Origin of the sequence: Corynebacterium sp. Marseille-P3884 (genome assembly GCF_017942225.1) — a bacterium.
GTDB lineage: Bacteria > Actinomycetota > Actinomycetes > Mycobacteriales > Mycobacteriaceae > Corynebacterium.
In genome coordinates, this window is the sequence record NZ_JAGKSD010000018.1 from 1 (window position 1) to 46,307 (window position 46,307).

Annotated in this window: 48 protein-coding genes, 6 tRNA genes and 1 other RNA gene; 32 read left to right on the forward strand and 23 right to left on the reverse strand. The window is 63.9% G+C overall.

All coding sequences use genetic code 11. The features are described 5' to 3' along the window. Window positions 1-687, reverse strand: a 687-nt coding sequence (locus J5Y21_RS09995) for a DEAD/DEAH box helicase (RefSeq protein WP_210575192.1), incomplete at its 3' end; no start/stop codon positions are given. A 105-nt stretch (window positions 688-792) separates the two neighbouring features. Between J5Y21_RS09995 and J5Y21_RS10000 the strand changes: the two genes are divergently transcribed. After that, on the forward strand, window positions 793-1,536 hold the full coding sequence (locus J5Y21_RS10000; RefSeq protein WP_210575194.1) for a hypothetical protein: 744 nt from the start codon (window positions 793-795) through the stop codon (window positions 1,534-1,536). On the opposite strand, the gene J5Y21_RS10005 is transcribed toward J5Y21_RS10000, so the two are convergent. Beyond that, window positions 1,533-2,135 (reverse strand): sugar O-acetyltransferase, encoded by a 603-nt coding sequence (locus J5Y21_RS10005; RefSeq protein WP_210575195.1) that lies wholly within the window; start codon window positions 2,133-2,135, stop codon window positions 1,533-1,535. The genes J5Y21_RS10000 and J5Y21_RS10005 overlap by 4 nt on opposite strands. Before the next feature lie 62 nt (window positions 2,136-2,197). Here J5Y21_RS10005 and J5Y21_RS10010 point away from each other — a divergent pair, with 62 nt between their 5' ends. The 6 genes from J5Y21_RS10010 to J5Y21_RS10035 are packed head-to-tail and all read left to right on the forward strand — an operon-like array spanning window position 2,198 to window position 5,903. After that, complete coding sequence (locus J5Y21_RS10010) at window positions 2,198-2,908, forward strand: SDR family NAD(P)-dependent oxidoreductase (RefSeq protein WP_210575197.1); 711 nt, start codon at window positions 2,198-2,200, stop codon at window positions 2,906-2,908. Continuing rightward, on the forward strand, window positions 2,908-3,579 hold the full coding sequence (locus tag J5Y21_RS10015) for a LysE family translocator (protein WP_210575200.1): 672 nt from the start codon (window positions 2,908-2,910) through the stop codon (window positions 3,577-3,579). Before J5Y21_RS10010 ends, J5Y21_RS10015 begins: the two co-directional genes overlap by 1 nt. A 40-nt stretch (window positions 3,580-3,619) precedes the next feature. Then, complete coding sequence (locus J5Y21_RS10020; protein ID WP_210575202.1) at window positions 3,620-3,940, forward strand: heavy metal-binding domain-containing protein; 321 nt, start codon at window positions 3,620-3,622, stop codon at window positions 3,938-3,940. 23 nt (window positions 3,941-3,963) lie between these two features. Beyond that, on the forward strand, window positions 3,964-4,251 hold the full coding sequence (locus J5Y21_RS10025) for an RNA-binding S4 domain-containing protein (protein ID WP_210575204.1): 288 nt from the start codon (window positions 3,964-3,966) through the stop codon (window positions 4,249-4,251). A 3-nt stretch (window positions 4,252-4,254) separates the two neighbouring features. Further along, window positions 4,255-5,034, forward strand: coding sequence for a VOC family protein (locus J5Y21_RS10030; RefSeq protein ID WP_210575206.1), 780 nt, complete (start codon window positions 4,255-4,257; stop codon window positions 5,032-5,034). 44 nt (window positions 5,035-5,078) lie between these two features. Beyond that, window positions 5,079-5,903: a hypothetical protein gene (locus tag J5Y21_RS10035; RefSeq protein WP_210575208.1), complete on the forward strand. Its 825-nt coding sequence runs from the start codon at window positions 5,079-5,081 to the stop codon at window positions 5,901-5,903. Window positions 5,904-5,925: 22 nt separating this feature from the next. On the opposite strand, the gene J5Y21_RS10040 is transcribed toward J5Y21_RS10035, so the two are convergent. The 7 genes from J5Y21_RS10040 to J5Y21_RS10070 form a co-directional block, all read right to left on the reverse strand. Next, complete coding sequence (locus J5Y21_RS10040; protein ID WP_349236989.1) at window positions 5,926-6,729, reverse strand: alpha/beta hydrolase; 804 nt, start codon at window positions 6,727-6,729, stop codon at window positions 5,926-5,928. Beyond that, complete coding sequence (locus J5Y21_RS10045; RefSeq protein WP_210575210.1) at window positions 6,726-8,654, reverse strand: M13-type metalloendopeptidase; 1,929 nt, start codon at window positions 8,652-8,654, stop codon at window positions 6,726-6,728. The genes J5Y21_RS10040 and J5Y21_RS10045 overlap by 4 nt, the downstream gene beginning before the upstream one ends. A gap of 68 nt (window positions 8,655-8,722) precedes the next feature. Beyond that, window positions 8,723-12,247, reverse strand: a complete 3,525-nt coding sequence (locus J5Y21_RS10050; protein ID WP_349236990.1) for an arabinosyltransferase domain-containing protein — start codon at window positions 12,245-12,247, stop codon at window positions 8,723-8,725. Between the two features lie 29 nt (window positions 12,248-12,276). Next, complete coding sequence (locus tag J5Y21_RS10055) at window positions 12,277-14,280, reverse strand: galactan 5-O-arabinofuranosyltransferase (RefSeq protein WP_210575212.1); 2,004 nt, start codon at window positions 14,278-14,280, stop codon at window positions 12,277-12,279. A gap of 38 nt (window positions 14,281-14,318) precedes the next feature. Further along, the gene (locus J5Y21_RS10060) at window positions 14,319-15,083 is read right to left on the reverse strand and encodes a decaprenylphospho-beta-D-erythro-pentofuranosid-2-ulose 2-reductase (protein WP_210575214.1); all 765 of its coding nucleotides are present in this window, start codon (window positions 15,081-15,083) and stop codon (window positions 14,319-14,321) included. 33 nt (window positions 15,084-15,116) lie between these two features. Then, window positions 15,117-16,532, reverse strand: a complete 1,416-nt coding sequence (locus J5Y21_RS10065) for an FAD-binding oxidoreductase (RefSeq protein ID WP_210575216.1) — start codon at window positions 16,530-16,532, stop codon at window positions 15,117-15,119. 115 nt (window positions 16,533-16,647) lie between these two features. After that, the gene (locus J5Y21_RS10070; protein WP_246875156.1) at window positions 16,648-16,869 is read right to left on the reverse strand and encodes a hypothetical protein; all 222 of its coding nucleotides are present in this window, start codon (window positions 16,867-16,869) and stop codon (window positions 16,648-16,650) included. A gap of 44 nt (window positions 16,870-16,913) precedes the next feature. Between J5Y21_RS10070 and J5Y21_RS10075 the strand changes: the two genes are divergently transcribed. Genes J5Y21_RS10075 through J5Y21_RS10085 form a run of 3 tightly spaced genes read left to right on the forward strand, consistent with a single transcriptional unit; the run spans window position 16,914 to window position 18,808 of the window. Next, window positions 16,914-17,399 (forward strand): hypothetical protein, encoded by a 486-nt coding sequence (locus tag J5Y21_RS10075; protein WP_210575218.1) that lies wholly within the window; start codon window positions 16,914-16,916, stop codon window positions 17,397-17,399. A 20-nt stretch (window positions 17,400-17,419) separates the two neighbouring features. After that, a complete protein-coding gene (locus tag J5Y21_RS10080) occupies window positions 17,420-18,343 on the forward strand; it encodes a hypothetical protein (RefSeq protein WP_210575220.1) in 924 nt (307 codons plus the stop codon). A 6-nt stretch (window positions 18,344-18,349) separates the two neighbouring features. Beyond that, window positions 18,350-18,808 carry a GtrA family protein gene (locus tag J5Y21_RS10085; RefSeq protein ID WP_210575222.1) on the forward strand — a complete coding sequence of 153 codons (459 nt, stop codon included), beginning with the start codon at window positions 18,350-18,352 and terminating at the stop codon, window positions 18,806-18,808. Window positions 18,809-18,816: 8 nt separating this feature from the next. On the opposite strand, the gene J5Y21_RS10090 is transcribed toward J5Y21_RS10085, so the two are convergent. After that, a complete protein-coding gene (locus tag J5Y21_RS10090) occupies window positions 18,817-19,767 on the reverse strand; it encodes a glycosyltransferase family 2 protein (RefSeq protein ID WP_210575224.1) in 951 nt (316 codons plus the stop codon). A gap of 76 nt (window positions 19,768-19,843) precedes the next feature. Here J5Y21_RS10090 and J5Y21_RS10095 point away from each other — a divergent pair, with 76 nt between their 5' ends. After that, window positions 19,844-20,830 (forward strand): hypothetical protein, encoded by a 987-nt coding sequence (locus tag J5Y21_RS10095; RefSeq protein WP_210575226.1) that lies wholly within the window; start codon window positions 19,844-19,846, stop codon window positions 20,828-20,830. A gap of 146 nt (window positions 20,831-20,976) precedes the next feature. Here the strand turns inward: J5Y21_RS10095 and J5Y21_RS10100 are convergent, their stop codons facing one another. Both J5Y21_RS10100 and J5Y21_RS10105 read right to left on the reverse strand, forming a co-directional pair. Further along, window positions 20,977-21,780, reverse strand: a complete 804-nt coding sequence (locus tag J5Y21_RS10100; protein WP_210575228.1) for an ABC transporter ATP-binding protein — start codon at window positions 21,778-21,780, stop codon at window positions 20,977-20,979. 15 nt (window positions 21,781-21,795) lie between these two features. Then, the gene (locus tag J5Y21_RS10105; protein ID WP_210575324.1) at window positions 21,796-22,644 is read right to left on the reverse strand and encodes an ABC transporter permease; all 849 of its coding nucleotides are present in this window, start codon (window positions 22,642-22,644) and stop codon (window positions 21,796-21,798) included. A gap of 155 nt (window positions 22,645-22,799) precedes the next feature. On the opposite strand from J5Y21_RS10105, the gene J5Y21_RS10110 reads away from it, so the two are divergent. Together J5Y21_RS10110 and J5Y21_RS10115 are read left to right on the forward strand one after the other, a co-directional pair. Further along, on the forward strand, window positions 22,800-24,050 hold the full coding sequence (locus J5Y21_RS10110; RefSeq protein WP_210575229.1) for an aminotransferase class V-fold PLP-dependent enzyme: 1,251 nt from the start codon (window positions 22,800-22,802) through the stop codon (window positions 24,048-24,050). A gap of 78 nt (window positions 24,051-24,128) precedes the next feature. Beyond that, a tRNA-Ser gene (locus J5Y21_RS10115) sits at window positions 24,129-24,213 on the forward strand. A gap of 9 nt (window positions 24,214-24,222) precedes the next feature. Here J5Y21_RS10115 and J5Y21_RS10120 read toward each other — a convergent pair. The 4 genes from J5Y21_RS10120 to hisC form a co-directional block, all read right to left on the reverse strand. Further along, window positions 24,223-25,122: a GDSL-type esterase/lipase family protein gene (locus tag J5Y21_RS10120; RefSeq protein WP_210575231.1), complete on the reverse strand. Its 900-nt coding sequence runs from the start codon at window positions 25,120-25,122 to the stop codon at window positions 24,223-24,225. Window positions 25,123-25,346: 224 nt separating this feature from the next. Next, a complete protein-coding gene (locus tag J5Y21_RS10125; RefSeq protein WP_210575233.1) occupies window positions 25,347-25,730 on the reverse strand; it encodes a phage holin family protein in 384 nt (127 codons plus the stop codon). A gap of 27 nt (window positions 25,731-25,757) precedes the next feature. After that, window positions 25,758-26,186 carry a hypothetical protein gene (locus J5Y21_RS10130; protein ID WP_210575235.1) on the reverse strand — a complete coding sequence of 143 codons (429 nt, stop codon included), beginning with the start codon at window positions 26,184-26,186 and terminating at the stop codon, window positions 25,758-25,760. A 33-nt stretch (window positions 26,187-26,219) separates the two neighbouring features. After that, entirely contained in the window at window positions 26,220-27,251 is a 1,032-nt protein-coding gene (gene hisC, locus J5Y21_RS10135; RefSeq protein ID WP_210575237.1) for a histidinol-phosphate transaminase, read from the reverse strand. 79 nt (window positions 27,252-27,330) lie between these two features. Between hisC and J5Y21_RS10140 the strand changes: the two genes are divergently transcribed. From J5Y21_RS10140 to J5Y21_RS10155, 4 genes are all read left to right on the forward strand, one after another. Continuing rightward, window positions 27,331-27,420 (forward strand) — tRNA-Ser (locus J5Y21_RS10140). 1 nt (window position 27,421) lies between these two features. Further along, a tRNA-Arg gene (locus J5Y21_RS10145) sits at window positions 27,422-27,497 on the forward strand. A gap of 119 nt (window positions 27,498-27,616) precedes the next feature. Next, complete coding sequence (gene mgtE / locus J5Y21_RS10150) at window positions 27,617-28,978, forward strand: magnesium transporter (protein WP_210575246.1); 1,362 nt, start codon at window positions 27,617-27,619, stop codon at window positions 28,976-28,978. Window positions 28,979-29,047: 69 nt separating this feature from the next. After that, window positions 29,048-29,120 (forward strand) — tRNA-Arg (locus J5Y21_RS10155). Between the two features lie 72 nt (window positions 29,121-29,192). Here J5Y21_RS10155 and J5Y21_RS10160 read toward each other — a convergent pair. After that, window positions 29,193-30,251: a prephenate dehydrogenase gene (locus J5Y21_RS10160; protein ID WP_210575326.1), complete on the reverse strand. Its 1,059-nt coding sequence runs from the start codon at window positions 30,249-30,251 to the stop codon at window positions 29,193-29,195. A 57-nt stretch (window positions 30,252-30,308) separates the two neighbouring features. Between J5Y21_RS10160 and J5Y21_RS10165 the strand changes: the two genes are divergently transcribed. The 8 genes from J5Y21_RS10165 (at window position 30,309) to J5Y21_RS10200 (ending at window position 36,259) form a co-directional block, all read left to right on the forward strand. Continuing rightward, window positions 30,309-30,833 carry a tRNA adenosine deaminase-associated protein gene (locus J5Y21_RS10165; RefSeq protein ID WP_210575248.1) on the forward strand — a complete coding sequence of 175 codons (525 nt, stop codon included), beginning with the start codon at window positions 30,309-30,311 and terminating at the stop codon, window positions 30,831-30,833. Window positions 30,834-30,840: 7 nt separating this feature from the next. After that, on the forward strand, window positions 30,841-31,302 hold the full coding sequence (locus tag J5Y21_RS10170) for a nucleoside deaminase (protein ID WP_246875158.1): 462 nt from the start codon (window positions 30,841-30,843) through the stop codon (window positions 31,300-31,302). A 105-nt stretch (window positions 31,303-31,407) separates the two neighbouring features. Then, complete coding sequence (locus tag J5Y21_RS10175; protein WP_210575257.1) at window positions 31,408-31,620, forward strand: CsbD family protein; 213 nt, start codon at window positions 31,408-31,410, stop codon at window positions 31,618-31,620. A 66-nt stretch (window positions 31,621-31,686) separates the two neighbouring features. Next, window positions 31,687-31,774: transfer RNA gene (locus J5Y21_RS10180), tRNA-Ser, on the forward strand. 96 nt (window positions 31,775-31,870) lie between these two features. After that, complete coding sequence (locus J5Y21_RS10185; protein ID WP_210575259.1) at window positions 31,871-34,300, forward strand: MMPL family transporter; 2,430 nt, start codon at window positions 31,871-31,873, stop codon at window positions 34,298-34,300. Beyond that, entirely contained in the window at window positions 34,297-35,562 is a 1,266-nt protein-coding gene (tgt, locus tag J5Y21_RS10190; RefSeq protein WP_210575261.1) for a tRNA guanosine(34) transglycosylase Tgt, read from the forward strand. Before J5Y21_RS10185 ends, tgt begins: the two co-directional genes overlap by 4 nt. A 41-nt stretch (window positions 35,563-35,603) precedes the next feature. Continuing rightward, the gene (locus J5Y21_RS10195; RefSeq protein ID WP_210575263.1) at window positions 35,604-35,843 is read left to right on the forward strand and encodes a type II toxin-antitoxin system Phd/YefM family antitoxin; all 240 of its coding nucleotides are present in this window, start codon (window positions 35,604-35,606) and stop codon (window positions 35,841-35,843) included. Continuing rightward, complete coding sequence (locus tag J5Y21_RS10200) at window positions 35,840-36,259, forward strand: type II toxin-antitoxin system VapC family toxin (protein ID WP_210575265.1); 420 nt, start codon at window positions 35,840-35,842, stop codon at window positions 36,257-36,259. The genes J5Y21_RS10195 and J5Y21_RS10200 overlap by 4 nt, the downstream gene beginning before the upstream one ends. Here the strand turns inward: J5Y21_RS10200 and J5Y21_RS10205 are convergent. After that, window positions 36,256-36,942: a queuosine precursor transporter gene (locus J5Y21_RS10205; protein ID WP_210575275.1), complete on the reverse strand. Its 687-nt coding sequence runs from the start codon at window positions 36,940-36,942 to the stop codon at window positions 36,256-36,258. The genes J5Y21_RS10200 and J5Y21_RS10205 overlap by 4 nt on opposite strands. Before the next feature lie 7 nt (window positions 36,943-36,949). Here J5Y21_RS10205 and gluQRS point away from each other — a divergent pair, with 7 nt between their 5' ends. After that, complete coding sequence (gluQRS, locus tag J5Y21_RS10210) at window positions 36,950-37,867, forward strand: tRNA glutamyl-Q(34) synthetase GluQRS (RefSeq protein ID WP_210575278.1); 918 nt, start codon at window positions 36,950-36,952, stop codon at window positions 37,865-37,867. 290 nt (window positions 37,868-38,157) lie between these two features. On the opposite strand, the gene J5Y21_RS10215 is transcribed toward gluQRS, so the two are convergent. Next, window positions 38,158-38,243: transfer RNA gene (locus J5Y21_RS10215), tRNA-Ser, on the reverse strand. A gap of 157 nt (window positions 38,244-38,400) precedes the next feature. On the opposite strand from J5Y21_RS10215, the gene ffs reads away from it, so the two are divergent. The 3 genes from ffs (at window position 38,401) to J5Y21_RS10230 (ending at window position 40,420) form a co-directional block, all read left to right on the forward strand. Beyond that, window positions 38,401-38,497: signal recognition particle sRNA small type (gene ffs / locus J5Y21_RS10220), an RNA gene on the forward strand. 91 nt (window positions 38,498-38,588) lie between these two features. Then, entirely contained in the window at window positions 38,589-39,860 is a 1,272-nt protein-coding gene (locus J5Y21_RS10225) for a PLP-dependent aminotransferase family protein (protein ID WP_210575280.1), read from the forward strand. Next, window positions 39,860-40,420, forward strand: a complete 561-nt coding sequence (locus J5Y21_RS10230) for a hypothetical protein (RefSeq protein WP_210575282.1) — start codon at window positions 39,860-39,862, stop codon at window positions 40,418-40,420. The genes J5Y21_RS10225 and J5Y21_RS10230 overlap by 1 nt, the downstream gene beginning before the upstream one ends. A 22-nt stretch (window positions 40,421-40,442) precedes the next feature. Here J5Y21_RS10230 and J5Y21_RS10235 read toward each other — a convergent pair whose 3' ends face one another. After that, window positions 40,443-41,087 carry a response regulator transcription factor gene (locus tag J5Y21_RS10235; protein WP_210575292.1) on the reverse strand — a complete coding sequence of 215 codons (645 nt, stop codon included), beginning with the start codon at window positions 41,085-41,087 and terminating at the stop codon, window positions 40,443-40,445. After that, window positions 41,084-41,761, reverse strand: coding sequence for a histidine kinase (locus tag J5Y21_RS10240; RefSeq protein WP_210575294.1), 678 nt, complete (start codon window positions 41,759-41,761; stop codon window positions 41,084-41,086). The genes J5Y21_RS10235 and J5Y21_RS10240 overlap by 4 nt, the downstream gene beginning before the upstream one ends. 92 nt (window positions 41,762-41,853) lie before the next feature. Here J5Y21_RS10240 and J5Y21_RS10245 point away from each other — a divergent pair, with 92 nt between their 5' ends. Next, a complete protein-coding gene (locus tag J5Y21_RS10245; protein WP_210575296.1) occupies window positions 41,854-42,534 on the forward strand; it encodes an ABC transporter ATP-binding protein in 681 nt (226 codons plus the stop codon). Next, window positions 42,531-43,925: an FtsX-like permease family protein gene (locus tag J5Y21_RS10250; protein WP_210575298.1), complete on the forward strand. Its 1,395-nt coding sequence runs from the start codon at window positions 42,531-42,533 to the stop codon at window positions 43,923-43,925. The genes J5Y21_RS10245 and J5Y21_RS10250 overlap by 4 nt, the downstream gene beginning before the upstream one ends. 38 nt (window positions 43,926-43,963) lie before the next feature. Here the strand turns inward: J5Y21_RS10250 and J5Y21_RS10255 are convergent, their stop codons facing one another. Together J5Y21_RS10255 and J5Y21_RS10260 are read right to left on the reverse strand one after the other, a co-directional pair. Next, window positions 43,964-44,341 carry a hypothetical protein gene (locus J5Y21_RS10255; RefSeq protein ID WP_246875159.1) on the reverse strand — a complete coding sequence of 126 codons (378 nt, stop codon included), beginning with the start codon at window positions 44,339-44,341 and terminating at the stop codon, window positions 43,964-43,966. A gap of 438 nt (window positions 44,342-44,779) precedes the next feature. Next, window positions 44,780-45,025 (reverse strand): CopG family transcriptional regulator, encoded by a 246-nt coding sequence (locus J5Y21_RS10260; protein ID WP_210575301.1) that lies wholly within the window; start codon window positions 45,023-45,025, stop codon window positions 44,780-44,782. A gap of 93 nt (window positions 45,026-45,118) precedes the next feature. On the opposite strand from J5Y21_RS10260, the gene J5Y21_RS10265 reads away from it, so the two are divergent. After that, the coding region (locus tag J5Y21_RS10265) for a DNA polymerase III subunit gamma and tau (protein WP_210575304.1) at window positions 45,119-46,307 on the forward strand (1,189 nt) is incomplete at its 3' end.

The following is a 46,307-nucleotide window of genomic DNA, read 5'->3' on the forward strand; positions in this document are numbered from 1 at the left end:
GCACACGGCGTCCACCTCGCGCGCGCCGGGGACGAACACGAGGGTGCGGCCGTCGTGCGGGGTGCCCGCGAGCTGGGCGACGTGGCGGTAGAACTCCCGTGAGACCTCCGCGCGGCCCGGATGCGGGTGGTAGCTGACATCCAGCGGGTGGGTGACGGCCTCGGTGGCCAGGATCTGCGCGTCCATGTGCGCGGCGAGCGCCTTCGCGTCGAGGGTCGCGGACATGGCGGCTAGATAAAGGTCGTCGCGCAGAAACGCCACTTCCATCGCCATGGCCAGCACCAGGTCGGTGTCGAGCTGGCGTTCGTGGACCTCGTCGATCACTACCGCGCCGACACCGGACAGTTCCGGGTCTTTGAGCAGGCGGTTGAGCAGCACGCCCGGCGTGACGAACTGCACCAGCGACCCGTCCTTGTGTTCGCCGCGGATGGAGTAGCCGACGCGGTCGCCTAGGGGGGTGCCGTCGAGAAGCGCTAAGCGTCTCGCTGCGGCACGCACCGCAACGCGCCTGGGTGCGGTGACGAGTGTGATGCCGCCGTCGGTGGTGAGGTTGCTGATCGCGGGCGGCAGCAATGTCGTCTTGCCTGTGCCCGGTGGTGCCTCCACCACGAGCGGGCCGCGCGCCGGGAGGTCCCCGATGACATTCGCGACGGGGAGGCCTGCGCCGATGGTGGATAGGTCGAACATCGCCCTTAAATCTACCCGCGGTGTCGGATTGCGCACTGAAGTGTACATCCGTCCCTTAATTTCGCGGCCCGAAACGATTAATGTCCGGGGCAAGGGGGGAAAGAAATGAAAATCTACAGTTTCACAATCACGTACCGACCAGACCAAGACGAATTCAACGACGCATACCCGGCGGGCATTATGGCCGTCGATTCCATCACGGGGGAGATGCTCTTCACGGCGCTGCCCGCGGACCACCCGGCGGCACCGTTCGATCACGATGATGTGGTCGTCGATGAGCTCATGGAGTTCTTCGAGGACATGAAGCAATGGTTAATCGAGATGGACCGCAAGCAAGGAGCAGCGCTTCTCGACGGCCCGTTGAACTTCACCGACCGCATCGACATGGAGCAGAACCCTGATATTGAGGCTGACGACCTCGATACCGGGGTGCTACAGCTACTGCGCGACCACGTGCTTGCCGGACTCGGTCATAGCGAGGTTGTCTACCACGCTTTTTCCATCGTCCGCCGCATGGGTCCCGAGGAGAACTACCCATTGGCCGTGTTTGTCCTCGACCCGGTCAACTGGCACTTCGCCGGCCGCGTGTTCGGTAACCACAACCCGTACTTGCCGCGTCTGCCACGGCAGCAGCGCCGCGCGATCGACCGCGAGATGGCGAAATTCATCCGCAAGCTCGAACGCGGCAGCATTCAAGCGGCCTTCGAGGGGCTGGATCGCCCGCGCTTCGGGATCTTCTCGATCGACGATTACCAGGCCGTCACATCGCAGCACGCCATCGACCAGGCTTTAGCAGACCTGGATGAGATCTATCTCGACACCGATGGCGATGTGGATTTGGCGGGTTAGCTCGGCCTGCCTGGTGCGTCGAGTTGGCGGATCAGCTTCGCTGGGACTCCGCCGACCAACGAGTTATCGGGCACGTCTTTGGTCACCACAGCGCCGGCGGCGATGACGCAGCGGTCACCGATGGTCACACCAGGTAGGACGATCGCGCCGGCACCGAACCAGCAGTCGTCGCCGATGTTGATGGGGCGGCCGCGCTCCCAGCCGTCGGCACGCTCTTTCGCATCATTAACCGGGTGCTCGACGGTGATGAGCTGGCAACCTGGACCAAACAGGGTGCGCTTGCCCACGTTCACCTCAGCTACGTCCAAGATCACGCAGTTGTAATTGAGGAAGCAGCCTTCGCCAAAGGTGGTGTGCGCACCGAATTCGACCTGTAGCGGTGCGAAAACTTCAGGGATGGCGGAACCAGGGGCGAGGATGCCTTTCAAGAGCTCTTCCGCACGCTCAGAATTCAAATTGCCTAAAGAATTCAGTTCGCGGATGCGCTCCCACGCGGCGTGGCGGACAGTTTCCAGCTCGTCGGAATCCGGCTTGTACCAGCGGGAGGCGCGGAGGTCGGCGAGGTTGGGGTGTTCTGTCGCATCATCAAGCGTGGTCATATGCGCAAGGGTACGCGTTAAAAAACCAGTGCCCGCCGAGGGGCACGCCTACACTGCACCCCATGAGCGAGAAGAAGATTGCAGTAGTCACCGGCGGTTCCGCAGGCATCGGGGCGGCAGCGGCACGGGCATTGGCTGACGACGGCTACACCGTCTACGTCTGCGCCCGCCGCAAAGAGCTGTGCGAGAAGATCGCCGGCGAGATCGGCGGTGTGGGGGTGGAGCTGGATGTGACGGAGCAGGGGAGCGTCGATAAGCTTGCCGCGCAGCTTGAGCGCGTCGACGTGCTGGTCAACAACGCGGGAGGCGCGAAAGGGCTCGACCCGCTGCGCGAGGCCAAGCCCGAGGATTGGGACTGGATGTACCAGACGAATGTGCTGGGCACCGTGCGCGTGACCAAGGCGCTCTACCCGGCGCTCGTCGCGGCGGAAGGCCTGGTCATCAACGTCGGCTCCGTCGCCGGGTGGGACGCCTACGTCGGCGGGTCTGGCTACAACGCGGCCAAATTCGGCCTGCGCGCGCTCACCCGCGCTTTCCGGCGCGAGGAGGTCGACGCCCCCATCCGCATCACCGAGATCGACCCCGGCCGCGTGAAGACCGACTTCGCCTTCAACCGCTTCGGCGATGAGGCGCGCGCGGCGGAAGTCTACGACGGCAAGCTCAACCTGACCGCCGAGGACATCGCGGAGGCGATCCGGTGGGTGGCATCCCTGCCGCCGCACGTGAATATCGACACGATGAATATCATGCCGCGCGACCAGGCGGAACGTTAGTGGCGACCGGTCAGCTACTGGCGCTTGTCGGCGTCTGGGTCGCCGCGATTGCCAGCCCCGGCCCCGACATCGTCCAGATCGCGCGCCTCGGGGTGAAGTCGCGGGCGGCCGGAGTGGCGTGCGCCGTCGGAATCATGGTGGGCAACACCTTCTGGATTGCCGCCTCGCTGCTCGGCTTAAGCGCACTCATCCAGGCCGTGCCCCAGATCCTCGCTGTACTCCAACTCGTCGGCGGGGCGTACCTGCTGTGGATGGGCATCGGTGCTGTTCGTGCCGGGTTCGCCGTGAGGAAGGAAGCAGCGAACGATGGCACAGCCGGCGACACGGACGCGGTCGCAGCTGCCGACGTTCCGTCCTCCGCAGCCCTGCCGACCAGCACGGCTTTCCGCATCGGCGTGGCCACGAACCTGGCCAACCCGAAGGCGGTGCTGTTCTTCGGGGCGGTGTTCGCTCAGTTCGTCACACCCGGCATGGGGTGGGAGTGGATGCTGGTCATCCTGCTCACGCTGGTGGTGATCGGGGTGGCGTGGTTCGTGGGGTTCGCGGTGCTCGTCGATAAGTTCGCGGGCTTTCTGGACCGCCACGGGCATGTGGTCGACGTGGTCACGGGCGTGATCTTTGTGGCGTTGGCGGTGTGGATGCTCGTAGAGGGCGCTACGAGTCTGCTTTGAGTCGGAGACACCGTCGGTGTGCCGCGCTAGCATTGCGTTCATGATCCTCACTACCACGCAGACAGTTGAAGGCCGGACAATCACGGAATACATGCGCATCATCGGTGGCGAAACGATCACCGGCATGAACATGTTCAAGGACATCGGCGCGGGTTTCCGCAATATGGTGGGCGGTCGCGCGAGCTCCTGGGAGCAGGAGTTGATCCAGGCGCGCGACAGTGCGCTCAACGAGCTGTGGGAGCGCGCACGCCAGATCGGGGCGGACGCGGTCATTGGCGTTGAGCTGGACTATTCGCCGATGGGTGCGGATGGTTCGATGATGCTCGTCGCAGCGACGGGCACCGCGGTTCGGCTCGACTAGCGGCGAGCTGCTTACATAGAGGCATGGATGTAAGCATCAGCGGTGGCAGCATCAAGCTGGGCCAGTTCCTCAAGCTCGCGAATCTCGCGGAAACAGGTGGCCACGCGAAAGAGCTCGTTTCTTCGGGGGAGGTCGCGGTCAATGGCGAGGTCGTCACCTCGCGGGGGCATGAGCTTATCGACGGCGACGTGGTCTCCATTCCCTCCGCCTCCCTCAATGCCACTGTGGTGGCGGACGGCGGCGGGGATGATTATTTCGACGAGCGCACCGCCAACGACGATTTCGACCCGGAGAAGTGGAGGAATCTCTAACCCATGCCCGCTTTCGAAGCCCGCGAGGGCATGCCGTACTGGATTGACCTACTCACCTCGGAGACGAGGAAGTCGGCGTATTTCTACTCCCGGATTCTCGGCTGGGATGTCGCAGAGGGCGATTACCGCATCGCACGGCTGCAGAATATGCCGGTGGCAGGCATGGTGCCGCAAGAGGACATGCCGGACGCGTGGGTGACGTATTTCCTGTCCACCGATATCGAGCGCGACGCCCAGCGCGTGGGCGAGCTCGGTGGCTGGGTGCTGGCGCAGCCGCAGCAAGTGTCCTTGGGCACGATGGCGCTGTGCGCGGATGATCAAGGGGGCTGGTTCGGCCTGTACCAGCCGGAAGGGGAAGATTCCTTCGTCGCGGCCGGTGAGCCGGGGACGCCGGTGTGGCATGAATATACGTGTACGGGGGACGTCGATAAGCTTGCGCGTTTTTATGGCGAGCTGTTCGACTGGAACATCGTCGAAAACGACGGCTACCTGCTGGCCATGCAGGACGGCGCGGCATTCGCCGGGATCTGGGACGCGCGCGAGCAGATTCCCGCGGATGTGCCGAGCTTTTGGCGCTCATATCTGGGCGTGGCCAACATCGCGGAGACGCGCAGCCGCATCGAAGAATTCGGTGGCGAGGTGCTGCGCGGCCCGGAGAATTCGCCGTTCGGGCTGCTGCTGACCGCCGCGGATTCGACCGGCGCGGTGGTGACGTTGTGCGAGGTCGACGAACCCGTCGACGAAGAGACCCTCGACGAAGGCGATTCGATCCTGCACCTGTAGCTTGGATTCCGCAGTGTGTGAGTTGCGGTGCATAATGAGCCATTGTGAAACGATTCCTCGCCGCCGCGACAACGACCGCGTGCCTGCTCACCGCGCTTGCCGCGCCGCAGGCTGACGCCGTCGATGTCATTCCCGGCGACCCCGGGGAACGAACTGATCTGGCGGTCTACCACGCCGACGGCCACTGGACGGGGTCGCCGAATGCGCGCGAGTCCCGCCCGGCGCTGTCGTTGGCGAAGCTGTACCTCGGCTACTACGTCCTGGCGAACGGCACCCCTGAGGAGCGGGGCAAAGTTCTGCGGATGATCCGCGTGTCCGATGACTTGCTCGCCGTCGAGCTCGATGAGAAGTACCCCGATGCGATCAACGACGTCGCCGAAGACTTTGAGCTTTCGGGAACCTACAGCGCCGGCTACTGGGGAAAATCGGAGACCACGCCGTACGACCTGGCGAAATTCGTCATGGCGATCATGGACGATCCCGTCGCTGAGCCCCTGATTCGCGGCATGGCGAATCACGCCCCGTATGCCCAAGACGGGTTGAAACAGGACTTCGGCACGGACCAGATAGATGGGGCAATCGGATCGAAATTCGGGTGGGCCGACGACCGGGAGTCCGCGTTCGGGTCGGTCTCTTTCGGCCCGGACTGGGTCGTTGCCGCGATGAGCTACGGCGATATCGACGAGCACACCGACGACGTGCACGCCTGGATCGACCAGTCCGAGAAGAATCGTCTGTCCTTCGGCGTCGACCGCGACACGATCGATGCGCTCGATATCGCGAATGGCGCTGAATCGCTGACCGTGTGGTCATCGGAACGGGTGCGTTGGGGCCTCCACACCGTCGGACAACCGTTCGTGGAGCGGTGACCGTAAGGCGCGGAGGCGTGGATTATGCCCGGAGGCGGTCCGCGATATCGCGGACGATTCGCCGGTACTCCTCCGGCGTGGCGATGATCCCGCAGGTTCCCGGGTGCCCGATGGCGGCCGCGGAATAATCGGGGGAGGGCTCGACGAGCGCAGCCGCGCTGACCAGCGCAATCCCGTCCGGCGCCTCGTGCTGTTTTGCGATGATCGCGGTGGTTGCCGGCTGCTGCTTTGCGACGACATCCAGTACCGCAGCGACATCGCCGTCCCGCTGCGGGTCGGGAAGGTCGATGATGGTGGTGCCCGACAGTTGGGCGATCGCCGCGATCAGCGGGCGCCAGTGGTGCTCGACAGCGCGGGGCCCGAAGCCGGGGTTGAGCGAGACAGCCCAGCGGCCGACGCTGGTGTCCGTGGGCACGAACACGCGGGCACCCAGCTCGGGCAATTCGGGTAGCTCGCGTGCGTCGACATCCATGCCGTAGGCGACACCGGGCATCGTGTGGTCCAAGCCTGAACCGAGCATGAGCATCGCTGCGTGCGTGAGGCGGTCCGGCAGCGCGGCGAGGTAGCGGTCGAGAGCGTCGTCGTCCGCCGGCACCGGGTAGCTGTTCTCCATGTAGGAGACGAGCTGCGCCAATTGCTCCGCCGGCGGGAGCGAGCGTTCCACACCGCCGACCTGGAAGTCCTCGAGGTGCTGTTCGTTGACTGGGTAGGCGGCGTCGGTTTCGCCGGCAGGCAGGGGCGCGTCAGGTTCGACGGGCTCCGGGACGTGGCGCATGCGCGCCTGCGCGGCGGCGAAATCGGGGGAGTGGTCGGGGGAAACTGTCACCAGATCACCACGCGGTCATCCGGGGCGACCCACATCTGGGAGTCTTCGTCCACATCGGGGAATGCCTCGTAGAACTCGGCGATATTGCCGGCGATGACATTGCAGCGGAACTCGGCGGGCGAGTGCGGGTCGATGGCCAGGTACTGTTCCGCCATCTCAGGGCGGATCGCGGTGCGCCAGATGCGGGACCAGGACAAAAATAGGCGCTGCAGGCCGGTGAATTCTTTCCCGTCCAGTTCCTTCGAGGAGCCGTCGGTGTCGAAGGGGAGGGCGGGGCCGTCGTCAAGCTGCTTGTCTTTGAGGTAGTTCTTGTACGCGACGACGGCGATGCCGAGTCCGCCCAGGTCGCCGATGTTCTCGCCCAGGGTGAATTCGCCGTTGACGCCGGCGGTCTCGCGGCCTTCGAGGACGTGCGGGACGAGGCCGTTGTACTGGTCGACCAGCTTGCTCGTCAGCTCTTCGAAGCGGGCGCGGTCGTCGTCGGTCCACCAGGAGTTGAGGTTGCCGGCGCCGTCGTAACGCGAGCCCTGGTCGTCGAAGCCGTGGCCGATCTCGTGGCCGATGACGGCGCCGATCGCCCCGAAATTCTCCGCGGGGTCAGCGTCGATGTCGAAGAACGGCGGGCGCAGGATCGCGGCGGGGAACGTGATGTCGTTGACCACCGGGTTGTAGAACGCGTTGACGGTCTGCGGGGTGGTCACCCACTCGTCGCGGTCGGCGGGCTTGCCGATCTTGGCCACCTGGTAGTCGTGCTCGAATTCGGCGCCCGCGCGCACGTTGGCGACGAGATCGGCGCCGCTGCGGGAGAAGTCGAGGCCGTCGTAGGAGCGCCATGTGTCGGGATAACCGATTTTCGCGCGGAATTGCGAGAGCTTCTCCAGCGCGCGCTCGCGGGTGGCGGGCGACATCCACGCGAGCTCGCTGATGCGCTCGCGGTAGGCGGCGACAAGGTAGTCGACGAGCTTCAGCATTTCGTCCTTGGCTTCCGGGGAGAAGTGCTTATCGACGAACACCTTGCCCATATCTTCCCCCACCAGCGATTCTGCGAGGGCGATGCCGCGCTTCCACCTGTCGCGCTGCTGCGTCGCGCCGGACAGCGCGGTGCCGTAGAACTCAAAATTGGCGGCGCCGACCTCCTCCGGCAGCACGCCGGCGCGGGAGATGAGAATGTGCCATGTCGCCCACAGCTGCCAGTCCGGCAGGGTCTCGGGGCGGAGCATCGCCGCCAGCTCCACGGTGTAGGAGGGCATCATGTCGATGACGCGGCCGTCGGAAAGCCCGGAGCCGCGCAGCAGCGTCTGGATGATGGCGGGCAGGTCGCTCAGCTGCTTCGGGTTGTATGTCTTCACTGCGTCGCGGCTGGCCACGACATCCCAGTGGCTGTGCGCGATCTGCTTCTCTGTCTCCACGATGCGCTGTGCGGCGGTGGCCGCGCTGAGTCCGAACAGGCGCGACGGGTCGAGGAAGCCGAGCATGCGCTCGACGTGGGCGCGGTACTTCTTCAGTGTCTCGGCGTGCGCCGGGTCGCGGTAGTACGCCTCGTCCGGCAGGCCCAGGCCCGACTGGACCAGGTACGGGACTGCTTCGTCTCCCTCGGAATCCTTTTCCACCCAGTAGGCCAACGGGCCGGAGATGCCGCGGCGGTCGAGTGCGCCCAGGTTACGGGCGAGTTCTTCGATGTCGGCGACGCTGAGGAGGGCGAAATCGTCATCAAGCGGGCTCATTCCTGCTGCGTTGATCGCGTCAATGTCCATGAACGCCGCGTACAGGTCACTCGCGCGGCCTGTACCTTCCTTGACGAGTTCGTGCACATCCTCCTCGGCCCTGTCGCGCAGGCCGTGGAAGGTGCCGTCCACACCGCGGTCATCGGGGATGACGTGGCTTTCCAGCCAGGGTCCGTTCACAAGTCGGTAAAGGTCCTTCATAGGACCCCACTGTAGTGAAAGGCCGGGAACCGAATACGCGGTTCCCGGCCTTTGTATGTGTTAGCGCCCTAGTCCTTCTTCTCGTACGGGTCGCGAATCTTCATGTCGGACTGCTTCCACAAGCCGGAGCGGGTGATCTCCTCGTGGTTGATCTCAGCCTCAGCGGGTGCCTCGCCCTTCGAGTTGGTGCGCAGCACGTAGCGGTAGGCCGAACCCCAGTCGCGGTGCCAGTCCTGGTCGAGGTAGCCCGGCATCTCGTAGGCAGAGTTCACGGCCTCGGCGGTAGACATCGCGCCGCCGCCCATGAAGTCCTGGAAACCGCTGAGCTGCTCCTTGCCAGGGGCGTCCGGAGCCACGCGGAACTGCGGGATCTCCGTAACACCGGCGTAGTGGTTGAACGTGCGGTGGCACGGGAACTGCAGCGCGACCGGCCAGTCGAGCAGACCCGGGGTCTCCGAATCGAAGACGTCGGTGATGTGCTCGAGCTTCGGGTTGCGCAGCGGGGTCAGCGCCATCCACTCGTATGGGTCGAGGTTCAAGTCCTCGCCCACCAAGCGCACGACGTTCGCGCCCTCCGGCAAGTCCGAGATGGGGTAGCGGAGGTTGCGCCACTTAACGCGCGGGCCCGGATCCATCATCTCCACCTCGCCGATGTCGGTGACGGAGCCGCCCTCATTGCGGGTGCCGTACTCGAGCTTGATGGTCTGGCCTTCCTTCTCCTCGCCGTTGATGTCGTGGTGCGCCAGGCGGCCGGCAACGGAGGTGACCAGCAGCGGCGCTTCCTCGGTGGCTTCCGGCAGCTCGAACCAGGACGTGGTGATCTCGGAGGAGGACTGGGCCTCTTCATCAAAGGTGCCCAGCACCGGGATGCGGTTGTAGTCCAGGTTGAACGGAAGGCGCACCGTAGAGCCGTTGATGCCGATCTGGTCCTCGGAACGGTTGCCCTGGGTGCCGGCGCGGCTGGTGGACTGGACGGTGTCGGAGGTGACGTCGTCGCCCTTGGTGTTCGAGCCGGTGGCGGTGTCGGTGCCCGTGCTGGTTCCGGTGCTGGCGTTCGAGTCTGAACTGTCGGCATTCGCCGCATTCGCCGAGCCCGTAGCAGTGCCTGCACCCGTGTCGGCGTTTGCGGCCGGGTCGTTGCCGATGGCGCCGACGCTCGCCGAGCCTTCGTTGTCCGAGTCGATGTAGGCGGGCACACCTTCGGGGTGGAAGCCGCGGACAGTGCCGGATTCGAGCGAGGATCCGAGTGGGACGCCGTCGACGGGAGTGAGGAAGGAGTCGTTGGTGTTGGTCTCCAGCAGAACATCACTGCTGAGCTGGCAGGTATTGCCCTTCAAGGAGCGGACGTTGCCCATGCCGACGGAGTAGGCGGGTGCCTGGTCAATAAAGGACTTGGTGAAGGTCAGGCATGAAAACGCCACGATCAAGATGGAGGCAACGGCAATGGGTGCGGTCATGGCGGTGCGGAAGCGGGAGCCTTCTGCGGCCTCCGCAGCCTCGAATTCCTCGACTCGGCCGGCTTCTTCGGCTTCGGCACGGCGCTGGTTGTAGCGCAGGGACTGGACAACACCGACGATCACGGTGATCAAGCACAGCGCCAGCATGACCGAGCTGGCTTCGACGCCCTTGAGCTGGACGGTCTTGTCCCACCATGGGACGGCGAACGAGGAGACGTACCACCATGCGTTCCAACCGGCCAGCGAGAGCGCCATGAGGAACATGACGGCTGCGAGCGCGAAAGTGCGCGCGCGGGCGGACTGCGCGGCGATCTGGGCCAGCACGACAGCGCCGAGAGCAGCTGCGGCGCCGGCGAGGCCCGCGTAAATGCCGAAGTGGTGGGTCCACTTCGTCGGGGTGAACATGAGGAAGAACATGGACAGCGCGAAGATCGCGAGCATGCGCTTCGTCGGGGCCTTTTCCGCGCCCTGCACGCTGCCGAAGCGGGACATGCTCCACAGCACCAAGCCCAGGCAGAACAGCAACGTGAACATTGCGTATCGACGAGTCAGCGACCCGTCCACCGCCGCCTCAAAGAGCGTGGAGTAGCGGACGTACTCGTTGAACCACTCCAGTGCAGGGCCGACCTCCGAACGGACAGATGTGGCCTCCAGCACCGCCGCGAGTGTCTGGTCGTGGAAGACCGGGATCATCACTGCGAAGCCCAAGCCGAGGAACGGCAGGACGAATGCTCCCTGAGGAGCGATCGAGGTGCGCTCGCGCACGATGCGCAGCAGATGCGGCAGGCACACCAGGAAGACGCCGACGGCGGTCAAGCCAGTCGGTCCGCACGCCAGAGTGAAGGCCGCGAAGACAGTGCCGAACGCGGCGGGCAAAAGGCGTCGCGAAGCGATGGCGCTTTCAAAGGATGCCCAGGTGACAATCGTGCCGAGAGCGATGACCGGCTCTGGGCGCAGACCGTTGTCGTACGGCATCCAAAACGCCAGGAACATGAACGCGGCGGTCCAGTACGCCACGCGCCGGGTGGCAATGGACGCGCCTAGCCGCGGCAGGATCTCGCGGGAGAGCACCCACCAGATGGCGATGCCGGACAGCAGCGTCGGAATGCGCATCCACGCCGAGGCGGTGCTGACCTTCGCCAGAAGCGACAGCAGGTTGTAGAACGGAGCGCCGAACGGCGATTCAGGAACGCCGTACCAGCGGTAGTAATTGGCCATGTAGTCCGAGTCGTTGGCCACGCGCGCCATGGTGAGCAAGAAGCCGTCGTCGGAGGTGTTCGCACCGAAGAAGTGCCAGAACAGCAGCAGACCGACGACCACGGCGTCGAGAGGCTTGAAGGAACGCCATTCCGGGCGCAGCGGACGCAGACGCTTGCCGTCCAGCAGGTCGAGGCGCGCCAAGGACCACAGAGCCACGATCGCGGACAAGGTGCCGCCGATCATGGCCAGCCACTTCACTGCGGTGGGCTCAGAGGTGAAGCGGGAATTGATGTCGACGTGGGCGGAAAGGCCGGCGTCGATAAGCTCTTGCGCCTGCTCTTCCGAAAGCTCGCTGTAGATGCCTGTGAGCTGGGGACGCATGTCTTCGTCGGTCTCTTCCGCGAAGTCCGTGCCCGGCACCTCGACCGTGATGCCGTCGCCTGTGGCAGAAAGGTGCAGCGCCGCGTCCTCGGCCTTGCGTGCTTTGTCCAGCTCATCGGGTGTGAGCTCGAAGATGACCTCGTTGAGCGAGGAGACCGTCAGCCCGCCGTCCTCCGGGACCGTGATGAACAGGCCGCGGTCCAATGCCTCCGTCGAATCCTGCGGCAAGGTGGACAAGATATTGGTCTGATTCGGGTTCAGCGCATCCGTCACGCTCAGCGGAATGGTCAGGTCCATCGACTCTGGCGCCAGCGAAATCAGCGGCGCGTTCACCGAATTGAGCGACCCGTTCTGCGGCCAATCGAAAGACGACTGAACCTGCTTCACCGGCAGAAGCGGCGTGAGAACGAAGAACAGGAACGCCAAGATGCCCGACAGCATCGCCGTCCGGCTCAACCAGCGGGGACTCCTTTTTGACGTGGACGCGACGCGGGTGCTGCCCGCGGTGCGCGCGTCTGCCTGGTTTGTTTCTTCCACCTTGCTCACCTTGTTCACGGCGGCTGATTCTACTTTCTGCTTCTTGCTCACTTGTTGCGGACCACCACCACGAACGGGCCGAATTGCTCGACCGTCCAGTCGTCGGAATCGAATGCCTTCGGGTTGAAGAACAACGCCTCGTAGTGGACATTCGGCTGACTGGGGAAGATGTCGTGGGCGATGTGGGTCTTCCACGGTTCGTCCGGGTCGTCCTCGCTGCCGCGCAGCAGGAAGACGTCGGGTGCGCGCCAGCGGTTGTTCGTCTCATCGACAGCGGCGGTGAAGGCAGCGGGATCCGACAGCTCGCCAAACGAGCCGCGGGCCCACGACGCGATGTGTTCGTTGCGGGCGTCGAATTCGCCGAGCGGATTCGCATAGTGGCTGGTGAAGGCGTTGAACCCGTGGTACGGGTGGTAGGCCATGAAGTTGATCTCGTCGGTGAACATCACGGTGTCGGCGGGGGTGTAACCCTGCTGCTGGATGAAGTCGTGGATCTGGATGTAGTAGCGCCCCACATCGGATTCGCGCAGGTCGGCGCGCTCACCATTGCCGTCGGTGCCGGTGTAGGCCTCGTCGATGAAGCTCTCGTTCTCGTCCGGAATCTGTTGGACATAGGCCAGCGTTCCGGCGCCGAGCAGAACGACGAAGACAGCCGTGACAATGCGGTTGCCACGCTCGCCGAGCCTATCCGGGTAGAGCAAGTCCACGCCGACGAGTCGCAGGTCCGCGATCGCGAAAATGCCGGCCGTGGACAACAGCAGCGCGATGAGCACCTCCACGCGGAAGCCGAGCAGGGTCGTGCCGGTCAACGCGACGACCATGGAACCGAAGACCCAGGCGTAGCAGACGCTCACCGCCGTGGCGAGGTAGGTGATCTCCGGTTCACGGAAGCGCACGATGATGTAGATGAGACCGATCAGGCTCAATGCGCCGATAGCGGTCAACGAGAAGAACGGCAGCGGGATCGTGGTGCCCTCAGACGGCAGGAAGTGCTGCGCGGTCGACTTCACAGCCTCCGGGCTGCGGATCAGCCCCAGCAGATACGGAGCCCACGCCACCAGGGCGATCGCGATGGAACCGAAGCCGATCACGGCCAGCTGCCGCACCGGCACCCACCAGCGCTGCCAGCTGGGGCCGGAGGCGATGGCGGTGGCGGTGAAGGTGGTCATCATCAGCGCCAGGATGCCGGTGAAAAGGGTGTAGAAGCAGGCGGAAATGCCCAGATACACCATCAGCCCGATCGTGGAGGCCCACGAGCCGCGCATTGCGCGGAAGCCCATCACGGCGGCGGCGGGAACGCCCATGGCCACGACGGCGGCGTACGGCTCGTCCGGCACCATCGTCAGGCAGATTGCCGTGGTGGTGATAGCGATGCACGTGGCGATCGGCAAAGACCCGAGCAGTTTGCGCCACACCGGCACCAGGGCGGAACCGGCAGCGGCGATGGAGACCAGAGCCCACGGCTGGTACACCTCCCAGCCAGGCATGCCGAGCAGGTTCGATAGGCGCCCGCCGAGCCAGAACCACCCGAGCGGGTAGAACGACGGCAGGTCCACGTAGTTCATGTCCTGGTTCGTGGCGGTCTCCGCCATGCGCGTCAAAAACTGGGTGCGGAAGCCCTGGTCGACCTGGATGCCGTCGAGGTACAGCTTTGTCGCGGAAAGCGGAATGCCGAGCGCGGATACGACGAGGCCGGAGGGGGCGAGGGTGCACACGATCTCCGTCAGCACCGTGCGCCAGCGGGGTCGCGGGTCCTCGCCGTCACGCAACCACAGCCAGATCAGCACACCGACGGCGACGACGACCAAAAGGGAGCACGCCGTCGCAAGCGCGCGGGTGACCATGGAGACGTTGAACGCCGCGAGCGACACCGAGTGCAGCACGTACCAGCAGGCCAGCGTGAAAACGGCGCCGCCGAGCAGGGCGCAGACAAAACGCACCAGGGCGGCTGGCGTCGATAAGCCGTCTGGTGCGTACGCGGAAACGCGCCTGCGCTCCGCAATTGTCGATCCTGACTGCCGTTCGCGCTGCTCGGTGAGGTGCTCTGTCATACCTGACAGTCTCCCACAGCGCGGGGCAGTTCCCGGTATTAGAAGCTCAAGCGGCGCATGATCGGCGCCGGGATGTGCTGCAGCACGAGCGAGATCGGCCCGAAGAGCTTGTGCACGAACACGTTCGGCTTGCCAGCAAGCGCGGCGTTCACAGCAGCTTTCGCCACATCTTGCTTATCGACGGTCAACGGCGCCTCATCCAGCCCCTGCGTCATCTTCGTGCGGACCTGACCCGGACGGACGACGGTGACCGTCACACCTGAATCGCGCAGCGCTTCGCCGAGCTGGGTGTAAAAGCCGTCCATGCCCGCTTTGGTCGCGCCGTAGACGAAATTCGAGCGGCGCACCTTCATGCCCGCCACCGAGCTCATCGCGATGATGCGGCCGTGGCCCTGCTCCTTGAGCTTCTGGCCCAGCAGCACGCCCACCGAGACCGGAGCGGTGAAGTTCGTCTGCGCGGAGGCGACCGCCGCCTCCTGGTTCTGCCAGAGTTCTTCCTGGTCGCCCAGGGTGCCGAATGCCACGATGGCCACGTCCACGTCGCCGTGCGCGAAGGCCTCCTCGATGACGGCCGGGTGGGACGCGGTGTCGAAAGCGTCGAAGTCGATCACGCGCACCTCGCCGGCGCCGTGGCTGGTGACCTCTTCCACGGCGGCGTCGATACGCGGGCTGTTCTTGCGTGCCGCGAGCGTGACTGTCGGGGAGCCGCCGCGCGATGCGATCTCGTCGACAATCGCGAGACCGATCTCGCTCGTGCCGCCGAGAAGAAGAATGTTCTGTGCCTGTCCAACTGCGTTGAGCATTGTGTTTCCTCTTTTTCTTCAGGTAGGGCGGGGCTAGGAGAGTTCCAAGCGGCGGGACATATCGGAGGCGAAGACCCCGGTCGGGTCGATGGCGCGGCGGGTGTGAAGCCAACTGTCCATCTCCGGGTACATCTTGTGGAAATTCTCGGCGGAGGTGCGGGACTCCTTAGCCAGGTAGAGGCGTCCGCCGAATTCCATGACCTGCTCATCGAGGCGGTCGAGGAAGGCATGCAGGCCGTCGCGGATCGGGAAGTCCACGCACACATTCCAGCCGCGCATCGGGTAGGACAGCGGCGCACGGTTGCCCTCGCCGAACAGCTTGAACACGTTCAGCGCGGTGTAGTGGCCCGACGACTGGATGTCGTAGATGATCTGCTTGAACGGCTCGACCGCGTCCGTGGGCACCACGAACTGGTACTGCAGGAAGCCTGCCTTGCCGTAGCCGCGGTTCCACTCCGCGATCATGTCGAGCGGCTGGTAGAACTGCGTCAGGTTCAAAATATCGTTCTGGCTGGGCGAACCCATCATGTAGTACGCCTCGCCGATCGCCGACAGCGTCAGCTTGTTCATGGTCCAGGACGGGAAGATGTCAGGTACCGTCATCAGCTGCGGGGCGGAGAATTTCAGCGGGTTCTTCGCCAGCTTCGGTGCGTACTCTTCCAGCTGCGCGAGCGTTGCCAGCGAGCCGCGGGAGATCGTGGAGCGGCCGGTCTTCGGCGGCGCCGAGATCGCGTCGAACCATGCCGAAGAGTAGGTGTAGCCCTCCTCCTGGCCGTGGGAGTGCTCCTCGATCGTCTCGTCGAGAGTCGTGGTGCGCACCGTGTCGGAGATGAAGTAGGCGGTCTCCGTGAAGGTCATTTGGATGCGTGCGCGCAAGATGATGCCGGTCAGGCCCATGCCGCCGACCGTCGCCCAGAACAGGGAGCCGTCCGGGTCGTCCGTGGAGCCCTCCGGCTCCAGGTGCAGCACGCGGCCGTCGGCGACGAGCAGCTCCATGGACAGGACATGGTTGCCGAAGGAGCCGGCGGAGTGGTGGTTCTTGCCGTGAATATCCGGGCCGATCGCACCGCCGATGGTGACCTGGCGGGTGCCCGGCAGAACCGGAACCCACAGGCCGTACGGCAGTGCCGCCTTCATCAGCTGGTCGAGGGTCACGCCCGAGTCGACGTCGACAATGCCCGTGGACGGGTCAATGTCGTGGATCTTGTTCAGCGCCTGGATGTCGACGACCAAGCCGCCGCCGTTTTGCGCCGGGTCACCGTAGGAGCGGCCCATGCCGCGCGCGATGACGCCGCGGCGACGGTTCACCGGCAGCGTCGCGTTGTCCTCGGCGACCTGGCGGACTGCTTCCTTGATCACATCCACATCCGGCGTGGACAGGACGTGAGCGGTGGACGGGGCGGTGCGGCCCCAGCCGTAGAGCGATTTCGTGGTGGTGTGAAGTTCCATCTCTTCCATCCCCATAGGTTGTGGTTGCCCATTTGGGCACTGGGGGCCAGCCTACTCCCGGAACTTCGGGTGCCCGGGGGTCAAAATGCCTCGAGGAGGGGGACAGCGAGAAGAATCACAGCTCCATGATCTCGCGGATCCGCTCCGGCAGATCCTCCTGGCTCGTGATCGTCGGCTTGCCCGATTGCTGGTATTCGCGCAGTTCTTCGTAGACGATGCCGCGGCTCGTGCTATCTAAAAGCGGCAGTTCCTGCGCCACCAAACGGGTCATGAAATCATCCAGCGGCAGGTCGGTGAGCTGGGCGGCGATGTGCGGGGAATCATCATGATTGACCATGTGAGCCATCTTACGGCGGGCTTTCACCCCGGTAGGATGGCGGCATGACGGAGCAGACAAAGCAGCAGACAGTCCAGGAGCAGACAGGCGAGGAGCGCATCGACTACAACGCCCTGGACAACACCACCGGCGGCCGGTTGATCCAGGCCGCGTTCGCGGTCGCGTTCACGGCGGTGCCGGACTACGTGCGTTCGACTCCGGGACGCGTGGCGGCCTGGGTGGGCATCGCTGCGGCGTTCGGCGGCACGGTCGCCGCGTTCAACGCCTTCGACGAGGACCCGCGCAATGACCTCACCGCGCGCGTGGAGAACACGCCCGAGACGGGCAGCCCGGCCAAGACATGGGGCCTTCTCCTCGGCGGTCTCGCACTGCTCGTCGGCAGTACGCGCCTGAGCATCGCGGTACAGAGCAAGCTTGCCGACGCCCTGCGCCGCCGCGGCGCAAAGCGCCCGAACACGGTGCTCGGCCTCATCGGCGGCGCCCTAATTTTCGCTGGCTCGGAGGCCGAGGCTCGCGCCACTGCACGTTAATCGGCACTAGGGTGGGGCTTATGCCGAGTACGTTGTATCGACCGCGACGCCGCCAGCAGGTGGCGTCTGTCGTCGACCTCGACGCAGCTCGCGCCCGCCTCCGCGGCGTCCGTCGCAGCCGCACGTTGCTCGTGCGTTGTGGCACATCGCTTGCCGACGAAGAGATCATCCGCCACATCGGCCTTTGCTCCGACAGTTCTCTCGAGGATGTCCAGCGCGCCCTCCACATCGCTTTCGCGGTGCCGGGGGACACGCCCACCCCGAGCCGCTTCACCCTCGCCCCTGCTGATTCCGGCCGGCTCGAACTTACCGCCACCCTCGGCGAATTCCTGCGCGACGGTGGCGACGAATTGTTCTTCCACTGGGGCTTGTGGTGCTTCAGGCTGACCCTGCTCGATACCTATCCCCGCGACACCGCCACTCCGCGTGCACTCTGTGTCGCCGGTGCCGGTGATTTCGCGGGCTCGCCTTTCGACGTTTCCGCCATCAACGCCCAGCTCCTCGGCCCGTTGGCTGTCGAGAACGTGATGGCTAGTGTCCGCCCCGAGGTCGTCGATGTCGTCTCACGCTCCAAAGCGATGGATTTCATCCCGCTGCTCCAGGCCCTCGACCTGTCACGGCCCGCATACCTCACCCCCTCCGTCGACGACATCCTGCAGACACTGCCGCGCGAGAAAACCCCCCAAGCCCGCGACGCCTTTTGGTGCACGCTCCTCGCCCTGTCTTGCCTTGTCGACGACGCCACCACCGATGACGTCACCGAATCCGCCATGGCGGCCCTTGGCTGGACCGCCGCCGACGGCAGTCCTTTGTGCGCCAGCCAGATCCAGCAACTCTGCGCTGGCTCCCTGGTGCGACTCGCATCCGTGGGGGGATATGGGGCGGGGGGAAGGTCGGCCGTCGATAAGCTTGATCTTTATCGCGCACTGCTTCGGGTAAAGTAATCCGGCGTGTCATCCAAGGTTGAAGTGAGCCGGCCCGCGAACGCGAAGAAACAGCTGGTCAGGTTCCTCGCTGTCGGCGTATTCTGCGCCATGCTCGATTTCGGGCTGACGTATACGCTCACCCACGTTGTCGGCTACGACCGCCTCGTGGCCAAAGTCTTCGGCTGGTGCCTGGGCACGCTCGTCGCGTACCTGCTGAACTCCAAGTACACCTTCCAGGCGAAAATCACAGGTAAACGCGCGCTCGCCGTGTTCATCCTTTACGCCTCTACCCTCGGCGTGCAATGGGTGCTCTACGCCGTGACCAATGCTCCGCTGCGCGCCCTCGGTCTCGTTGATCCGTGGAAGGATGCCGTCTCGTTCGTCATCGCTCAAGGCGTGGCCACCATCACCAATTTCGTGCTTCAGCGCGTGCTCATCTTCCGCGAGCCCTCGCGCGTCGTCATCGAGGAGGAGCCGCGGTAGCCCGCGGTTTAGGGGCGCTGGAAGTCTTCCTGCGCGCCCATGCGCAATAGCTTCAGCCACTCCCTGAATTCCTGCGGGCTGCGGCGCTGAACGAGGAAGAACCACCCGAAACGCACCAGCTCCTGCAGCTTCATTTTCTGCATTCCGCGCTGATTGATGATGTACCCGCGGTTGCGGTAGGTGAAATAGCGCTTCGTGTCGTTGTCCGGCCACTGCGCGTGTGCGCGTCCGCCCATGATCGGGTGGAATTCCGCCGACCCGTCCGGATGCAGATACGCCGTGGTCAGCGCCGTTCCGTACTTCAAGCCCGACTGCGCCAGCCGACGGTGGTACTCCACCTCGTCGCCGCGGATGAACAGGCGGTAATCCGGCACTCCGATCCGTTCCATCGCTTTCGCACTGATCAGCGCGCCGTTGAACAAGCTCGCGTACTGGGGCAGGAAATCCCCCTCCAGCTCATCGCGGCGGCGGTGCCACGTCAGGCCTTGTCTTAGCGGAAAAGCGAGGCGGTTCGGGTCGTCGATATTGCACACCACCGGTGAGACCTCTGCGAGCTGCTCCCGTTGAGCGACTGCGTACAAGGTCTCTAGGACGTTCGCGTCCGCCGGACGGCCGTCGTCGTCCGCGCACCAGATCGCGTCCGCCCCCAACGCCAGTGCGTGCAGGAAGCCGTACGCGAAACCGCCCGCGCCGCCGAGGTTTGTCCGCGACGGCAGGTAAACGGCTTTCTCGCCTGCCATTTCATTGACCAGGTCCTGGACTTCAGATTCGCAGCCGTTGTCGACCACGACCACCCAGTTCACCGGGTGCGTCTGGTTCACGACCTGCTCCAAAGAGTGCCGCAGCAGCTCCACCCGCTTATGCGTCACGATCACCGCAGCCGTCGTGCCCTGCGGATTCAGCGTTGCATCGGCGTTGGCTTCGGCGTTGTCGCGGGAGCTTCCAGCGGGGGAATTCATGCGCCCCATTCTGCCACGCGGCACGGCTCACACCAGACACGGAACCACCGTGCAGTTCGGGGAAGTCTAACCGTGTATGAACTCGAAGAAACCCACACCTATTCGCAAGACCGTCGCCCTGCGCAACAACATGGATGTCACAGGACTGGTCCATACCTTCCTGCGGGCCGATGGTGTTGGAACCCCAGTCTCACGACAATACTTCACTACTGACCCGGTGTTACTCCCTTTAGAACTCGCAGGTAAAACCTCGCTGTTTCATCCGCGCAAGATTGTTTATCGGGTGCCAGCGGCTGCTCGTGCAGTGGCAATGGCACTAGAACGCCCAGATCATTCGGTAGGGGGAATGAGCGCTTTGGCGATCTACGGCCTCCGGTATTTCGTTGATTCCTGCGATACCGCGCTATACGGCCCAGTTGCCAAAACGGAATTTGGTTCTGTGTATGCGCCAACGGTCTTTCGGGCTTCGGACCGCGAACTATGGGTCGTGAGATATCAGGGCCACAAAATCCGGATATCTACCCCGTACGATGCCTTGACCGAGGCGCTGAAGCATCTTCGTCAAGGCATCAATGCATGGGAAGCTCACTCAATCGCTGGGGTCGATCCGGGCACTGTTCGCGCGATTCAGCTTGTCGACGCCTGCCGTCGCAGGTTCGACCTCGATCCCCTCCAGATTGAACAGGCCGGTAAGCAGCGCCTAGCTCAGAGGTGGCTGCGGAAAGTCCTCCGGCTGTCCAGTGATGGTTCTGATTCACCGAAAGAAACGGAGATGCGCTTGCTGTGCTCTGCCGTCTGCCAAGCTCATCGCTTGGAATTGAAAGAGCAGGTGGCGCTCATTGATGACGGGAAGATCTTGACGGTTTTTGACCTCGCTTTACCTGAGTTGAAGATCGGGATCATGTACGACGGTGAGGATCATTTGAGTAGACAACGTCGGAATCGGGATTCGCGGATCAACATGCGAGCCGCGATTTTTGGATGGACAGTGTTAAGGGTGAGCAAGGAAACACTAGGGGCGGTGGGCAAGGCCCTTGATGAGTTGATCCGCAGGCGCTCTTGAAAAAATCGACACGCCAAAATCCGGCGTCTAATAAAAACGCAGGTCATGGCGTTGCCAGGAATCGTTGGCTTGCGGGGGATGTCGATTTTTTCAAGGACGCATTCCGTTCACAGACTGGGAGGTCCACCAGCTGCGTTTGTCTACCGTTAGACCTCTTCATCGTCCTCCTCGTCGAAGCGGGTGAGAAGGTCGCGGACGTAGTCTCCGGCTTCGGGGCCTTCGTAGTCTTCGACGACTTCGTCGACGAGACCGGCTTGCTTGATCTCGCCCTTGTCCACCCAGAGGGCGGTGTTGCAGAGCTGGGCCAAAAAGTCATTCGAGTGGCTAGCAAACACCAGGATGCCCGAACGCTTGACCAGTTCGGCGAGGCGGACGCGGGCTTTGGCCATGAAGGCGGCGTCGACGGCGCCGATGCCTTCGTCGAGAAGAAGAATCTCAGGCTCAATGGATGTCACGACACCGAGGGCGAGGCGCACGCGCATGCCCGTGGAGTAGGTGCGCAGGGGCATGGAGAGGTAGTCGCCGAGTTCGGAGAATTCAGCGATCTCGTCCATCTTGTCTTTCATCTGCTTGCGGGTCTGGCCGAGGAAGAGTCCGCGGATGATGATGTTTTCGTAGCCGGAGATCTCCGGGTCCATGCCGACGCCGAGGTCGAACACCGGTGCTACCCGGCCGCGGACATCGGCGACGCCGCGGGTGGGTTCATAAATACCGCTGAGCAACCGAAGCAGCGTGGATTTACCTGCGCCGTTGTGGCCGACCAGTCCCACGCGGTCGCCTTCGCGCAGGTGCAGGTTGATGTCTTTGAGCGCCTCGACAACGACGGTATTGGAGTCGTTCTTCCCGATGGCGCCGCCGGCCGACGACATGACCGCTTTCTTCAGGGAGCGGGACTTGGCGTCGAAGATGGGGAAGTCGACGCAGGCGTTGTAGGTGTCAATGGAAACCATGGTGAACTCCTTGATCTACACCCAGTACGGGACGCGGAAGCGCCATTGGCGCATGGCGATCATGGCGAGGAACAAACCGATGACGGTGCCGGCCAGCACGATGCCCCAGTGGGAGGCGGCCACGGGTTCGCCGATGAGCGGGGCGCGGACGACTTCGAGGTAGTGGTAGAGCGGGTTGAGCTCGACGATGCGTGCGCGCTGGGCGACCTCGCCGCCCTGTTCGCGCAGGGTCTTGGCGGTCCAGACGATCGGGGTGACGTAGAACAGCAGCTGGACCAGAGCTTCGAGCAGGGGAGCGACGTCGCGGAAGCGGGTGGCGATGATGCCGAAGAGCATGGTCACCCACACGCCGTTGATGACCATGAGGGCCAGGGCCGGGATGAACAGGAACACGTTCCAGCCCAACGGAATGCGGAACACCAGCACGAGGATCAGCCAGATCACCATGTTGTGGGCGAAGAACAGCAGTTGGCGCCACACCAGGCGGTAGACGTGCACGGATAGAGCCGAAGGGAGCTGTTTGATCAAGCCTTCGTTCTCGATGAAGACGTTCGCGCCGTCCTTGATGCAGCCGGAGATGAACCCCCAGACGATGAAGCCGACGGTGACGTGCGGGAGGAATTCGCGCACGGAAATCTGGAACAGCATGGAGTACAGAAGACCGAGCGCCAAGGACATGACACCGGTGGCGATGGTGATCCACAGTGGTCCGAGTGTCGATCGGCGGTAGCGCTGTTTGATGTCCTGCCAGCCGAGTTGGAGCCAGAGCTCGTGTTGGCCCCAGCCGCGTGCGAGGTCGGAGGCGGCAGCGCCCAGGGTGGTGGACGTGGACGGTGGGGTGTGGTCGTGGGCCGCCGAGGTCATGCGGGAGACGTCGGCAAGCAGCTGTTCGTTGTCCTGCACTTGTCCCACCCTAGTGCCCTGCACGGGCCAAGTTGTGCAGGCATACTTGTTGCTTGTGGCGTGGGTGGTGTTCAATAGCCACACACTGTGATTTCGTCCGGGAAGGGAGCGTCGGCGTGGCGTACGATGTGGCCAGCGTGCGCGGGCTTTATACCTCGCTTTCGGATGGTTGGACATATTTGAATGCGCATGATTGCCCGCAGGTGCCGGAGCGTGTGTCGGCGGCGGTGTCGCGGTCGTTCAGGATGGCCACGGCGGTGGCGGCCCCGGAGGTCAATGCCGGGTCGCATTCGCGTCAGGCGTTGGGGCGTCCGGAGGGGGAGATGTTCGTGGCGTCGGCACGCCATGCGGTCGCGGATCTCGTGGGGGCGTCGGCGGAGCGTGTGGTGCTGGGCCCGAGTTTGCCTGTGCTCTATGCGTCGTTGGTGACGGGGATGAAGCCGTTATTCCGGCATGGTTCGTCGCTGGTGACCAGTCCGCTCGACAGGCCGGAGATTACCGCGGCTGTGCGCCGCGCGCCGGCCAAGGTCCGCACGGCTCACGCGGATTTGGGTACGGGCGAGCTTCCTGCGTGGCAATACGCAGAGCTTATCGACGGCTCAACTCGCCTCGTCTCCCTCCCCGCCGCCCATGCGACGCTGGGAACGGTGGCTCCTGTTTCCGCGATTGTCGATCAGGTGCGGGAACGCTCTCGCGCCTGGGTTGTCGTAGACGCCTCTTCTTATGTGCCGTACCACGGGATCGATTTCGATGAGTGGGGTGCCGATGTCGTCGGCATCGATCTCGGTGCGTTGGGCGGGCCGCACATGGCTGCGCTCGTGGTGCGCGATACCGCGATGTTCAAGCGGATGGAATCGCTCAGCGGTGATGAGCGTGTCACGGGCGCGGAGAAGCTGCAGCTCGATGTTTCGCCGGGTCTCGCCGGCGGTGCGACCGCGCTCGTCGACCACCTGGCGGACCTCGTGCCTGCTCAGGGAGGGCGCGCCACGCGCCGGGCGCGCTTGACGCGGTCGATGGGGCAGATGACCGCCTACTTGGACGGGCTGCGCGATGATTTGTACACGTTCCTGGGCACCCTGCCCGCCGTCCACATTCTCGGTGTGACGGGCGAAGCCGCCTCCGAGGCAAGCACCGACCGCACCCCGCGCCTTTCCTTCGGTGTCCGGGGCGTGCCCGCGGCGACGGTGTACGAGCGGCTCTTCGACAACGGCATCGTCACCACGCTGACCACGCCGGATCAGGCGACACCCCTGCTCACCGAGATGGGCATCGAAGAAATGGGAGGCGCAGTCACCGTCGGCCTGGGCCCGTTCAACACAGAGGCCGACGTGGAGCAGCTGATCCGCGTCGTGGCGTCACTGGCATAGAAGGCAGGCATTCCGCCGTTGGCAGAGCCCGCCGTGCCGTGTTGTAAAGTGGGTGAGTCGCAATTGCTTTGCGACGAAGGAGACGTGGCAGAGCGGCCGAATGCACTGGTCTTGAAAACCAGCGAGGGTCACACCTCCGGGGGTTCAAATCCCCCCGTCTCCGCAGGTACAACTACAGGTGGCGGGAAATCTCCTCCGCCATGAACCGCGAGCCAGCCGGCGTCGGGTGCAGGCCCATATTGTGCTGTGCGTGGGGGTCGATGACGCCGGCGACCCAGCGCTGGGAGTCCCGTGCGCAGGTGCTGTGGTGGCGCGACGGGTGCATCATTTCCACGTAGGTTGCGCCGGAGGCGGCGGCTGCTGCGCGCTGGTGGCCGCGGTTGGTGTGCTCGATCTGGTGCAGGGTGGGCATCGGCACGCCGAGCGGTGCATCGGGCACCACGTTGATGAAGCACAGGCTGTTGAGGCGGTCCGGTTCGGTGACGGACAGAGAGCCACTGAGGAGAATCTTGGCGTTCGGTGCGGCAGCGCGTGCCTTGGAGACGCCTCGGCGGATGTTGTTGATGTAGTCGCTGCGCATCTTGGCGGCGTTGAACGGCTGCGCGCCGCGCTGGATGCCGTAGGGGCCGAAGTCGTTGATGCCGACGGCGATGACGATTGCGCGGGTGCCGCGGTGAATGTCTCCGGCGGCGATGGCCTTGTCGATCTTGCCGGGGATGACGTGCGAGGACTCCGCGGTGCAGGAATAGTCCGAGATGGGTGCGCGGGCGATCGAACCGAGCTGGCGGGGCCAGTTATTGGGGGCTTGCAGGCAGCCGAGGCGGCTGGGGTAGGTGCCCCACACGAAGTGGTGGACGTCGGGAATCGGAACCTTCTTCAAGGTGTTGCGGAGCTCGTCGGGGTTAGAGGTGTAGGAATCACCGAAGGTGACGATGTTGCCGTTCGGCGCGGAATTCGCTTCGGGAACGCCAGCGCCGACGGCGCCGATGCCTGCCGCTGCCAGCGCAGCCGTGGTAAGGAGGCGGGTCAGGCCCAAGCGTCGGGGTGCGCGGCGGGTACGGGAGGCAGACATGGAAACTCGTTTCTTCATTTGGGGGAGGCGGGAGAACGCAACTGGTCGAATCAATAGTCACATCCGACACATGCGTCACACTATGCTAACTGATTCGCGGAGAAACTGACAGCTTGCGCTCAATAAACTTGGAGTCAGCCACATTACTGAGCGCAGCGAGGCAGAAAAAATCCCGCTTCCACGAAGGAAACGGGATGACGGAGGAAGTGCTTGGGGGCCGAGTTTTAGTTCTTGGACTTGTCGCGGGACAGGCCGGTGGCCTTGAATACTGCCTCGACGATCCAGCTCGCGATCGCCATGACGATCGCGCCGAAGAATGCCGCCCAGAAGCCGCTGAGCTGCAGGCCGCTGCCGAGCCCGTCGGAGATCCAACCGACGATGGAGAACAGCAGGGTGTTCACCAGCAGGGAGAACAGGCCCAAGGTGACGATCTTCAGCGGGATGCTGATCAGGTTCACAACTGGGGAGATGAAGGCATTGACGAACATGAACACCAGCGCGACCCAAATGAACGCGCCGACGCCCCCCATGACCTCAACGCCGGGCACGATCAGGGTGACCAGCCACAGGGCGACCGCGGTCATGACGACATCGATGAGGAAACGCATGATTGATTCTCCTAATTGCTGGGTTGACTAATGCTCAAAAAGCTCGTGGATGATGTGGAATTGGCGGTCGCCGGGGACGTCGATAAGCGCGTTTTGTGCTTTTCGACGCGCGGGGCCGCTCTTTGCCGCAACCACACGCACCGCGTCGAGGCCGATCGGGCGACGCGTCTCGACGGTCGCGCTCGCGTCGCTGGCGTAGGAAAGCTGCTGCGGATCGAGTGCGGTGTCGATGTCGATGCCCGCTTCGCCGACCGGGACACCGAGCAGGAGAGTGTCCTCGGTGAGCTGCGGGATTGCTCGCGGAGTCAGATAAAAAGTAGTGCCGAGCGTGGTGTCCGCGGTGAAGTCTGCGGATGGAACCGGAGCCCATGCGATCCATGAGGAGATGTTGTCCAGGGTCGGCGTAGCGCCGTCACCCGCGGCGAAACCAGTGTTGAGAGAGTAATTCAGCTTCATGCCCGCAATCCTAGTGATTTCTATATTTCGGCATCATTTCGTTGTTGAATGAATCGCTTTCCATGCCGAGAGGAATTCTTCAGCTTCATCACGGTTCGTCACCGTGACGCGCAGGCCCTCGGGGAAGGCGCGGACAAGGATTCCACGGGTTGCCAACTGGCGGGCGAGAGCAGCGGAGTCCACATCCGGCAGCCACACGAAATTGGCCTGGGAACGCAGGGCGCCAATGCCGTCGGCGACCTCGTCGCGTGCCTCGATGGTGTCCTCGACGCGGGCGAGGAGCTCCTCGGAATGCTGCAGTGACGCGATCGCGCCGGCTTGCGCGATAGCGCTGACCTGGAAAGGAACCCCCATCTTGTCCAGCGCCTCGATCAGGTCAGGGGCGCCGAATGCGTAGCCGACGCGGGTGCCAGCCAGGCCGTAGGCCTTGGAGAAGGTGCGCAAGCAGACCAGGTTCGGATAGTCGCGGAATACGCTAGTGCCCTCGACTGCGTCTGGATCTCGGTTGTACTCCACATACGCCTCATCCAGCGCCAAGGTCACATGCTCAGGCACGCGGTCCATGAACGCGGCGAACTCGGAGCGGGTGATCACCTGGCCACTCGGATTGTTGGGGGAGCAGAGGAAGACCAGGGAGGTGGAATCGTCGATAAGCGAAAGCATGCGCTCGAGGTCGTGCTTGCCGTTGGAAAGCAGCGGGACCGGGCGTGCCTGTGTGCCCACGACCTGGCAAAAGATCGGGTACGCCTCGAAGCTGCGCCACGGGAAGATCACGTTGTTTTCCGGTGTCGACGTCGCTTGCACGAGCTGCTGGCACAGCGCGGACGAACCGCAGCCGACCGTGACATTCTCCGGCTCGACACCCAGGTGGCGGGCGAGCGCACGGCGCAATGACACCGCACCCATGTCCGGGTACCTGTTCGCTCCGCGCGCCGCGGCGACCATCGCGTCGACCGCTGACGGCAACGGTCCCTGCGGGGCCTCATTCGAGGACAGCTTGAGCGCGTCCGGGTCGCTCTTGCCCGGGACGTAGGACGGAATGTCGGCGAGGTCACGGCGAATCATGCTTTAAGAGTCTATTCCCACGCGCACCCAAATTTTTTGGTCCGGCTGCACCGTTGTGGGTAGTGTGTAACAAGGCTATGGAGATGTGCCAGAGTGGCCGATTGGGGCTCCCTGCTAAGGAGTTGACCTTTCACGAGGTCCGCAGGTTCAAATCCTGTCATCTCCGCCATGCGCCCGTAGCTCAACGGATAGAGCATCTGACTACGGATCAGAAGGTTGGGGGTTCGAATCCCTCCGGGCGCACCACTTATTTTTGCCGGTCAGAGGCTTCTCTGGCCGGTTTTTGCGTCTTGCGGTGAGTGTTCCTGCGCGGTGAAGTAGATTCGGTGGGCGGATAACGCCCGCGGTGAAGAAAAGAGGACGCCATGGCCACGACGCAGGAGCGTGATGCTTTGCGCGAGCTAGAAAAGCTCGTGGAAACGCGGTTGCGCGGTGACCGAGCCGAAGAGATTTCGGGTCTGCTCGCAGAGGCGACATTGAGTGAGATCATCCGGCTCATCGAGCATTCGCCGATCAAGCGCGGTGCCGTACTCTTCCGCCTTCTACCGCCGGAGCGCGCGGGTGCCGTATTCGATGCGCTCGATCCGCGACACCAGGCGGATATGGTGCACGCGCTGGGCAGTGACAGCGTCGGCGAGTTCTTTGAGGACATGGGCGCGGAAGACCGCGTCATGCTTCTCGACGAGCTCCCCGGGTCCGTCGCCGAGCGCCTCCTCAAAGAGCTGGGCGAAAAGGACAAAGAGAATACTGACGCGGTCCTGGGATACGAGAAGGGCACTGTCGGCCGCGTGATGTCCCCGGAGATCCCAGAGATCTACGGGTCGATGACGGCGCACGAGGTGCGTGAGCTGCTGCGCCAACAGCACGAGGACCTGGAGACTCTGTACACCCTGCCGGTGATCGACCGGGACCGGCAGCTGACCGGCATCGTGAAGATGCGCCGGCTCTTCCTCGCTGACGGTGATACGCAGATAGCGGAATTGCTGGAGGAATCGCCGTCCGTGGTCGCCACCGCGAATGCGGAGGAGACTGCCCGCTGGTTCCTTCCGTTGGCGCTGCTTGCACTGCCTGTGGTGGATTCCGGCAACCGCCTGGTGGGCATCTTCACCTTCGACGAGGCACAGCATGTCGTGGAGAGCGAGGACTCCGAGGACAGCGCGCGTCAGGGTGGTTCTGAGGCCCTCAAACAGCCGTATCTGTCCACCCCGCTGACCAACCTAGTGAAGTCGCGCATCGTGTGGCTTCTCGTGCTCGCGGTCTCCGCGATTCTCACCGTCCAGGTCCTCGACGTCTTCGAGGAGAAGATGGAGCAGGCCGTGGTGCTCTCCTTGTTCATTCCGTTGCTCACAGGCACAGGCGGCAACACGGGCAACCAGGCGGCGACGACAGTGACGAGGGCATTGGCGCTTGGCGACGTCAAGAAATCCGACGTCCTCAAAGTCATGTGGCGTGAAGTCCGAGTGGGCTTGATGCTCGGCGCTGTCCTCGGCACATTGGGCTTTACCCTGGCTACCTTGGTCTACGGGCTGGACATGGGCATGGTGATCGGCCTGACCCTGTTGTCCATCTGCACCATGTCGGCAACGGTGGGTGGCGCTATGCCGATCGTGGCAAAGACAGTCGGCGCGGATCCGGCAGTGTTTTCTAACCCCTTCATCTCCACCTTCTGCGATGCGACGGGCTTGATCATCTACTTCCTCGTCGCGACGTCCATTCTCGGCTTATAACGCTCCGGTGACCAGCGGATTTTGCCTGCTGTTCACCGTGGTGTACCGTTACATCTCGTTGCAAAACACGCGCCCGTAGCTCAACGGATAGAGCATCTGACTACGGATCAGAAGGTTGGGGGTTCGAATCCCTCCGGGCGCACGCTTCACATAAAGCCCGTGACCTGGCAGCTACGCCAGATCGCGGGCTTTTCTGCTTTCCGTGCACCCTCGTTTAGAACACGTCGATGCGCCCGCCGAGCGACTCGGTCTGACGGAGGGCTTTGACCCAGCCGTGCGCGCCGAGCTGGATGCGCATGACGGGGCGGGAGGAGATCTTGATCGGCGAGACCGACTCGGCGCGGGCGCCCTTGCGCGCACCCATGCGGGTGACGGCGCGGTAGCCGGCGCCGACGAGCTGCTCCAAGTCGGGCTCGGGCGCGGCCAGCGAAGAGCGGGCATCCTGCAGCAGCGGGATGATCTCGTCCAAGGTCTTCACCACGGCATCGGCGTTGGTCTCGCACATCGCGCGCACCAGTTCGGGCTCGGTGCCAGCAACACGGGTTGCGCCGCGGAACGAGCCGGCAGCCAGGGACTGGGCGAGGGTGCCGCCGCGGTCGCCGACGACGGCGAGTGCTTCAGCCAGCACGTGCGGCAGATGGGAGACGCGGGCGACTGCCTCGTCATGCTTCTCCACCGACACGGGGACTGCTTCAGCGCTGCACACGCGTGCGAGCTCGCAGACCTGGCCGAAGATGTCCACCCAGTCCGCGGGGACACGACGTCCGGCATCTTCGCATTCCTTGGCGTAGTCGTAGGTGATCGCCCAGGCGGCGCGGGTGAACAGGCCGGCGCGGGAGGCGCCCCAACCGGAGTCCTCGGTGCCGGACATCGGGTGGCCGCCGACGTAACGTTCGCGCATGCCGCGGGCGCGCACCAGCTCGTCGACAGGCTTTTTCACACTGACCACGTCGGTGATGCCGCAATTTGGCGCGTACATCGCGATCGAATCGAGGACGTCCTCCACCGCGTGCATGGGCACGGCGATAACGATGAGCGCGTGGTCGGAGGACGCACGGGAGAGCACGCGGGACAGGTCGTCGGAGACGTCGAAGCCTTCGCGCGCGGCGTCGCGCATGCCGGAGCGGGAGTGCGTGTAGCCGTAGACCGGCACCCCTGCGGCATCTAAGTCGCGCATGATTGATCCGCCGATGAGCCCCAGCCCGATAATGCAGGTCGTGGGCAGGGTACGCCGCCCTCCGACGCGTGCGTTGGACCCCTGGTTGCCTGACATACCGTGTTGCTCGTTCACGCTGACAAGCTTTCCACAACGCGAGTAGTCTGACTAGGCATGAACGACGGACATGCGGAAGCTGGCTCAGGCGACGGGTACGACAGCGCCTTCGAGGACGGCTACGCGGTCACTGTGGCCAGGCGCGACGGGGAGTGGGTCGTCGCGGAATTCGACGACGATTTCGAGAATCTAGATACGTCCATCAACGCGGTGCGCGGTCTCCGCAGCGAAGGTGCGGCGTTCGCGCTCCTCAATGTCGAAGAGGCGTACCTCGTCATCGTGCGTCCCGGCCCGTCGCGCACGCGCGTGCTCATCTCGGACGCGACAATGGCGGTCGACGATGATTTCGCGGCCGAAGTGCTCGACACCGCGGGCATTGAGATCCCGGACATCGACCCGGATGAGCTGGACAATATCGACGGCTGGGCCGACGGCGACTTCAAGATTCTCGAGGATATCGGTTTCAGCGAGGAGCTCATGAGCGTGCTTATCGACGACTCCGATGACGACCCCTCCGACATCATCGACCGAATCGCTGACGAGCTCGGCTTCATCGACGAGCTCGACCGGGCGCTGAATTAGCCCCGTCATGAGCCAGCTGGAGCAACGCGCCGAACAACGGATGCGCCGCGCCATCGAGGTCGCCCGCACCACACCAGCAGCGGACATACCGGTCGGCGCGGTGATTTATGGGCCGGACGGCACCGAAATCGCCACCGGGACGAACCGCCGCGAGACAGATCAGGATCCGGTCGGGCACGCGGAGGTCGTCGCCACGCGAGCAGCCGCGCGCGCCCTGGGCACCTGGCGGCTCGACGGTTGCGAGCTCGTGGTCACGCTTGAACCGTGCACGATGTGCGCGGGCGCGATCCTCGGCGCGCGCATGAAAAGCGTGGTCTTCGGCGCGTACGAGCCCAAGACGGGAGCCGTGGGATCGCTTATCGACGTCCTCCGCGACCCGCCCCACCTCCACACCGTCGAGGTGCGCGGTGGCGTCCTCGAGGCTGAAACCGCTGCGCTGATGACTGGGTTTTTCGACCGTTTGCGCTGATCAGTAGTTCGCGCCGTGGATTGACATGGAATCGTTACCCAACCGTCACCTTGATTTCTCTAGCATGGGCCGAGTAAGCGAAATCAACTTAGAAGGAGAAAGATCATGGCTGATCTCAACGGCAAGCTGGACCAGGTCAAGGGCGACGCTAAGGAAGCTCTGGGCAACGTCACCGACAACGACGCTCTGAAGAACGAGGGCAAGGCTGACCAGCTCACCGGCGGCGTCAAGGACAAGCTGAACGAGGCTGGCGACAAGATCAAGGACAAGGCCAACGAGGTCGCTGGCAAGATCCAGGATTCCCGCGACGAGAACTAAACCGTCGCTTGAGCCGAGTGCCTAGGAATTTGGTTCACCGGCGACGCTACCGCTACTCTGTTCTGCGGTAGCGTGTCCGAGCGGCCGAAGGTACTCGCCTCGAAAGCGAGTGAGGGTAAAACCTCCGCGGGTTCAAATCCCGCCGCTACCGCCATTTTCAAGAAGTTCGTGGTGTGGGTAGAATTCGGCGAAATATCGCCGTTTTTCATCTCCACACCACGAATTTTTTGTTTCTAGGAAAGGGATCCCAGTGGCGAAGTTCCTCTACCGGCTAGGCAAATGGTCCTTCCTCAATAAGTGGAAGGTCATCGTGGCGTGGTTGCTGCTCTTCGCTGCTGGCGCTGCGGGCGCCGCGACCCTGTCGAAGCCGCTGTCGTCGGACTTCCAGATCACGGGCACCCCGGCGATCGACGCTCTCGAATCGCTCGGCGAGAATTTCCCCGGAATCAGCGACCCTGTCCAAGCGCCCTCGGTGAACTTGGTCTTCAAGGCACCGGACGGGCAACGCCTCGACGACCCGGCGAATATGGCTGCGATCGACGAGACCGTGGCCTATATAGAGGACAACCTGCCGGAGATGGGCGGCAAAGACCGCTTCGGCAATCCCGTCACCGTGTCTAACGCGCAGACAGAGCAGATCATCTCCCAGATGACGGACATGGGTCTGCCTGAAGAACGTGCCAAGGCCGATGCCGATAATGTCCGCCTCTTGTCCGAAGACGCGCGAATCGGCTACACCACCTTCGAATTCGGCGCGGAGACCTCTATGCAGGTCACAGATGAGGAGCGCGCCGTGGTCAACGAGGCGCTCGACCTCGGCCGTTCGAAGGGCCTGCAGGTCGAGGCCGGTGGGCCGGGCTTCGGCGATCCCATCGAGATCAAGACGACCAGTGAGATCATCGGCATCGGCGTGGCTTTCGTGGTCATGCTGGTCACCTTCGGTTCACTCGTTGCCGCGGGCATGCCGGTGATCACCGCCGTGGTCGGCGTGGGCTTGGGCACCTTCCTCATTCTCATGGCCACGCGGTTCACGGAGCTCAACGAGGTCACCCCGGTCATGGCCGTGATGATCGGCCTGGCCGTGGGTATCGACTACGCGTTGTTCATCCTCTCCCGCTACAAGCAGGAGCGTGAGCGCCTCCCCGGCCCGGAAGCGGCCGGTCTGGCTGTCGGCACGGCTGGCTCATCTGTGCTTTTCGCTGGCATGACGGTGTTCACCGCCCTGGTCGCGCTGGTGCTGGCGCGCATCGAGTTCCTCTCCTGGATGGGTTTGTCGGCCGCGGCCACCGTGGCCATCGCAGTGCTGGTCGCGATCACGTTGCTGCCAGCCCTGATGGGCCTGCTCGGCGATAAAATCTTCGGCGGAAAGATCCCCGGTGTGGCTGGCAACCCCGGTCCCGGCGACCGTCTTGCGAAAGACTTGGATTCCCGCTCGCTCGGCCGCGCCTGGGTGAACACCGTGCGCCGAGTCCCGGCGCTGGTCATGGCCGTCGTTGTCGTCCTGCTCGGCGTGTGCTCGCTGCCGGTGCTGCAGATGGAAATGTCCCTGCCTTCGGACTCCAACGGTGATACCGACACCACCCAGCGCAAGTCCGCCGACCTCATGGCCGAAGGCTTCGGTGCAGGTGTCAATGCACCATTCCTGCTCGTCGTCGATGCCCACGACGTCAATCCGGAGTCGCAGGCACTCGCCCCGTACATGAAGTCGATCCCGGATGAGGCGGTGGAGGGCGCAGGGGACGTCGATAAGCAAAAAGCTGCGCTGTCCTCCTTCATGTACGCGATGGAACGCGCTGGCACCGTGACCGGTGTGCGTCACGCGCAGCTCGTCGGCGTCAACGACGACATGACCGCTGCGCAGATCCTGGCCACGCCGGTGACGGGGCCCGACGACCAGTTCACCGTCGACACCGCGCACGCCCTGCGGGAAATGGACGCCGAGATCGAAGACGCCACCGGTACCGATGTGGGCCTGACTGGCTTTACCGCCGTGCAGATGGACATCACTGAGGAACTCGCCGGCGCGATGCCCCTCTACCTCGGAATCGTGGTGGGCTTGGCGATCCTGCTGCTCATCATCGTCTTCCGCTCGATCCTCGTGCCGCTTGTCGCGGGCCTCGGCTTCCTGCTGTCCGTCGGCGCGGCCTTCGGTGCGACGGTGCTGGTTTTCCAGGAAGGGTTCACGGGTCTAGTGAACACCCCGGGGCCGATCCTGTCCTTCCTGCCGATCCTGCTGATCGGCGTCACCTTCGGTCTGGCCATGGATTACCAGGTCTTCCTGGTCACCCGCATGCGCGAGCAGTACACGCGCCTGCGCCGCCCCAGCGACGATCCGGAAGCCGTCCTCGACGCTGTCGAAGAATCCACCGTCGAAGGCTTCGTCCGCGGCGCGCGCGTGGTCACTGCCGCCGCCATCATCATGATCGCCGTCTTCGTCGCGTTCATCGATCAGCCGCTGCCGTTCATCAAGATTTTCGGTTTCGCGCTCGGCGCGGCCGTGCTTTTCGACGCCTTCTTCGTCCGCATGGCCCTCGTCCCCGCCACCATGTTCATCCTGGGCACCACCACCTGGTGGATGCCGAAATGGCTCGACCGCATCTTGCCCAACCTCGACATCGAAGGCGAGGAACTAGAGCGCGAATTTGAGCGCCAGTTTGAAAAGGAGCACGTCAACGCATGACCGACACCCCTCATAAGGCCGATCTCAGCTTCGAGGTAGGCAGCCGCCTCGAGGAGGCCCCGGGCCGCCATGGCCGTACCGGCGTGATCCATACTCCGCACGGTCCGATCCAGACGCCCGCATTCATCCCGGTGGCCACCAAGGCGACCGTGAAAACCCTGACCCCGGAGCAGATCCGCCAGACGGGCGCGCAGGCCATCCTGTCGAATGCCTACCACCTCTATCTTCAGCCCGGCCCCGACATCGTGGACGAGGCCGGGGGAGTGGCCGCCTTCGAGAACTGGCACGGCCCCACCTACACCGACTCCGGCGGATTCCAGGTCATGAGCCTGGGCGTCGGGTTCAAGAAGGTCCTGGCCATGGACGTCGCCGGGCTCACCGACGAGGACATCCGCGCCGCCAACAAGGACCGGATGGCGCGTGTCGACGACGACGGTGTCGACTTCAAGTCCTTCATCGACGGCTCCTCCCACCGCTTCACACCGGAGGTGTCCATGCAGATCCAGCACCAGCTCGGTGCCGACATCATGTTCGCCTTCGACGAACTGACCACGCTCGTGGACACCCGCGCCTACCAGGAGCATTCCGTCGAGCGCACCCGCCAGTGGGCACGACGCTGCCTGCTCGAGCACGAACGCCTCACCCAAACCCGCCACGACAAGCCTCTACAGTCTCTTTGGGGAGTGGTGCAGGGCGCCCAGTACGAGGACCTGCGTCGCCAAGCCACCCACGGCCTGATCGCCCTGGACGAGGAAGCCCGCGCCGAGGGGCGTCGCGGTTTCGGCGGCTACGGCATCGGCGGTGCCCTGGAGAAAGAGAACCTGGGCACCATCGTCGGCTGGGTCACCGACGAGCTGCCGGAGGACAAGCCCCGGCACCTGCTGGGTATTTCCGAGCCCGACGACCTATTCACCGCCATCGAAGCCGGTGCCGACACCTTCGACTGCGTCGCCCCGACCCGCCTCGGTCGCCGCGGCGGCGTGTACACCCTGGACGGCCGTATGAACCTCATGGCCGCACGCTTCCGCCGCGACTTCACCGGTGTGGACGAGGAATTCGGCGGCTACGTTTCCGAGAACTACTCCCGCGCCTATATCCACCACCTGCTGCGCGCGAAGGAATTCCTCGCCGGCACCCTGTGCACCCTGCACAACCTCGAGTTCATGGTGCGCCTGGTGGACAATATCCGCGCCGCGATCGACGCTGGCGACTACGAGGCTTACCGCGACGAGTTCCTCGGCCGCTATTACGCGGGGCGGTGAAATATCCTAGGATGTAGGTATGTACCTACAGGAGGTGTGGGATGACAACGCTGAGTGCCCGGGAATTCAACCGTGATGTCAGCGCCGCTAAGCGCGCTGCTCTTGATGGACCAGTGGTGATCACTGACCGCGGCCGCGCATCGCATGTGCTGTTGTCGGCGGAGCGTTACGAGGAGCTCGTGGCGAACACATCTAATTGGGCGAGTCGCCTCCACATGGACGAGGACATCGAATTTGAACCGGCCCGCATGGATTTCGGTCTGAGGGATCCGGGGCTATGAGTTTCCTGCTGGACACCAACGTGGTCAGCGAGCTTCGAAAGCCCGCCTCAAAAGTCAATCCCGGAGTGTTGGCCTGGTCGTCAAAACACCCGCTTGTCGAGCAATTTCTCTCGGCCGTCACCATCTTCGAGCTTGAGCTGGGGGTGTCGCTGAAGGAACGCCGCGATCCAGTGCAAGGCGCGAAGCTGCGGGCGTGGATCGAAGATCAGGTGAAGCCGTCATTCGAAGGGCGGGTACTACCGTTTGATGCTGCGGTTGCTGCGCATGCGGCTCGCCTGCACGTGGATGATCCTCGCCCTCTGGCGGATTCTTTCATCGCGGCAACAGCGCAGCTACATGGTCTTGCTGTTGTGACCCGGAATGAGCGTGACTTCATCCCATTCCGGGTACCGTGCATCAACCCCTGGTCGGATTAAGCCGTCACCGCGCTCGCGCGCTCCTCGGCGCGGCGCACGGCGGCGATGGTCGGGTAGGTGACCGGCAGCAGGACGACCTCCATGAGGGTCTTCCACAGGAAGCCGACGATGACGTAGTTCACGAACGCGCCGACGGAGTCGATGCCGATCACGCCGGCGGCGATGGAGCAGAACAGCAGGGTGTCAGCGAATTCACCCACGATTGTCGAGCCGATCAGGCGTGCCCACAAATGGTCGGTGCCGAAGCGGTCCTTAATTTTCTGCAGCACCCACGCGTTGAGCAGCTGGCCCACGACGTAGCCGGTGAGCGATGCCAGCATGATGCGCGGCAGCAGACCCAGCACGGCGGCGAAGGTGTCCTGCATGTCGTAGAAGCTGGCGGCGGGCAGCCAGATCGCAATATAGAAGGACAGCACCGCGAGCACGGCGACACCGAAACCGGTGAACACAGCACGGCGGGCGGCTTTGAATCCGTAGACCTCAGCGATCACGTCACCGATGACGTACGAGATGGGGAAGAGGAAGAACGCGCCGTCGGTGACCAGTGGCCCGAGTTCGACGCCTTTCTGTGCGGTGATATTGGAGATGAGGAAGACCGCGCAGAACACCGCGAGCAGGTACGGGTACGGCGAGCGCGCGATGGGGTGCGTGTGGGAAATGGGATTCGACATGCGCAATATCATTGCACATATGTCTCACTCACAACCTTCAGCCGGCCGTTATGCACCGAGCCCGAGTGGGGATCTCCACTTCGGCAATTTACGCACGGCGGTGCTCGCGTGGTTGTTTGCGCGTCAGTCGGGCCGCAAGTTCTACATGCGCGTGGAGGACATTGATTCGGAGCGTTCCAGCATGGAATCGGCCCGCCGCCAGCTCGAGGATCTCGCGGCGCTGGGCGTCGAGTGGGATGAGCCGGTCGTCTACCAGCACGAGCGCGGCGATGCGTACGCGTCGGCGCTGGCCACGCTCGACACGTATGAATGTTATTGCTCCCGCCGCGATATCCGGGAGGCGGCTTCCGCGCCCCACGCGCAGCCGGGCATGTACCCGAGCACGTGCCGCGACCTCACGGAAGAGCAGCGCGCTTATCGACGATCCCAGCTCGCCGACCACGGCCGCCTCCCCGCGATCCGCCTGCGTGCCCATGCCCGTGAGTGGACTGTGTCCGATTACTACAAAGGCGAATTCACCGGCCCCGTCGACGACGTGATTCTCAAGCGCGGCGGCAACCTGAACCAGGCACAAGCGGGGGATTGGGCCTACAACCTCGCCGTGGTGGTCGATGACGGGTTCCAGAATGTCGACCAGATCGTCCGTGGAGATGATCTTCTGGAATCAGCGCCCGCGCAGGCGTACCTCGCCGACCAACTCGGCCTGCCCCAGCCGACCTACGTTCATGTTCCGCTCGTGATAAATGCCCAAGGAAACCGTTTGGCGAAGCGCGACGGCGCGGTCACTTTGCGGGACATGTTGGCTCACCGAACTATCGCAGAAATTGTCGAGCAGCTCTCCGCCTCAGTCGGTGTCGCGGGCGCCACCAGCGCGGATGAGTTGATGCAGAAATTCACGCCGGAAATGCTTTCCTGCGAGCCATTTTTGTGGACATGACGTCAATGAAATCCCTTGACCGCACATGGTCCTCACCTGATTGTGATGCCTTTAGGCCCTCCGCGGTGGGGCGGGTGAATCTGTTTACATTGAAAATAATGGGTGGACTTAAACCTGCTGGTTAAAAAGTTGGGGCTGTCAAGCAGTCGGCGTGAAATGTAAACAGATTCACCGGCGCTCACCGGCGTGCCAGGCTGAAGTCGCGTGGGCCGAGCAATCGGGAGGGGGAATCAAGCGCCGGGGAAAGACCAAAATTCCCCCAGCCCTTATGTGTGGGCTGGGGGACATTGCGGAGGATGTGGGATTTGAACCCACGAGGGTCGTGAAACCCGCACGCGTTCCAGGCGTGTGACATAGGCCGCTAGTCGAATCCTCCAGCGACGTTTCCCGCCTTGCAAGCATGGCCTGCGCAGCGCGTCGAGCCACTACTTTAGCGGATACTGGGGTGGGGACAAAATTGGTGGTGGGGCGGGGCGTCGATAGGCGGAATGCGTGCTTTTTTGAACTGGTTGCCGCAAGCTACTAGACTTTCCCCCAGGATCTCACGCGGTGTTTATCTTGTGAACTCCCCCAGGGCGGGAACGCAGCAAGGGTCAGCGAGCTCTGGCAGGTGCGTGGGGTCCCTTTATTTCGCGCGGATGCGGTGGGGGCCGCGCCAGCGGGGCGCATGTAATCTGGGCGACGTAAACGGTTCCACTCCTTAAAGGAAGTGATCTCCCCCATGTCCCTGCTCAATCTGGACGCCGCTGCCCGCGAGGAACTCGCGACGAAGGTGCGCGAGGAATACGAAACGCTCAAGGCCCGCAACCTGGACTTGGACCTGACGCGCGGTAAGCCGTCGTCGGAGCAACTCGACCTCAGCAACGACCTGCTTGAGCTGCCGGGCAAGGGCAACTACGTGGATGCCGCCGGCACGGATGTGCGCAACTACGGCAACCTCAAGGGCATCAAGGACATCAGGGAGATCTGGGGCGAGCTCATCGGGGTGCCGGTGGACAACCTCTATGCGGAGGATTCGTCCTCGCTGAACATCATGTTCGACCTGATCAGCTGGTCCTTCATCTTCGGAAACAACGACTCGGAACGCCCGTGGCGCGAAGAAGAGACCGTGAAGTGGATCTGCCCGGTCCCGGGCTACGACCGCCACTTCGCCATCTCGGAGAAGTTCGGCTTCGAGATGGTCACCGTGCCCATGCTTGACGACGGCCCCGATGTCGATGCCGTCGCCGAGCTGGTCAAGGATCCGGCGGTGAAGGGCATGTGGGTCGTGCCGATGTTCGCCAACCCGTCTGGTGTGACTGCGACTGAGGAGGTCGTGCGCGCACTCGCATCGATGGAGACCGCCGCGCCGGATTTCCGCATCGTGTGGGACAACGCCTATGCCGTGCACACCTTCACCGAGGACTTCCCGCAGATCATCGACGTGCTCGGTGCGGCTGAAAAGGCCGGCAACCCGAACCGCTTCTGGGTGATGAGCTCCACCTCCAAGATCACGCACGCGGGCGCGGGCGTGGCCTTCTTCGCGTCGTCGACGGAGAACCTGGACTGGTACGCCTCCATCGCTGGGATCCGCGGTATCGGCCCGAACAAGATCAACCAGCTGGCCCATGCAAAGCTCTTCGGTGACGCCGACGGTGTGCGCGCCCTGATGCAAAAGCACGCGCAGATCCTCAAGCCGAAATTCGACGCTGTGCTGGAGATCCTTGAGGGTCGCCTCGGCGAGTACGAGGTCGCGCGCTGGACGACTCCGGCCGGCGGCTACTTCGTCTCCCTCGACGTCATTGACGGCACGGCCACCCGCGTGTGGGAGCTCGCCCGCGAAGCCGGCATCACCCTGACCAAGGCCGGTTCTGCTTTCCCGAAGGGCGAGGACCCGAACGACCGCAATATCCGTCTCGCGCCGTCGCTTCCGCCTCTCGACGAAGTCCGTACCGCTATGGACGGTGTCGCCACCTGCGTGCTGCTCGCGGCACTGGAGAAGCTCGAGAACTAGTGACTCCCGCCGAAACACACGCCTGGCTCACCGACGTTCTCGGTCCGATGGACCTGCTGAATGTCAATGGCATGACCATCGGTGTCGCGCCTGTGCTTCCGGCGGCGGTGACCGTCGGGTTCAGCGAGATCGATAGCGGTCTCGTTGTCGACGACCCGGACGCGGATAGCGCTGGGCTGACCGAGGTTCGCTGCGAAATCATCTGCGCCGCCGACGGCGCGACCCCGCAGCAGCGTGTCATGGCGGTCGCGGGCGCGTGGAACACGCTGGTTAACGCTGGTATTCCCGGTCAGCCGGGTACGGCTCTTCCGGGGCTGGTGAACGACCCGGCGCTGACCGTCCATCACGGCCTGCTTCGCGAACCCGAAATCTTCGATCGCGGGACACCCTTGGTCAACGAGCCCGCCACCGACGACGCCCCGGCACGCATGACACTGCTGCTGGAGCTGGTCCTGCTCACCGACGACGAATACGAGCTCGCTGAGGAGCAGGGGCTCGAGGTGCTCGAGCGCCGCCTCCGTCGTCGTCAGACGAGCCTCGGCGATTGGGCCCGCGAGTAGCCCCGCGATAGGTGATCTCGCGCTAGGTGATCCCGCGCTCGGACAGGTACATCAAGATTGCACGGACGCGGCGGTTCTCCTCGTCGGGCGTGAGCCCTAGTTTCGAGAAAATAGCAGAGACGTGCTTGGCCACAGCGGCGCCAGAGAAATAGAGCTTCTCCGCGATCTCGGCGTTGGATAGTCCTTCGGCCATGAGCTCGAGCACTTCACGTTCGCGCGGGGTGAGCGTGGTCAGCCACTGGGAGCTGGCCGCCATGAGCTCGCTGGCTACATCTGGGTCGATGACAACGCCACCGGATGCGACGGTCTCGCAAGCCTGAACGAAATCCTTCACCTCGGCGACGCGGTCTTTGAGCAGGTAACCGGTGCCGCCGTGGCCGCCGGAGAAGAGCTCGCGGGCATAGGCAGGGGCGACGTACTGCGACAGCACGAGCACATTCACTGGGCCGGTTTCGCGCAGCTTGAGTGCAGCCTGGAGGCCGTCGTCACGCATGTTCGGAGGCATGCGCACATCGGTGATCACGAGGTCGGGAGCATGCTTATCGACGGCACCCGGCAGCGCGTCCGCATCCCCCACCTGCTCCACCACCTCGTGGCCCCGCCGGGTGAGCAGACCCGCGACACCTTCGCGCAGCAGTGCCGAATCATCGGCGATTACGATCTTCATTGCGCTAACCCACTTTCTCCTCGGTACAGCAATAACGGTATCCGTGCGGTGATGGTGGTGGGGCCGCCTTGGGGTGAATTGAGCTCGATCGACCCACCGAACGCGGCAATGCGCTCGCGCATCCCGTCGAGCCCACCACCAGGCACAATGTGGGCACCGCCGTTTCCGGAGTCGGTGACAGCGACGTTGAGGGTCGCATCGGAGGTGATGAGCACGCTGACGGGGGCGCCGGGCGCGTGCTTCGCGGCGTTGGTCAGGGCTTCGGAGGTGAAGAAATAGGCGGCGGCGAGGACGGAGTCGTCGATAAGCGGTAAATCGTGCGGTGCGCGGACGGTGACGTGCGGGCCGTACTGCGCGGCGGCTGTCTCGACGGCTTCGACGAGCCCGCGGTCGGTCAGCTCGCGCGGGTGGATGCCGCGCACGGTGCGGCGCAGGGCGTCGAGGCCGTTTTTGAGGTCGCGGGCGGCGGCGTCGAGAAGCGGCGAGTCTGTTTCAAGCTGCGCTTCGCCGAGCTTCATCGCGGCTGCCACGAAATATTGCTGCGCGCCGTCGTGCAGGTCGCGCTCGATGCGGAGCCGTTCGACCTCGTACGCTTCGGCGATCTTCCGCCTGGATGCCGTCAGCTCGTGGATCGCGCGTGCTGCTTCAGCCTCGTGGTTCTTCTTCCGCCACATGGTGTTGAGGGTAGCGGGGTAGTGCTGGCACTACCCGTATTCGGGAGCCTGCGCCATGGTGGACGCGCGCGGCACACAGTGAAATAGGAACCATGCTCGAACTGAACGACATCACGAAATCATTCACCCAGCAACGGGTTCTCGAAGGAATCAGCCTGGACATCGGCCCCGGCGAATCCGTCGCCATCATGGGCCCGTCCGGCTCCGGCAAATCGACGCTGCTGCACTGCATGTCAGGAGTGCTCGTGCCCGACCACGGCGAGGTCCGCTTCAACGGGCGCGACATCGCATCGCTTGACGACGCCACCCGCTCCCAGCTCCGCCTCGACCACTTCGGCTTCATCTTCCAGGACGGGCAGCTCATGCCCGAACTGACTGCAAAGGAGAACGTGGCTCTGCCGCAGATCATGCGTGGCGAATCACGCTCGAAGGCCCACGCGGAGGCCACGGACATGCTCACGCGGCTGGGGCTGGGCGCGTTTGTGGATCGCTTCCCGGGCCAGCTTTCCGGCGGGCAGGGCCAGCGCGTCGCGATCGCCCGCGCCTTGGCTGGGCCGCCGTCGGTGGTCTTCGCCGACGAGCCGACTGCCGCACTCGACCAGGCCACCGGCCATGAGGTGATGCAGCAGATCACGGCGGTGTCGAAGAAATTCGGTGTGACGCTCGTGCTGGTCACCCACGACCCGAAGATTGCGCAGTGGTGCGACCGTCGGATCGAGATTCGTGACGGTCTCATTCACGCTGAGGGCCCGAGCAAGGTGATGCCGGCATGAGCACCCTGACCTTGATGTCCGCTGCGCAGTCTTCCTCCAGCGAGGGCCGCTCCCAACGTCAGACCGGCGAACGCTGGGTGCACGTGTTGTCTCTCGTGGCGTTTTCCGTGTCCACGTGGATCCTGTGCACCCTGGCTGCCGGAACGTGGATGTTCGCGCAACGTCACATGCACCCGCATGAGCGTCTCGTTGAGGTGCAGGAGAGCGCGGGCGGACCCCTGTCTATGTTTTATATCTTCCTTGCTCTTTTCGCGTCGCTGCTGGTGGTGCCGACGCTATTGGGTTTGCTCACCCAAGCTGCGCGCGCGAACCTCGGCGGCCGTGAAGAGCAGCTGGCCATTCTGCGCCTTATCGGTGCGACTTCTGGTCAGGTGCGCGGAATGATGATTCTCGATGCACTGCGTCAGGCCATTGTCGGCCTCGCCGTCGGTACTGTGCTGTACCTGGTCAGCGTGCCCGCCTGGTCGCTGCTGACCTTCCAGGAAAAGCGAATTGAGACCTGGGAGATGTTCACGTGGTGGGTCGTGCCCGTTGCGTGGGTGGTCGTCCTGGTTCTCGCCGCCGCGTCCGTCTGGCTCGCCTTGCGCCGCGTGGCCGTCACCCCGCTGGGCGTCACCAAGAAGGTGCCGCCGAAGGGGCAAAGCGTGGTCACTCTGGTCATCTCATTGGCGGCGGCTATTGCCCTGTACCGCTACTTGAGCACGCTGACGATCGCCCCGGGGGCCGATGCCACCGAGTTCTTTGCGACGCTCATTGTCGCCGCCGGCGTGCTGATGGTCAACGCACTCATCGCCGTCGGCGTTATCCAGCTGATCGCCCGAATCAGCTACCTACTGCCCGGCTCCGCCACCTACGTGGCCACCCGCCGCGTCGGCCGCGGGGTGAGGACGACCTGGAAGCGCGTCGCCGCGCTGTACTTCGTCGCGTTCATCGCGGGCGCCGGAAGCGGCTTCTCCGCTATCCCTGAGATCGACGATGACCCGGCTTTGAAGATTGTCACCGCCGACATTCCCTCCGGCGTGGCCATCACCGCGATCTTCGGCGCCGTGCTGCTTATCGCCTCCACGCTGCTCACCCAGGCGTTGGCCGTGGTGGAGCAAAAGCAACTGACCAAGTCCCTCTACTTCATCGGCGCTCCCGCGAAGTTCCACACCTCTGTGGCGATCCGCGAGGTGGGAATCCCGATGGCTCTGGTGACTCTCATGGGCTTCGGCATGGGCAGCCTGATGGGACTGGCGTTGGTCATCGCACCGGTCGATGCCCTCCTGACGCGGCACGCACTCTTCGCCGTGCTGATCGTGCTTGCGCTCGCCGGCTGCGTCGCCGCTGTCGCCGCCACCGGCAAGCTCCGCGAGCGCGTGCTTTCCGAGACCGGCCGGCTCAACGACTAGCTTCTAGAAGCTGCGGCTAGTGGCTGGGCTCCCCAGCATCAGCCCGCCGCGAGCGCCGCTGCGCGCTGGTAGGACACGCCCAGAACCTGGCCCATTTCCCGGACACTGAAGCCCTGGTCCCGCATTGAACGGGCCAGGGCCCGCTTCGCGTCGGCGGCTTCGCGGGTGGCGGCTTCCGCTTTCCTGTTTGTCTGCTCCGCGTGGACACGAAGCGTCTCGATCTCGTCGGGCAACACCGGAACCACCTCGACCTCGAACTCTGATGGCGCGAGTCCCGACTGGTACGCGATCGCTTCGGCCACTTCGTCTTCCGCCCGGTCCAACCGGCTGGTCTGGGAGACCACCCCGAGCTCTGTGCATTCCAGGACCCACACACCGCTGGTGCCGCGCTCGGCGGTCACTGTGAACGTGTTCATCGCCACCATCCCTTTCCCAGCTCTGCTTCGAACTGGTCGAAAAATTTACGTGCAGTGAGGTCGTCGATTTCGCTGTGCCTGCCCAGCGTCCGCGTGACGCTTCCGACCCTGTAAGCATCATGTCGGCGCAATGGGATTTCCTCGAACTCAAGGCCGCGCCGTCGTGCCTCGAGCTTCAACTTCTTAATTACCGCACGCCGTTTCAATCTTCAAGCCCCCCAAGATTAAGTTTGTCTATGCCCTATTGACGCTGTTGCAGAATTCTTCCTTTATTTAGACTGCGAAAAGAGCGCATTGGTTCCCTTGCGAGGAGGCGATGACGGCGTAGTTCGCGCATGGACTGAACCACATAAGTACAAGTGGGGAGTCAACTAAGACGTGAAAAGCTCTACCTGTACTCGATTGATGCAGGTTAGTTGGTGGCGGACTTCGCGTATCTCATGCCGCGGTGAAGGCGCCGATCGCTTGGCGGATGAGCTCGGACCGGGTCACGTTCTTCTTGGTGGCGAGATCGTCGAGTGCTTTCAGTTCATCGTCGGTGAGGCGGACTGCGACGACCTGTGCGGGAGTTGATCCCCGTCCCGGGCGCCCGCGGCCGCGCTTCTTCAGGAGCTCTGGGTCGTAGCCGATCTCGGCTTCGGCGACCCAAGCGTCGAGCTGTTCTTGGCTGGCGTTCACAGGCATGTGAATACTGTATAACGAAAATATCTGCGCTGGCAATGCCCACTTGCAGGCTGACCCACGGTGGGTGTCGCGGGCGCCTAGTAGGGTGAAACCGTGGCTTTGTACCGGAAGTATCGCCCAGCCTCGTTCGCCGAGATGATTGGGCAGGAGCAGGTGACGCGCCCGCTGTCCACAGCGCTGGATAACGGGCGGGTCAACCACGCTTATTTGTTCTCGGGGCCGAGGGGAACGGGCAAGACGTCGTCGGCACGCATTCTGGCGCGCTCGCTGAATTGCGTTCAGGGGCCGACATCGACGCCGTGCGGGGTGTGCCCGTCGTGCGTCGCGCTCGCGCCGGGCGGGCCGGGCAACCTGGACGTCACGGAGATGGACGCCGCGTCGAACGGCGGTGTCGACGAAATGCGTGAGCTGCGCGAACGCGCGTATTTCGCGCCGGCAGAATCGCGCTACCGCGTGTTCATCATCGACGAGGCCCACATGATCACGGGCGCGGGCGCGAACGCCCTGCTGAAGATCGTGGAGGAGCCGCCGGAGCACCTCGTGTTCATTTTCGCGACGACGGAGCCGGAGAAAATCATCGGCACGATCCGTTCGCGCACGCACCACTACCCATTCCGTCTGCTCACGCCGCAGGCGATGCGCCAGCTCGTCGAGCGCACGGTCGCCGCGGAAGGTGTCACGGTCGACGAGAACGTCTACCCGCTGGTCATCCGCGCCGGCGGCGGTTCCCCGCGCGACACCCTGTCCATCCTCGACCAGCTGCTCGCAGGAGCCGGCCCCGAGGGCTTGACGTACGAGCTCGCGTTGCCGCTTCTCGGGGTTACGGACCTTTCGCTTATCGACGCCACCGTGGACGCCCTTTCCTCCCGCGACGCCTCCGCCCTGTTCCAGGCCGTCGACGACGTGATTGAGGCCGGCCACGAGCCCCGCCGTTTCGCGATCGACCTGCTCGACCGCCTACGCGATTTGATGATCATTCACGCCGTCCCGGACGCCTTCGGCCAGGGACTCGTGGATGCCCCTGCCGACCGTGCGGAGATTCTTACCGCCGAGGCTGACAAATTCCCCGGCAACCAGCTCGCCGCGCTTGCCACTGAGGTAAACGAGCGCATCACCTCCCTGCGCGGCGCGACCTCCCCGCGCCTGCTGCTGGAGATCATGATGGCGCACCTCCTTGGTGTTCTCACCGGCACGCAGGCACCTGCCGCCGTCGCCGGTCTCACTGAGCTCCAGGACGCCTCCGCCGAGGCCGCCGGCATGGGTGACAAGCCCCGCGGCGCCG

Coding starts and splice junctions, on each gene's coding strand:
- J5Y21_RS10255 (WP_246875159.1), bottom strand. CDS start 44,341: ATGAACACGTTCACAGTGACCGCCGAGCGCGGCACCAGCGGTGTGTGG.
- J5Y21_RS10235 (WP_210575292.1), bottom strand. CDS start 41,087: ATGAAGATCGTAATCGCCGATGATTCGGCACTGCTGCGCGAAGGTGTC.
- J5Y21_RS10245 (WP_210575296.1), top strand. CDS start 41,854: ATGCTCGAACTGAACGACATCACGAAATCATTCACCCAGCAACGGGTT.
- J5Y21_RS10160 (WP_210575326.1), bottom strand. CDS start 30,251: ATGTCAGGCAACCAGGGGTCCAACGCACGCGTCGGAGGGCGGCGTACC.
- J5Y21_RS10075 (WP_210575218.1), top strand. CDS start 16,914: ATGACGGAGCAGACAAAGCAGCAGACAGTCCAGGAGCAGACAGGCGAG.
- J5Y21_RS10030 (WP_210575206.1), top strand. CDS start 4,255: ATGCCCGCTTTCGAAGCCCGCGAGGGCATGCCGTACTGGATTGACCTA.
- J5Y21_RS10170 (WP_246875158.1), top strand. CDS start 30,841: ATGAGCCAGCTGGAGCAACGCGCCGAACAACGGATGCGCCGCGCCATC.
- J5Y21_RS10240 (WP_210575294.1), bottom strand. CDS start 41,761: ATGTGGCGGAAGAAGAACCACGAGGCTGAAGCAGCACGCGCGATCCAC.
- J5Y21_RS10060 (WP_210575214.1), bottom strand. CDS start 15,083: ATGCTCAACGCAGTTGGACAGGCACAGAACATTCTTCTTCTCGGCGGC.
- J5Y21_RS10225 (WP_210575280.1), top strand. CDS start 38,589: ATGTCCCTGCTCAATCTGGACGCCGCTGCCCGCGAGGAACTCGCGACG.
- J5Y21_RS10005 (WP_210575195.1), bottom strand. CDS start 2,135: ATGACCACGCTTGATGATGCGACAGAACACCCCAACCTCGCCGACCTC.
- J5Y21_RS10010 (WP_210575197.1), top strand. CDS start 2,198: ATGAGCGAGAAGAAGATTGCAGTAGTCACCGGCGGTTCCGCAGGCATC.
- J5Y21_RS10200 (WP_210575265.1), top strand. CDS start 35,840: ATGAGTTTCCTGCTGGACACCAACGTGGTCAGCGAGCTTCGAAAGCCC.
- J5Y21_RS10205 (WP_210575275.1), bottom strand. CDS start 36,942: ATGATATTGCGCATGTCGAATCCCATTTCCCACACGCACCCCATCGCG.
- J5Y21_RS10195 (WP_210575263.1), top strand. CDS start 35,604: ATGACAACGCTGAGTGCCCGGGAATTCAACCGTGATGTCAGCGCCGCT.
- mgtE (WP_210575246.1), top strand. CDS start 27,617: ATGGCCACGACGCAGGAGCGTGATGCTTTGCGCGAGCTAGAAAAGCTC.
- J5Y21_RS10080 (WP_210575220.1), top strand. CDS start 17,420: ATGCCGAGTACGTTGTATCGACCGCGACGCCGCCAGCAGGTGGCGTCT.
- J5Y21_RS10165 (WP_210575248.1), top strand. CDS start 30,309: ATGAACGACGGACATGCGGAAGCTGGCTCAGGCGACGGGTACGACAGC.
- J5Y21_RS10260 (WP_210575301.1), bottom strand. CDS start 45,025: ATGCCTGTGAACGCCAGCCAAGAACAGCTCGACGCTTGGGTCGCCGAA.
- J5Y21_RS10025 (WP_210575204.1), top strand. CDS start 3,964: ATGGATGTAAGCATCAGCGGTGGCAGCATCAAGCTGGGCCAGTTCCTC.
- J5Y21_RS10250 (WP_210575298.1), top strand. CDS start 42,531: ATGAGCACCCTGACCTTGATGTCCGCTGCGCAGTCTTCCTCCAGCGAG.
- J5Y21_RS10045 (WP_210575210.1), bottom strand. CDS start 8,654: ATGAAGGACCTTTACCGACTTGTGAACGGACCCTGGCTGGAAAGCCAC.
- J5Y21_RS10125 (WP_210575233.1), bottom strand. CDS start 25,730: ATGCGTTTCCTCATCGATGTCGTCATGACCGCGGTCGCCCTGTGGCTG.
- tgt (WP_210575261.1), top strand. CDS start 34,297: ATGACCGACACCCCTCATAAGGCCGATCTCAGCTTCGAGGTAGGCAGC.
- J5Y21_RS10105 (WP_210575324.1), bottom strand. CDS start 22,644: ATGACCTCGGCGGCCCACGACCACACCCCACCGTCCACGTCCACCACC.
- J5Y21_RS10055 (WP_210575212.1), bottom strand. CDS start 14,280: ATGACAGAGCACCTCACCGAGCAGCGCGAACGGCAGTCAGGATCGACA.
- J5Y21_RS10120 (WP_210575231.1), bottom strand. CDS start 25,122: ATGTCTGCCTCCCGTACCCGCCGCGCACCCCGACGCTTGGGCCTGACC.
- J5Y21_RS10090 (WP_210575224.1), bottom strand. CDS start 19,767: ATGAATTCCCCCGCTGGAAGCTCCCGCGACAACGCCGAAGCCAACGCC.
- J5Y21_RS10020 (WP_210575202.1), top strand. CDS start 3,620: ATGATCCTCACTACCACGCAGACAGTTGAAGGCCGGACAATCACGGAA.
- J5Y21_RS10000 (WP_210575194.1), top strand. CDS start 793: ATGAAAATCTACAGTTTCACAATCACGTACCGACCAGACCAAGACGAA.
- J5Y21_RS10095 (WP_210575226.1), top strand. CDS start 19,844: ATGAACTCGAAGAAACCCACACCTATTCGCAAGACCGTCGCCCTGCGC.
- J5Y21_RS10065 (WP_210575216.1), bottom strand. CDS start 16,532: ATGGAACTTCACACCACCACGAAATCGCTCTACGGCTGGGGCCGCACC.
- J5Y21_RS10070 (WP_246875156.1), bottom strand. CDS start 16,869: ATGGTCAATCATGATGATTCCCCGCACATCGCCGCCCAGCTCACCGAC.
- gluQRS (WP_210575278.1), top strand. CDS start 36,950: ATGTCTCACTCACAACCTTCAGCCGGCCGTTATGCACCGAGCCCGAGT.
- J5Y21_RS10130 (WP_210575235.1), bottom strand. CDS start 26,186: ATGAAGCTGAATTACTCTCTCAACACTGGTTTCGCCGCGGGTGACGGC.
- hisC (WP_210575237.1), bottom strand. CDS start 27,251: ATGATTCGCCGTGACCTCGCCGACATTCCGTCCTACGTCCCGGGCAAG.
- J5Y21_RS10175 (WP_210575257.1), top strand. CDS start 31,408: ATGGCTGATCTCAACGGCAAGCTGGACCAGGTCAAGGGCGACGCTAAG.
- J5Y21_RS10100 (WP_210575228.1), bottom strand. CDS start 21,780: ATGGTTTCCATTGACACCTACAACGCCTGCGTCGACTTCCCCATCTTC.